At 42.3% G+C, this 43,098-nt stretch carries 25 protein-coding genes, 2 tRNA genes and 4 rRNA genes; 20 read left to right on the top strand and 11 right to left on the bottom strand.

Going from position 1 to position 43,098, the window contains the following annotated elements; all coding sequences use genetic code 11:
- Positions 1-108 precede the first annotated feature (108 nt).
- Genes RG47T_RS20135 through RG47T_RS20120 form a run of 4 tightly spaced genes read left to right on the top strand, consistent with a single transcriptional unit; the run spans position 109 to position 7,207 of the window.
- On the top strand, positions 109-861 hold the full coding sequence (locus RG47T_RS20135) for a hypothetical protein (protein WP_074491224.1): 753 nt from the start codon (positions 109-111) through the stop codon (positions 859-861).
- A gap of 1 nt (position 862) precedes the next feature.
- Positions 863-3,634 (top strand): TonB-dependent receptor, encoded by a 2,772-nt coding sequence (locus RG47T_RS20130; protein ID WP_074491223.1) that lies wholly within the window; start codon positions 863-865, stop codon positions 3,632-3,634.
- Between the two features lie 2 nt (positions 3,635-3,636).
- A complete protein-coding gene (locus tag RG47T_RS20125; RefSeq protein WP_074491222.1) occupies positions 3,637-4,827 on the top strand; it encodes a DUF4249 domain-containing protein in 1,191 nt (396 codons plus the stop codon).
- Between the two features lie 10 nt (positions 4,828-4,837).
- Positions 4,838-7,207, top strand: a complete 2,370-nt coding sequence (locus RG47T_RS20120; protein WP_139235709.1) for a hypothetical protein — start codon at positions 4,838-4,840, stop codon at positions 7,205-7,207.
- A 586-nt stretch (positions 7,208-7,793) separates the two neighbouring features.
- Here the strand turns inward: RG47T_RS20120 and RG47T_RS20115 are convergent.
- The 3 genes from RG47T_RS20115 to RG47T_RS20105 form a co-directional block, all read right to left on the bottom strand.
- Positions 7,794-8,345 (bottom strand): uracil-DNA glycosylase family protein, encoded by a 552-nt coding sequence (locus RG47T_RS20115; protein WP_074491221.1) that lies wholly within the window; start codon positions 8,343-8,345, stop codon positions 7,794-7,796.
- A 125-nt stretch (positions 8,346-8,470) separates the two neighbouring features.
- The gene (dinB, locus tag RG47T_RS20110) at positions 8,471-9,571 is read right to left on the bottom strand and encodes a DNA polymerase IV (protein ID WP_074491220.1); all 1,101 of its coding nucleotides are present in this window, start codon (positions 9,569-9,571) and stop codon (positions 8,471-8,473) included.
- On the bottom strand, positions 9,571-10,284 hold the full coding sequence (locus tag RG47T_RS20105) for a DUF92 domain-containing protein (protein ID WP_074491219.1): 714 nt from the start codon (positions 10,282-10,284) through the stop codon (positions 9,571-9,573). The genes dinB and RG47T_RS20105 overlap by 1 nt, the downstream gene beginning before the upstream one ends.
- A 59-nt stretch (positions 10,285-10,343) precedes the next feature.
- Here RG47T_RS20105 and RG47T_RS20100 point away from each other — a divergent pair, with 59 nt between their 5' ends.
- Both RG47T_RS20100 and RG47T_RS20095 read left to right on the top strand, forming a co-directional pair.
- Positions 10,344-11,033: a class I SAM-dependent methyltransferase gene (locus tag RG47T_RS20100; RefSeq protein WP_074493610.1), complete on the top strand. Its 690-nt coding sequence runs from the start codon at positions 10,344-10,346 to the stop codon at positions 11,031-11,033.
- Between the two features lie 107 nt (positions 11,034-11,140).
- Positions 11,141-12,448: a DEAD/DEAH box helicase gene (locus RG47T_RS20095; RefSeq protein WP_074491218.1), complete on the top strand. Its 1,308-nt coding sequence runs from the start codon at positions 11,141-11,143 to the stop codon at positions 12,446-12,448.
- 40 nt (positions 12,449-12,488) lie between these two features.
- On the opposite strand, the gene RG47T_RS20090 is transcribed toward RG47T_RS20095, so the two are convergent.
- On the bottom strand, positions 12,489-12,710 hold the full coding sequence (locus tag RG47T_RS20090) for a VF530 family protein (protein ID WP_074491217.1): 222 nt from the start codon (positions 12,708-12,710) through the stop codon (positions 12,489-12,491).
- Positions 12,711-13,564: 854 nt separating this feature from the next.
- Here RG47T_RS20090 and RG47T_RS20085 point away from each other — a divergent pair.
- From RG47T_RS20085 to rrf (RG47T_RS20055), 6 genes are all read left to right on the top strand, one after another.
- A 16S ribosomal RNA gene (locus tag RG47T_RS20085) occupies positions 13,565-15,086 on the top strand.
- A gap of 235 nt (positions 15,087-15,321) precedes the next feature.
- Positions 15,322-15,396, top strand: a tRNA-Ile gene (locus RG47T_RS20075).
- A 106-nt stretch (positions 15,397-15,502) separates the two neighbouring features.
- Positions 15,503-15,576, top strand: a tRNA-Ala gene (locus RG47T_RS20070).
- Positions 15,577-15,810: 234 nt separating this feature from the next.
- Positions 15,811-18,693, top strand: a 23S ribosomal RNA gene (locus RG47T_RS20065).
- Between the two features lie 250 nt (positions 18,694-18,943).
- Positions 18,944-19,055 (top strand): 5S ribosomal RNA (gene rrf, locus RG47T_RS20060).
- A 192-nt stretch (positions 19,056-19,247) separates the two neighbouring features.
- Positions 19,248-19,359: ribosomal RNA gene (rrf, locus tag RG47T_RS20055) — 5S ribosomal RNA — on the top strand.
- Together the 16S, 23S and 5S rRNA genes with 2 tRNA genes alongside form the textbook arrangement of a ribosomal RNA operon.
- Positions 19,360-19,383: 24 nt before the next feature.
- Here rrf (RG47T_RS20055) and RG47T_RS26995 read toward each other — a convergent pair.
- Both RG47T_RS26995 and RG47T_RS20050 read right to left on the bottom strand, forming a co-directional pair.
- The gene (locus RG47T_RS26995; RefSeq protein ID WP_262493270.1) at positions 19,384-19,506 is read right to left on the bottom strand and encodes a hypothetical protein; all 123 of its coding nucleotides are present in this window, start codon (positions 19,504-19,506) and stop codon (positions 19,384-19,386) included.
- Positions 19,507-19,581: 75 nt separating this feature from the next.
- The gene (locus RG47T_RS20050) at positions 19,582-22,581 is read right to left on the bottom strand and encodes a lantibiotic dehydratase (protein ID WP_074491215.1); all 3,000 of its coding nucleotides are present in this window, start codon (positions 22,579-22,581) and stop codon (positions 19,582-19,584) included.
- 290 nt (positions 22,582-22,871) lie between these two features.
- Here RG47T_RS20050 and RG47T_RS20045 point away from each other — a divergent pair, with 290 nt between their 5' ends.
- Both RG47T_RS20045 and RG47T_RS20040 read left to right on the top strand, forming a co-directional pair.
- Positions 22,872-23,993 carry a sensor histidine kinase gene (locus RG47T_RS20045; protein WP_074491214.1) on the top strand — a complete coding sequence of 374 codons (1,122 nt, stop codon included), beginning with the start codon at positions 22,872-22,874 and terminating at the stop codon, positions 23,991-23,993.
- Positions 23,968-24,702 (top strand): LytR/AlgR family response regulator transcription factor, encoded by a 735-nt coding sequence (locus RG47T_RS20040; RefSeq protein ID WP_074491213.1) that lies wholly within the window; start codon positions 23,968-23,970, stop codon positions 24,700-24,702. The genes RG47T_RS20045 and RG47T_RS20040 overlap by 26 nt, the downstream gene beginning before the upstream one ends.
- Positions 24,703-24,729: 27 nt before the next feature.
- Here RG47T_RS20040 and RG47T_RS20035 read toward each other — a convergent pair whose 3' ends face one another.
- The 3 genes from RG47T_RS20035 to RG47T_RS20020 form a co-directional block, all read right to left on the bottom strand.
- Positions 24,730-25,371: a response regulator transcription factor gene (locus RG47T_RS20035; protein ID WP_074491212.1), complete on the bottom strand. Its 642-nt coding sequence runs from the start codon at positions 25,369-25,371 to the stop codon at positions 24,730-24,732.
- Between the two features lie 4 nt (positions 25,372-25,375).
- Positions 25,376-26,155 carry a sensor histidine kinase gene (locus tag RG47T_RS20030; protein ID WP_074491211.1) on the bottom strand — a complete coding sequence of 260 codons (780 nt, stop codon included), beginning with the start codon at positions 26,153-26,155 and terminating at the stop codon, positions 25,376-25,378.
- 710 nt (positions 26,156-26,865) lie between these two features.
- Entirely contained in the window at positions 26,866-27,498 is a 633-nt protein-coding gene (locus RG47T_RS20020) for a hypothetical protein (protein ID WP_074491209.1), read from the bottom strand.
- A gap of 201 nt (positions 27,499-27,699) precedes the next feature.
- Between RG47T_RS20020 and RG47T_RS20015 the strand changes: the two genes are divergently transcribed.
- Together RG47T_RS20015 and RG47T_RS20010 are read left to right on the top strand one after the other, a co-directional pair.
- Positions 27,700-28,482: a hypothetical protein gene (locus tag RG47T_RS20015; RefSeq protein WP_139235794.1), complete on the top strand. Its 783-nt coding sequence runs from the start codon at positions 27,700-27,702 to the stop codon at positions 28,480-28,482.
- Positions 28,483-28,518: 36 nt separating this feature from the next.
- Positions 28,519-29,940 (top strand): hypothetical protein, encoded by a 1,422-nt coding sequence (locus RG47T_RS20010; protein WP_074491207.1) that lies wholly within the window; start codon positions 28,519-28,521, stop codon positions 29,938-29,940.
- A gap of 65 nt (positions 29,941-30,005) precedes the next feature.
- Here RG47T_RS20010 and RG47T_RS20005 read toward each other — a convergent pair whose 3' ends face one another.
- A complete protein-coding gene (locus RG47T_RS20005; protein ID WP_091691014.1) occupies positions 30,006-32,195 on the bottom strand; it encodes a hypothetical protein in 2,190 nt (729 codons plus the stop codon).
- 33 nt (positions 32,196-32,228) lie between these two features.
- A complete protein-coding gene (locus tag RG47T_RS20000) occupies positions 32,229-34,391 on the bottom strand; it encodes a glycoside hydrolase family 3 N-terminal domain-containing protein (protein WP_074491206.1) in 2,163 nt (720 codons plus the stop codon).
- 230 nt (positions 34,392-34,621) lie between these two features.
- Between RG47T_RS20000 and RG47T_RS19995 the strand changes: the two genes are divergently transcribed.
- From RG47T_RS19995 to RG47T_RS19980, 4 genes are all read left to right on the top strand, one after another.
- The gene (locus tag RG47T_RS19995; protein WP_074491205.1) at positions 34,622-36,460 is read left to right on the top strand and encodes a glycoside hydrolase family 35 protein; all 1,839 of its coding nucleotides are present in this window, start codon (positions 34,622-34,624) and stop codon (positions 36,458-36,460) included.
- Positions 36,461-36,468: 8 nt separating this feature from the next.
- Positions 36,469-38,763, top strand: coding sequence for a family 20 glycosylhydrolase (locus RG47T_RS19990; protein WP_074491204.1), 2,295 nt, complete (start codon positions 36,469-36,471; stop codon positions 38,761-38,763).
- Positions 38,764-38,767: 4 nt separating this feature from the next.
- The gene (locus RG47T_RS19985) at positions 38,768-40,864 is read left to right on the top strand and encodes an alpha-L-fucosidase (RefSeq protein WP_074493605.1); all 2,097 of its coding nucleotides are present in this window, start codon (positions 38,768-38,770) and stop codon (positions 40,862-40,864) included.
- Between the two features lie 14 nt (positions 40,865-40,878).
- Positions 40,879-43,098, top strand: a 2,220-nt coding sequence (locus tag RG47T_RS19980) for a GH92 family glycosyl hydrolase (protein ID WP_139302438.1), incomplete at its 3' end; no start/stop codon positions are given.

The following is a 43,098-nucleotide window of genomic DNA, read 5'->3' as shown; positions in this document are numbered from 1 at the left end:
AATCGAAAACTCATTTATTTATAAATAAATATACTGTATTTATACTATTAATTATAGATTTGACTTAAGGCGATAATGCCTTGCGATATTGCATCATCCTCATTTGCAATGAAGAAACCAATTATAAGCGTGCTGGCTGTTTGCCTGTTGCCTCTTTTTTTTATAAATAATGGCTATGCCCAAAAGCTTAGTCCGGATAGTACTGCAACCAGTTATGTAGAAAGCTATGTGGTGAATAATTACAACAAGGCCATTGGGCAGCAATCGCGGTTGTATAATGGTGTAGAATATGTGCCCTATAATCCGTTGATAAAAAGTAATGCCAACTTTCATGACCTGGCAGATTTGCGGCCTGGCACTGTGACGTTTGATGGCTACACCTATAGTAAGGTACCCATGCTGTATGATGTGTATAAAGACCTGTTGGTAGTGCAACTTTATAATAATTTTTCGCGGTATACCCTTGCCGGCGAACGTGTTGCAAGCTTTGATCTGGAGGGGCACCACTTTGTTTATATAGCCGCAGATACGGTTAGCAACAACACCACATTTGCATCCGGCTATTACGATCAGTTTTATGGCGGCAAAACAGAGGCCGTAGCGCGGTATACCAAAACCATGCAAAATCAATCATCCGGTAACGAGATCGAAACTTATTTTACCCCAACAAAAAGGCAGTTCTATATAAAAAAAGGAGAAGGCTATTACCCCATAAGTAGCATGGGTGATATTGTAAACTTGCTTAAAGAGCATAAGAAAGAGTTGCAGCAGTACATTAAGAGTAACGGCATCGATTTTAAAAGAGATCCCGAAAAGGCAATGGCTGGCATCGCCACATATTACGACCATCTAATGCCATAATATGAGAAAACTTTACCTGTTATTATTGTATTTGTTATTTAACTGTACTTTACTAATAGCGCAAAGTACAAAGCTCATTAGTGTAAACTATAAGCAGGCAACTATTAATGAGGTGGCTGCCGACCTGCAAACCAAAAGCGGCTATCATTTTTATTATGATGTTGCACAGTTTGACAGCCTCCGGGTAACTTTGCAAATAACTGATAAACCACTCGAACTTATACTAAACCAGGCCTTTGCCAATACCAATTATCACTTTGCAATTACCGGCGCGCACGATGTTTTTTTAACCCGCGAACGCCAGCTACAGCCTCAACTTGCTGCCGGGTATTATAATAATAACAAGGCATCACCAACTGCCCCAGCAGGCGCTGCTGTTATTAAAGATTACACCGCAGATATTAACGAGAAGAAAATAACCAAAGCCACTACCGAAAATAAGCTCTATGAGGTAGGGATAAAAACTAACAATATTAAAGGCGGCAACGTTACGCTGGCCGGCTACATCCGCGATATTAAAACCGGGGAAGCTATTATCGGGGCCAGTATTATGGTGGCTGGCTCAAAAAACGGCATAGCTACCAATCAGTTTGGTTACTACGCCATTACATTGCCCAAGGGGCGTAACTTAATTAATATTAAGGCATTGGGCATGCGCGATACCCACCGGCAGGTAATCGTATACTCGAACGGGAGCCTCAACATTGAAGTGCAGGAACAGGTTACCACGTTAAAAGAAGTAAAAATTTCTGCCGATAAGGTGGCCAATGTACGTAGTGTGGAACTGGGCGCTACCCGGTTAGACATTAAAAGCATTAAACAGGTACCCGCCGTATTTGGCGAAGCCGATATATTACGTGTAGTGCTCACTTTGCCGGGTGTAACTTCGGTAGGCGAGGCCACTACGGGGTTCAATGTGCGCGGCGGCTCCGCCGATCAGAACCTGATCTTGCTGAACGAATCTACCGTTTATAACCCGGCTCACTTCTTCGGCTTTTTCTCGGCCTTTAACCCGGATATTGTAAAGGATATAGCGTTATACAAAAGCAGCATCCCCGAGAATTATGGCGGCCGTTTATCATCAGTACTGCAGGTAACCGACCGGGAGGGCAATAAAAAGAAATTCACCGGGTCGGCAGGTATTGGCTTGCTTACCAGTAGATTAAATATTGAAGGGCCTATCGTGAAGGATAAAACCTCCTTTATATTCGGCGGGCGTACCACCTATTCAGACTGGCTGCTGCATTTACTGCCCGATGACTATAAACATAGCAGTGCTTCGTTCTATGACCTTAACCTGGGCATCAGCCATCAGATTAACGATAAGAATAACCTGTACTTTACCGGCTACATGAGCCACGATGCCTTTAAATTAAACAGCGATACCACTTATAGTTACAGCAATAAAAACGCGGCAATTAAATGGAAACACACTTATAATAATAAGCTGTTTAGTTTAATATCAACAGGGGTAGATGACTACCAGTATGCGGTAAGCAGCCAGGCTAACCCTGTTGATGGTTATAAGCTCAACTTTAACATCAGGCAGGAATATGTTAAAACGGATTTTACCTACTACCTGAGCCGTAAACACACGCTCGATTTTGGGATAAGTTCGCTGCTTTATAATATAAACGGTGGCGATTATACGCCACAGGGAAGTGCATCATTAGTAGTGCCCGATAAGTTACAGACCGAGCGGGCACTGGAAAGCGCAATTTATTTGGGCGATAAATATGATGTAACCAGTAAGCTTTCTTTCAGTTTAGGGGTACGGTATTCGTTATATAATTACCTCGGGCCGCACACGGTTTACCAGTATGCTGCCGGCCAGCCCAAAACCGAAAACAGCCTGATAGATAGTACCGCTTATGGCAAGGGTAAAAACATTAAAACCTATGGCGGCCCCGAGATCAGGGTATCGGGCCGGTATAATATCACGGATGATTTTTCGGTAAAGGCGGGTTATAATACCCTGCGCCAGTACATTCACCTGTTATCAAACACAACTGCCATTTCGCCTACCGATGTTTACAAACTCAGCGACCCCAACATTAAACCGCAATATGGCGATCAGGTATCTATGGGGTTGTACAAAAATTTTAAATCGAACACCATCGAAACCTCTGTCGAAGTTTACTATAAACGGCTAAGAGATTATCTTGATTATAAAAGCGGCGCAGTGCTGGTGATGAACCACCATATAGAAACCGATGTACTAAACACCAAGGGTAAGGCTTATGGGGTTGAATTTTTGATCCGTAAAAATGTAGGCAAGCTTAACGGCTGGACCAGCTATACCTATTCGCGAACTTTTCTGAAACAAGACGACCCAAACGCCGGCGAGCTGATTAACCAGGGGAATTACTATCCGGCCAATTATGATAAGCCACACAACTTTAACTTAACGGGCAATTATCGTTTTACGCACCGTTACAGTATATCATTAAATTTGGTTTACAGTACCGGCAAACCAATTACGCTGCCCATTGCCAAGTACGAATACGCGGGTTCTGAGCGGGTATATTATTCAGACCGTAATGAATATCGCATCCCCAATTATTTCCGTTCCGATTTTTCGATCAATATAGAAGGTAACCACCGCGTGCATCAGCTTACGCACAACTCCTGGACTATTGGGGTTTACAACCTTACCGGACGCAAAAATGCCTATTCAACCTACTTTACATCAGGCGGCGGTACCATCAATGGTTATCAGTTATCCATTTTCGCCACAGCTATACCATTTATAAACTATAATATCAGATTTTAACGATGATGAGAAATAGCCGGAAGATATTATTTGTATTGCTGCTCGCAGATTCAATGTGGGCCTGTAAAAAGCCGTTTTCGCCAGATGTGGTTACCAATGCGCCCAATTACCTGGTGGTAGAGGGCGTTATTAATACCGGAGATACCACCACGATAAAACTAAGCCGTACCACGCAATTGGCCGATACTGCTAAATCAAAAACAGAATTGGGTGCTGCTATCTATATCGATGACAACCTGAATAATCATTACTTACTTACAGAGCAGGGCAATGGCATATACAGGATATCAAAGGTTGATTTGCATGCCGCGCAGACTTGCAGGCTGCATATTATTACCAGTGATAAAAAAGAATACGCGTCTGACATGGTGGAGATAGATAATACCCCGCCCATTGATAGTATTTCTTATTCGGTTGTGAATAACGGGTTACAGTTTGCCGTTTCTACACACGATGCTACCAATAAAGTGAAATATTTTAGATGGGATTTTACCGAAACCTGGGAGTACGGATCATATTACAACTCCCGCTACATCTACAAGAATGGCTCAATTAATTATATGACGCCAGACGACTATGATAATATCTGCTGGATTAACGGTACCGGTAACCAGATTTTAGTTGGCTCGGCAGAGAACTTAAGCCAGTCTGTAATAAATAAACAACTGATTACTTACGTAGATGAAGCTACCGGAAAGCTCGCCCTGGGCTACAGCATCCTGATTAAACAATATGCGCTTACCAAAGCAGCTTATGAATACTGGCAAAAGCTGAAGAAAAATACCGAGCAACTGGGCAGTATATTTGATGCACAGCCAAGCGACCTCAAAGGCAACCTGCATAACCTGGCCGATGCTAACGAGCCGGTTATGGGATACATCAGCGCATCAAACCAAACCAGTAAGCGGTTTATTATAGGGCATAATAGTATCCCCCTGTATACCCCCAATTATTATCCGCCACCCAATGAATATGGATGTGTGCCGGGCTATTTGCCCTTTGACCCACTCAGTACTTTTAATGATAGACTGGCCAGGCTGTACACCCATGGCGATTCTGTAATATATACAACGTATGGCTCGGGGCCGGTTACGTTGGGTTATGCTTACGCCGCTGGCAATTGTGTGGATTGCCGCTTAAAAATGAAAGGTGGCTATAATAAAAAACCTGGCTATTGGCCGGATCTATTATAACAGGATAGTAATGAAAAACAGAGTTTATCATATCATTACGTTGTGCATTAGTGTAGTTGCTATGCTAAATGCCGAAGCTCAGGTAAATGACATTACAGGCAGCTTTAACCGCTATCAACAAAAAAACCTGCACGAAAAGCTGTTTGTACACACTGACAAAAGTTTTTACCTAACAGGTGAGATACTTTGGCTTAAAATTTATGATTTGGATGGCGCTACTAATAAGCCCTTAAAAATTAGTAAAACCGCTTATGTTGATGTGTTAGACAAGGAAAATAACCCGGTAATGCAGGCCAAAATAGCCTTAAACAATGCTGACGGGAACGGTTCGATCTACATCCCCGTAAATTTAAGCAGTGGTAATTATAAGTTGCGGGCTTATACCAGCTGGATGAAAAATTATAGTCCGGATTATTACTTCGAGAAACAGATCTGCATTGTAAATCCATTAAAATCTCCTGATGACCTCTTGACAGAAACTACTGCGGTTGATTATGACGTGCAGTTTTTCCCCGAAGGTGGCACACTGCTTAAGGACGTTGCCAATAAAGTAGCATTTAGAATAGTGGGAAATAATGGTAAGGGGGCTAATATGAAAGGTGCGATAATTAATCAGCATAATGATACTGTGGCCAAATTCCAGCCCCTGCATTTTGGTTTGGGTAATGTGATGCTAACCCCTAAAGCGGGCGAAACCTACCGGGCGGTGGTTAAAGCGGGGAATAAAAACCTGTTTAAAAGCCTTCCTGCTGTGGCCGAACAAGGGTATTCTATGTTGCTTACAGATGATGGCGCAGGTAAAATAAATGTGCGGATCAATACTAATATACCCGGTCCCGTATATCTATTTGCGCACGCAGCCCAAACGGTTAAGGTTGCCGAGCGTATTTATATCAGCAATGGTTCTGCAATTTTCAGTATAGACAAGAGCAAGCTTGATGCCGGCATAACACACTTTACCGTATTTAACAATAATAAACAGCCCGTTTGCGAACGTCTTTATTTCACCAGGCCGAAGCAAAGGCTAGTAGTGAATGCCATTGTAAATCAATCTTCATATACTACCAGAAAAAAAGTGGCGGTCGCATTCACCTCACAAAACCAGGATGGCAAACCGGTGATAGCCGATTTGTCGATGGCGGTAATCCGGGTAGATTCCTTGCAGCAGCCGGAGCAGCTGGATATTCAAAGCTACCTTTGGTTAATATCAGAATTGCGTGGAAACATCGAATCGCCATCCTGGTATTTTGTCAATGCAAATTCCGAAACAGATGCAGCTTTAGATAATTTGATGCTTACACAGGGCTGGCGGCAGTTTGACTGGGCTAATATACTAAGCAATGCCGCCCCGGCTTTTAAATTTTTGCCGGAATATAATGGCCACATTATTACCGGAAAAATAACAGAAATGCCGGAAAACAAACCAGCCAGGGGAGTGATTGCCTACCTGGGCATCCCCGGTAAGCGGGTTCAAATGTACCCGGCTGTAAGTGATTCAACCGGGCACCTGTTGTTTAATACCCGCGACATGTACGGCCCCGGCGAAATTATTGTACAAACCAATACCGAAAAAGACAGCACTTACCATATCGAAATACTCAGCCCTTTTTCCGAGCAATTTTCGGCCACTACCTATCCTGCCTTTCAACTGGGTGGCATTACGCAATCATTACTGGAGAATTATAGCGTAGCCATGCAGGTGCAAAACTTGTATTCGGCAGCAAAAATAAAGCAGTTTTATGACCCGCATATTGATAGCAGCGCATTTTACTTTAAGCCTTATAAAACCTACAAGCTCGATGATTTTACCCGCTTCACCACCATGGAAGAAGTGCTGCGCGAGTATGTATCTGAAGTAAATATTATAAAGCCCAAAAACAAATACCACATTAAAACCCTGGCCGAGTTCGGTTTTTTAGAGAGCGACCCCATGGTAATGGTAGATGGTATCCCGGTTTTTAACACCAATAAAGTAATAGGAATGGACCCGCTAAAGGTGCGTAAACTTGAAGTGGTGCGCTCCCGGTATTTTTATGAACCCACCGCGCTGGATGGCATCTTCAGCTTTACAACCTACAAAGGCGACATGGGCGGCGTAGAGCTGGACCCGCATGCCGTAGTGCTGGACTATGAAGGGATGCAGCTGCAACGCAGGTTTTATTCGCCCGTATATGATACCGATGCACAGATCAATAGCCACCTACCCGATTTTAGAAATGTGCTTTACTGGCAACCCAATGCAGGTACAACTGTTAACGGTAAAAACCAGGTAACCTTTTATACCTCAGATCAGCCCGGCAGATACATCGCCATTATACAAGGTATCACCCAAAACGGCGAAGCAGGAATGGGGTATGTAACTTTTGAAGTTGTTAAATAGTGGTCGTTTTCTTTATTCTACCCGTCAATTCCCACTCGTCATCCTCACCTGTCAATCTTCACTCGTCATCCTGAACTTGTTTCACTGTTGTCCGGTAAAAGTTTTCTTTAAAAAGTTTACCGGACAGCCGGAATCGAAATAGCTGCAATATTTTCCACAAAAGTTTTCGTAAAAGGCTATATCATAACCATAAAGGGTCTAATTGAAAGAAACCAACGATTATTCTCGAATTTTTACCGGACAGCCGGTTTTCGAAAACAAAAAAGCTTCAGCAAAAAGCATAGGCCTTACTTTTACAAACACAATGAAAAATGGCTTTTTTGAGTACTTAAATGCATATTTCAGATACCTGATTAAGTTTTACCGGACAACAGTGAACTTGTTTCAGGATCCCACGTGCAAGCTCTGCTACTTAAAGTTTATTACTTGTCCAGTGAGGTATTGAAACAAGTTCAACATGACGAGGTGGACTTCACCCGTCATCCTGAACTTGTTTCAATACCTCACGTGCAAGATCTGCTACTTAAAAGGTTATTACCTGTACTGTGAGGTGTTGAAACAAGTTCAACATGACGAGGTGGTCAGTCTACGGCCTTAAACAAGTTTTCTGCAGCACAATGGTATCAATCCACTGCTTCTGTTTTTCTTCGCTAAAAAACTTGGCGGGGGTTTCTACTTTACACATGCGGATGCCTTTTTGCTGGCAATGTTTAGCTATGGCCACCACCTGCCCGCGCATATTGGTAATACCATTAAAGGTTTTACGGGTAAAGTAAACTGCTTTTAAGTTAGGCAGGGTATCAATAAGAGCAATAATGTCCTTCCACTCGTGTACATGGCTGTCTTCAAAGGCATCGTCTACATTACCGTCTTCCCCTTCGGGGATATCTAAAGAGTGAATAATATCTGCAAAATCAACTTTGTATTCGGCCATAAAGGCCTGCTTGTCTGCCAGTGGTGCTTCCTTAAGCGACTCCAGCCCCCAGCAAATGGGCAGCAAATGCCATAAAAAATTACGCTGACGGCCATGGAAAAAATCCGGGCCATCTTCCACATCAGGATTAAAGGTGCCAAGCATCAATATTTCTGTTTGCGCACTAACCTTGTGATCTCTGAACTTGTGTAATATAACCGGCATAATTTCTCTGATTTTACTAAAAGGCGCAAATTACGAAAGATATATTAAAGGCTTGTAGTTAGACCTGAACAGATACCTTCACTTGTCATCCTATACAAACATAGGATGACAAATTAAGATTTAAATTAAAACAGCTTCAACTGCCCGTAATCATCTTTAACGGGCATAACCACCTCGTTAAAATTAGATAATGAGATACCCAGCAACCTGATCTTTTTATCTTGTTCTGTATTGGCGAGCAATTGTTTGGCCGTTTGCTGTATGGTTTCCAGATCGGCAATCGGAGCGCTGAAAGATTGGTTCCGGGTGATCTGCTTAAAATCGCTGTACTTAATTTTGAGGGTAAGCGTACGCCCTTTCAACTGATACTTTTGCAAGCGTTCAACTACTTTTTGGGCTAGCTTATCAAGTTCAAGATGCATTTCGTCTGTTTCGGTCAGGTCGTAGGCAAAGGTATCTTCGGCACCCATAGATTTGGTTTCGCGGTGGGGTTGTACGGCCCGGTTGTCAATTCCGCGCACTATCTGGTAATAAAACCGGCCGGCTTTCCCAAAGTGACGGATCATTTCATCCTCGTTCAGTTGCTTCAGATCAAGGCCGGTATGCAGGTTCATACCTTTCATCTTTTGTGCGGTTACTTTACCCACACCATGAAATTTCTCTACCGGCAGTTTCTCCATAAAATTCTGGATGGAAGAGGGGCCGATAAAGGTTAACCCATCCGGCTTATTAATATCCGAAGCAATTTTGGCTACAAACTTATTGATCGATACCCCGGCAGATGCCGTGAGGTGCAGTTCATCTTTAATGGCCTGCTTAATTTGCTTCGCAATCTCAATAGCCGAACCAATGTTCAGCTTGTCATCAGTAACATCCAGATAAGCTTCGTCCAACGAAAGCGGTTCAATCAGGTCGGTATATCTCGAAAATATTTCGCGAATGCACCGCGATACCTCTTTATACTCGGCAAACCGTGGCCGCACAAACAAGGCATCCGGGCAAAGTTTCTGTGCCGTTTTAGAGGGCATGGCCGACCGGATGCCAAACTTACGTGCCTCATAACTGGCAGTAGCCACTACACCGCCACGTCCTTCGGGCAGGCCGCCAACCACCAGCGGTTTGCCACGCAGCTCGGGGTTGTCCCGCTGCTCAACCGACGCATAAAAGGCATCCATATCAATATGGATGATCTTTCTGTGGATGATATGTTCGCCGGGTTCTGCCATTACATCAACCTAAACAGCAATAAACACACCAGTGCGCCAACTAATGTATTTAAAAAATTAACCGTGTTATTGCTTATTAAACGTTTCCGTTCTAAAGTGGCACCCAAAACAGAATCGGCTAGGTTACCTATAGTGCCTGCTATCATGATCCACAGTAAATTGATACCCCATCCAAAACCAATGGAATAAACTACACCAATTAAAGCTGCGCCGACCATGCCGATCAGGGTTCCTTCTAAACTTACAACGCCATCCAGCCCGCGCTGGTCTTTTTTAAAGGTGATGCTATTATAAAATCGCCGGCCATAAACGGTGCCTAGTTCAGATGATAGCGTGTCGGCAGTTGCAGCGGCCAGGCTCCCGGCCATCATTAACCGGTGGCTGGCAGCGGCTTTGGGTATATACCATATAATAGCGCCAATTAATGCCGCTATGCCGGCATTGGCAATTACCTGTCCGGCTGTTCTTCGGCCTTTATCTTTTTCGGCAGCGCCTATTTGTTGTTTACTGCGCAACTGCCAGCCTGTTGCGCCCGAGCCTAAAATAAAAAAGAGGGTAAGCATAGCAATGCCGGTAATGCCCGCGCCGTGGTATATAAGCAAACCTATTAATCCGCCGGTAAGGGCCGCTGGGATCGTAAGTTTCTTAAACTGAACGCTCAATACCATTCCTAGTAGTAAAAAAGTATATACAGCGTAATTTTGGATGGGCATGCGGTTAATTTATAGCCAAATATAAAGAGGAATGCCCGATGCTTTATACCTTTGTATTAATGAGCGATATTTTAGGACAAGCCCTGCACGGTTATCATCACCAAAAGTCTAAAACAAAACTTTGGATCCACAATAAATATGGCCCAAAAGAAGAGATGCCCATAGCCACCTATTTTAGAGAAGAAGATGATATGCCCGATATTGAATGGCTGGCCGTAGAGCAATGCCGCGGTAAAGTGCTGGATATTGGCGGCGGTGCCGGTAGCCATGCTTTATTGTTACAGGCCGAAGATATTGAAGTTACTTCGATAGATATTTCGCCGCTGTCTGTAGCGGTAATGAAAGACCGGGGCGTTAAAAATGCACTCGGGGCCGATATTTATACCTATAACCAGGGTAAATACGATACGCTGTTATTGCTCATGAACGGCATTGGCCTGGCCGGAAATATAGATGGGCTGAAACGCCTGCTTACTCATTTTAAAACCTTAATGAATGAAGGTGCCCAGCTCCTGTTCGACTCCTCAGATATTGCATACTTATATGAAGGTAATTTCCCTACAGAAGGTTATTACGGCGAAATTGAATATCAATATGAATACAATAAGCAAAAAACCGAATGGTTTAGCTGGTTATATATTGACGAAAATACCATGCAGGCCATTGCCGAAGAAATGGGTTTTACCATGGAAGTTTTAATAGAAGATGAGCATGGGCAGTATCTGGCGAGACTAACTGTTAATGCTTAAATTGCTGATATTAAGCAGCTATTATTAATCAATTTTAGCCAGAAGCTGAAAATCCGCCTTAAAAACGGTAAATTTGTCGCCCCTCGGGATTTTATAAAATACAAGATATGGCGTGGTCAGATAAATTGAAGCTGAAAAAAGGATTAGTACTGTCGTTAACTCAATCGGGTTACCTGGCTCCTAAAGAGATACAACAAAAAACGCTGGCCCGTATTATTGCCGGCCAGGATGTAATTGTTGTAGGGCCGGAGGGATGTGGTAAAACTACTACCTATATAATGGCTGCCTTAAATAAATTTGGTCATGCGCCCGATGGCGTTCCCCGTGTATTGATCCTGGTGCCCAATAAAGAAAGCGTTGAGGCGGTAATTGAACAAATTAACCTGCTGAATAAAAATAATTTGATCTCGATAGTAGGCTTGTACGCTATGCCAGGTATCGAAGCCCAAATGGATGCCATGGCAGATGGCGCCGATATTGTGGTGGCTACGCCCGACAGAGCCCGTGCCATTTACCTCAAGCTGGGGCTAAATACCAACAAAATAGAACTACTGGTAGTGGATGATGCCGAGCTGATTGTAAAGCAAGGTTTACAGCTTCCGGTTGTAGAACTGGCAAATAGCATTAACAAAGGCCAGCATTTGATTTTTACCGAGGTGATACATGATAGGCTGAATAAAATGATAGCGCCTTTTATGAAACAGCCCAGCATTGTAGAGATTGAAGAAATAGGCGAACCTAAATTTGAAACCCATCCGCAAGTATTGTACCTATTGCCCAATTTCGGCACCAAGGTTAACCTGCTGAACTTGTTTATGCAGGACGAAGAGTTGTTTACCAAAGTAGTGCTGTTTGTAAATACCCGGCCAACTGCCGAAAAGCTTTACAAAAGTTTAGCTACGCGCAAAAATACAGTGGCCTTGTTAAATTCCTGGTTTTTTGAACTCGATGGATTAACATCTGTTGAGGAGTTCAAGAATAAGGCAGAAACCAGGATATTGATTGTGGTGAATGAAGCAGAGCAGAAACTCGACCTGGATGATCTACCATTCCTCATCCATTTTGAACTGCCGGTTGAAAAGGAAACTTATATAGACCGGATGATTCACCACTGGCCGGACAAAGAAGACGAAACCGTGGCAATTACATTTGCTACAGACCTGGAACTAACAGCCGTTAAAAAGATAGAACAAGCCACTGGCGAAAGAATCCCTGTGGGCGAACTACCCGAGGACCTTATTATAGAAAAAGAGCATAAAGCGGGTGATGCTGCCGAAAAGAAAGCAACAAAGGCTAAAAGCGACGAACCGGTAGTTGGTGCCGCTTTTCATGAAAAGAAGGCGGGTAATTCAAAAACCTATAATTACAGGGCTGGTATAAAGGCCAAGATGAGCAAAAAGCGTAACCATAGCTAGAGTAACCTTTGACTGTGGCCTATTGCCCATGGTCCTTTATCTATTTATCAAATGAGGTGGTGACGTAAAGGTCTTCCACCTTTTTTCTTGCCCAATCGGTTTTTCTCAGAAACTTCAGGCTCGATTTTACGCTTGGGTCGTCATTAAAACAATTAATACGGATACGCGAACCCAGCTCGGCCCAGCCATAATGCGCTACCAATTCATTGATGATCATCTCTAATGTTTTACCATGAAGTGGGTTGTTGGCTTGTGGTTGCATGGTTCAAAAGTAGCAATCTGCTTAACTAATACCTATTATTTAGCGATACGCTATATATATTAAAGGCTTTTTGACAATATGTCTAGTAAATATTCAGGCATGCATTCTTATACTAGGTGCTGATATTCAGGGGGCTGCCTATGTTGCTAAATCCACCTTTTAAAAAGTTTTGATTATTTGGATAAAACATTTCCTTAAGTGGTAAAAAGTTCACATCTTTGCAGCCCGCCAGGAAGGAAAGGCGGGATGTTCATTGAGAAAGTAAAGGAGAAGGGCTTTAAAAGGAAGGCAGCAAAGCCGGAATTAAAACGTTGGAAACGGGCGAAAGCGCGTTAAGTCAAACCTTCGGAAGCTGCCAAATTAAATGCAAATAATAATTTGGAAATTAGAAAAGCTTTTTTACCTTTGCACTCCCGAAACGGGGGAAAGAAAACGGGAAAGGGATCGAGAGAGACTGAGTACATAAGGGGCAGAAAACCAGGGTTTAAAGCTGGTGATTAAGCGAAAAGGTTGGGAGCAATTTTTCAACGCATACAAAATGAAGATTTAAGAAGCGCAATGCTTTTAAATATAAGATCCAAACCGTGAGGGGCGGAAAAAAGTTCTTTTTTTAAGATATAACATGTAGCGAAGCGGATTAGGAGCTGAAAGGCAACTAATCAAGTTTTAAGAATTTTAAACAAATCTGATAAGCTCGTAGGATACTGTATAAAGATACGAAGGTTAGCCAGTAAGTTGGCGGGAAGAAGTTGAAAGTAGCGATACAGACAACAGATAACAGACAACAGACAACTAATCATAATAATACAGATTTCTATTTTGAGTAATAGGGTCTGGACAAACGAAAACATTTTACAATGGAGAGTTTGATCCTGGCTCAGGATGAACGCTAGCGGCAGGCCTAATACATGCAAGTCGGACGGGATTGGAGAGCTTGCTTTCCATGAGAGTGGCGCACGGGTGCGTAACACGTATGTAACCTACCTTCATCAGGGGGATAGCCTCTCGAAAGAGAGATTAACACCGCATAACATCATAGAGCAGCATTGCTTAGTGATCAAATATTTATAGGATGAAGATGGGCATGCGGGACATTAGCTAGATGGTGAGGTAACGGCTCACCATGGCGACGATGTCTAGGGGATCTGAGAGGATGACCCCCCACACTGGTACTGAGACACGGACCAGACTCCTACGGGAGGCAGCAGTAAGGAATATTGGTCAATGGAGGCAACTCTGAACCAGCCATGCCGCGTGCAGGAAGACGGCCCTACGGGTTGTAAACTGCTTTTGTACCGGAATAAACCTTGATACGTGTATCGAGCTGAATGTACGGTAAGAATAAGGATCGGCTAACTCCGTGCCAGCAGCCGCGGTAATACGGAGGATCCAAGCGTTATCCGGATTTATTGGGTTTAAAGGGTGCGTAGGCGGCTTGTTAAGTCAGGGGTGAAAGGCGGTAGCTTAACTATCGGAGTGCCCTTGATACTGATGAGCTTGAATGCAGCTGAGGTAGGCGGAATGTGACAAGTAGCGGTGAAATGCATAGATATGTCACAGAACACCGATTGCGAAGGCAGCTTACTAAAGTGCGATTGACGCTGAGGCACGAAAGCGTGGGGATCAAACAGGATTAGATACCCTGGTAGTCCACGCCCTAAACGATGAATACTCGATGTTGGCGATATACGGTCAGCGTCTAAGCGAAAGCGTTAAGTATTCCACCTGGGGAGTACGCCCGCAAGGGTGAAACTCAAAGGAATTGACGGGGGCCCGCACAAGCGGAGGAGCATGTGGTTTAATTCGATGATACGCGAGGAACCTTACCCGGGCTTGAAAGTTAGTGAATGATACAGAGACGTATCAGTCCTTCGGGACACGAAACTAGGTGCTGCATGGCTGTCGTCAGCTCGTGCCGTGAGGTGTTGGGTTAAGTCCCGCAACGAGCGCAACCCCTATGTTTAGTTGCCAGCACGTTAAGGTGGGGACTCTAAACAGACTGCCTATGCAAATAGAGAGGAAGGAGGGGACGACGTCAAGTCATCATGGCCCTTACGTCCGGGGCTACACACGTGCTACAATGGACAGTACAGAGGGCCGCTACCTGGCAACAGGATGCCAATCTCAAAAAGCTGTTCACAGTTCGGATCGGGGTCTGCAACTCGACCCCGTGAAGTTGGATTCGCTAGTAATCGCGTATCAGCAATGACGCGGTGAATACGTTCCCGGGCCTTGTACACACCGCCCGTCAAGCCATGGAAGCTGGAAGTGCCTGAAGTGCGTAACCGTAAGGAGCGTCCTAGGGTAAAGTCGGTAACTGGGGCTAAGTCGTAACAAGGTAGCCGTACCGGAAGGTGTGGCTGGAATACCTCCTTTCTGGAGCAGTATCCGCATACGGGTCAGATTAAAAAGAATAGGCAAAGCCGGAGCTTTGCAACATGTTATACTTAAAAGATATTAAAATCGGTTGTCGGTTATCAGTTATCGGTTGTCAGTATATAAAGTACAGACAAGAGATAACAGTAAACAGACGACAGATTAAAGGAAACCCAGAAGATGAAGCCATCAGTATTGGCATTAACCAAGGCATCTGGCTAATGAAGCTAGAAATAGTCTCGTAGCTCAGTTTGGTTAGAGCACTACACTGATAATGTAGGGGTCAGCAGTTCAAATCTGCTCGAGACTACAGCGCAGCGAAAGCTGCGGGTTTAAAGGGTTATTAAGTTACAAGTTATTAAGGCGCTCAAAGGAGCAACCAATAACATAATAACGAATAACTAACCACATCATCCGGGGGATTAGCTCAGCTGGCTAGAGCACCTGCCTTGCACGCAGGGGGTCAACGGTTCGAATCCGTTATTCTCCACGACGTTTGCTACAGATACCATAATATAGGGTGTCGTTATAGATGCGAACATAAGTTCTTTGACATATTGGAAGAAGTAATTGAATAAACTGAAACAACAGTAAGGACGGTTATGAAGTAAAAAGTTAAAAGTAAAAAGTCAAAAGTAGCAATACGGAAGACTGACAACAGATAACCGACAACAGACAACCGATCTAAATAAAGACATACCTGCAGAGCAAAAGCTGTACGGTAGAAGAAAGTAAAGAAGGGTACACGGGGGATGCCTTGGCTCTCAGAGGCGATGAAAGACGTGATAAGCTGCGATAAGCTACGGGGATTAGCAAATATGAATTGATCCGTAGATTTCTGAATGGGGAAACCTATCTATTTGAAGAATAGATGCAATAATGCGCGAACCTGTTGAACTGAAACATCTAAGTAAACAGAGGAAGAGAAAACAATAGTGATTTCCTGAGTAGTGGCGAGCGAAAGGGAAACAGCCCAAACCAGCCTTGTTACGGCAAGACTGGGGTTGTAGGACCACGATATACGATAACCTAGTGAAGCTGAATGGGGTGGGAAACCCAGTCATAGAGCATGAGAACTGCGTAAGCGTAAGCGAAGTTAGGTTAGTGGGATCCTGAGTACCGCGAGGTCGGAGACGCCTTGTGGGAACCAGCCGGCACCATCCGGTAAGGCTAAATACTACTGAGAGACCGATAGTGAACCAGTACCGTGAGGGAAAGGTGAAAAGAACCCCGAACAGGGGAGTGAAATAGAACCTGAAACCGTGTACTTACAAGCGGTCGGAGCAGACTTGATCTGTGACGGCGTGCCTTTTGCATAATGAGCCTACGAGTTACTCTTCTCTGGCAAGGTTAAGTGTTGCAGACACGAAGCCGAAGCGAAAGCGAGTCTGAATAGGGCGTGCAGTCAGAGGAGGTAGACGCGAAACCTTGTGATCTACCCATGACCAGGTTGAAGGTGCGGTAACACGTACTGGAGGACCGAACCGATAAACGTTGAAAAGTTTCCGGATGAGTTGTGGGTAGGGGTGAAAGGCTAATCAAACTGGGAAATAGCTCGTACTCCCCGAAATGTTTTTAGGAACAGCCTGGCGGTTGAGTTATTCAGAGGTAGAGCTACTAATTGGGTGCGGGGGAGTCAAATCCTACCAAATCCAGATAAACTCCGAATGCTGAATAACATACGCTGGAGTGAGGCTCTGGGTGCTAAGGTCCAGGGCCGAGAGGGAAAGAACCCAGACCATCAGCTAAGGTCCCCAAATTACTATTAAGTTGAACTAACGAGGTCCGACTGCACAGACAGCTAGGATGTTGGCTTGGAAGCAGCCATTCATTTAAAGAGTGCGTAACAGCTCACTAGTCGAGCGGTCGGGCATGGATAATAATCGGGCATTAAATAGTATACCGAAGCTATGGATTTGCAGTAATGCATCTGGTAGGGGAGCATTCTATCGCCGGTGAAGCGTAAGGCGACAAGCTAACGTGGAGGTTATAGAAAAGCAAATGTAGGCATAAGTAACGATAAGGCGGGAGAGAAACCCGCCCACCGAAAGACTAAGGTTTCCTGATCAACGCTAATCGGATCAGGGTTAGTCGGGGCCTAAGGATAATCCGAGTGGAGATTCCGATGGACAACTGGTTAATATTCCAGTACTTTTTACAACTGCGATGCAGTGACGGAGTAGTGACACATCCGCGTCCTGACGGAATAGGACGTTAAAGGCCGTAGGTATAGGACTCATTGTAAAGTACGTGAGTTTTGCTGAAAGCTGATAGTACAGCGAGCCTTCGGGTAAGTTGATAGTGATGGTAATCAGACTTCCAAGAAAACCTGCTAAGCTTCAGGTTGTAAAAACCCGTACCGTAAACCGACACAGGTAGTCGAGGAGAGAATCCTAAGGTGCTCGAGTGAATCATGGCTAAGGAACTCGGCAAAATGGCCCTGTAACTTCGGGAGAAGGGGCGCTGGTAGTAATGCCAGCCGCAGTGAAAAGGCCCAGGCGACTGTTTAACAAAAACACATGGCTATGCAAAATCGAAAGATGACGTATATGGCCTGACACCTGCCCGGTGCCGGAAGGTTAAAAGGGGATGTTAGTCGCAAGGCGAAGCATTGAATTGAAGCCCCGGTAAACGGCGGCCGTAACTATAACGGTCCTAAGGTAGCGAAATTCCTTGTCGGGTAAGTTCCGACCTGCACGAATGGTGTAACGATCTGGGCGCTGTCTCAGCCATGAGCTCGGTGAAATTGTGGTATCGGTGAAGACGCCGGTTACCCGCAACGGGACGGAAAGACCCCATGCACCTTCACTACAACTTAACATTGATATCGGCTACAGGATGTGTAGGATAGGTGGGAGACTGTGATCTGGCTTCGCTAGGAGTCAGTTAGTCAACGTTGAAATACCACCCTTTCTGTATTTGGTGTCTAACTCTATACAATGGAGGACATTGTTTGGCGGGTAGTTTGACTGGGGTGGTCGCCTCCAAAAAGGTAACGGAGGCTTTCAAAGGTAAGCTCAGTACGCTTGGTAACCGTACGTGGAGTGCAATAGCATAAGCTTGCTTGACAGTGAGACAGACAAGTCGAGCTGGGTCGAAAGACGGATATAGTGATCCGGTGGTTCTGCATGGAAGGGCCATCGCTCAAAGGATAAAAGGTACGCTGGGGATAACAGGCTGATCTCCCCCAAGAGCTCATATCGACGGGGAGGTTTGGCACCTCGATGTCGGCTCGTCACATCCTGGGGCTGGAGAAGGTCCCAAGGGTTGAGCTGTTCGCTCATTAAAGTGGCACGCGAGCTGGGTTCAGAACGTCGCGAGACAGTTCGGTCCCTATCTGTTGTGGGCGTTGGAAGTTTGAGTGGGGCTGACCTTAGTACGAGAGGACCGGGTTGGACTAACCTCTGGTGAATCTGTTATGCCGCCAGGTGTACTGCAGAGTAGCTACGTTGGGAATAGATAAGCGCTGAAAGCATCTAAGTGCGAAACTAGCCACAAGATGAGACTTCCATTGAGGGTCGTAGCAGACTACTACGTTGATAGGTTACAGGTGTAAAGGTGGTGACATCATAGCCGAGTAATACTAATTGCCCGAAGCTTTCTTCGACAACGGATAAAGGTTGATTGAGTGAATAGTTAAGTAGTGAGTGGTTTTAAAACTGCAAAGCAATAACATACTAACTCAATCAACCGAATAACCAAAACAATAAACTGTTTAACAGTGAAAATCAATACTTCTTTCAATAATATGTCATTGTTCTTGGTGAATAGAGAATGGTTGATTAAGTGCGTAGTTAAAAATGCAACTACTTAACCACTTAACTCAATCAACTACTCACTAATAACATTAAAAATATTCAGGTGCCTATAGCGGTGGTGTCTGCCTCTTCCCATTCCGAACAGAGCAGGCAAGCCCGCCAGAGCCGATGGGACTGCAGTAAAATGTGGAAGAGGAGGTCGGCGCCAAATCTTATCAGGGTATAAAGCCTTTGTCTAACCGGCAAAGGCTTTCCTGTTTTATAACGGGCCATGTTGCCAGCTTATTGTTCTTTTTTAAATCCAAACGTCTTGGTGAGTAGTAAATAGTTGAATGAGTGCGTAGTTAGAAAAGAACGACTTAATCATTCACCTAATCAACCACTCACTAATAACTCACAATATTCAGGTGCCTATATCGGTGGTGTCTTCCTCTTCCCATTCCGAACAGAGCAGTCAAGCCCGCCAGAGCCGATGGTACTGCAGTAAAATGTGGAAGAGTAGGTCGGCGCCAAATCTTATCAGGGTACAAAGCCTTTGTCTAACCGGCAAAGGCTTTCCTGTTTTTATAGTTTTTTTTATTATATAGCATACCGCTTCCTGTTAAACCCGATAGCAGCGGATACCGGCCACCGTGGCTAAGGCCTGTGGAGTATGAGCGCATAGCGGGGCTGCACACGCCGATTAGTGCTGGCTTGCGTTTACTGGGCTGTTTTTATTCGGGATATAAATCAATGGCTCAGATTAGCTGGTCTGGCAATCGTTTCATTGCTAATTGACTTGCAATATATTTATTTAGCATATGGTAAACGCATAATTCTTGTTTACGTGGATGCTCAAAAAAAATCCTGTTTAAATGCATATGAATTATATCCGCTACTAGGCTAATTTTTGCTTGCTGGCTTAGGTTTTCTGCTTTGGTTTTTAGTTGATGACACGAATTTGCAAAAGATACGAATTGGGGTAACAGATGCAGATGCAGATAGTAATCGGCATTATTTAAAAGCTGTTCTAATCTTGGCTTTATTGACCGATATTTTTGATCAAGGGTGATTTTGAGATTTTTATCCTTAGCAAATTCCCGGTAAAGGCTTTTAGCTATTGTGTCTGTAAAGGATAATCCATCGCCAATAAAGTCATAAAATATTTCAATGATATCGCGAGTGCTAATCAAAGCAAGGGTGTGGTAATCAAGTTCAAATGATACAGATGCTATATTCACAATATAGTGGCAAACAAGCTTGCTGCTGGTGTGAAATACTGATTCAACATCGTCCATTAACAAAGGGGTATAGCGCTCTATTTCGCGGTGATAAGTGTCTGATTGATAATTGTGGATTATCTTACGTTGTGTAGAATTACTTAGGCGCTTATTAAAACTGGTTAAGATGTGGCCTATATCTGCCACTTCTACATGCATGCGGAGCCTTATATGAGGCTTAGGATCTAGATACCGGACAAAGAACCACTTTTTTATAATATTAAGTTCATACCCTTCCAACAAAGGCAATAACAACTGGCCAATTAGATTATTAGCAGATTGTTCATGGCAGTAAATTTTAAGATAGATCCACTCACTGCCTAGTAGATATGTGCGTTCTACTTTTGCGGGGTTGATATAAGGTTGCATTATCAAGGCATTGTATGACGGCACTGTATTTTTTAAAAAGGCTACAAATTGGTTAACCATTGGTTTGTCATCGCTATTTGTAATAAGCTGCTGGTTAGGCAGAGGATGTTCCTGAATTTGTATTGTTTTTGCCCCCTGAATGCATTCAAGAAAAAGAAGGATCTCTGTATCTTTACTTATATTAAATGTTAGTTGCTGATCATTTTTGCTGATTGCAATGTACTCTGGCCATTTTTTCTGGTCGCTAAAAATTTTAAAACCGGTAACAGACTTACTAAGGATGGCAATATCCTGCTCATTTAAAATCCATTTGGCCTGACTAATTATAACAGAACCTATTTTTACCCGCGGATAAAATGATAGACCGGGGAAAAAGCTTTCGATGTCGAAATTCAGATTACTTTGCAAACCCTGATGCTGCATATCGCACAGGAACCGGAATAAAGCAAGGTCGTTATGAAAATAATTATAGGCAGATGTAAGTCTGGGGATTATTTCTTTCCCCAGTTTTTTAGATTTTAACAGGAGCCTATCTTGCTTTACCGACAGGTATAGATCATTTAATTGTATCTGATTTTCTGGTGGCAGGGATGATGTTACGTTGATTGGTATTTCGTAGTTATATAGGTGAGTACGTCTGTTCACATTGTCTAAGTGCATGCCTGATAGTTGACCAATTTCGGCAAAAATTACGTTGGGGTTGGTGCTTTGTTCATCAGAAACAATCTGCTTGGCTATGGTTTTTACCTCGTCGTTAAACGCTGTGAAGCGGCCAATTAAGGCGGCTGCGGTTACCCCGCCTGCTGATTCAAGCAGGAGCTGATCATCTAGAACGCGAAACATAACTGCGATTGACGGTGGTAAGGGTGTCGTTTTTTTTTGCTGGTCTGCAATCTTTACATCATCAAGGTTCAAAATAATTTCCGGAATATGGCTTGTGCTGTTATTCCACTTATTTAAGATGGTTCGATGTATATTTAACCAATTCAAATTGTTAGCTACCGAGTTCTGAGATGGGAAATATAGATCTGCGATTAGCTCACTATTGATATTTTTTACAGCCAAGTCCGAATATCCTAAACCAATTTCAGGATCCAGGGCTTCTAAAAGTGGGATTTCTTCTTGATCGTAACGGGTTTTAAATGCATCTATAAAGGTTTTTAAAGCAGATGGAAATTGTACGGGAAGTGCCTGTGAAAGAAAGGCTACCGCTTGCATTAATTGATTCTGATACCGGATATCCAGGCTACCTGTAACAGGGCGTTTGGTGTTTATATAAAAAGTGTGCTGTGGTAAGTCTAAGTGTTGAAGGCCAAATTCGGTTTGTAACCCGTACTCGCGTAGTCTTAATTTTTCACGGAGGGTGGCTGGGTTATGATTTTGAAGAGGATGGCAGGGTGTTAATGCTTGTTTACCTGTACCAATAACAGAAGGTTGAGCATCCGGTAAAATGATTTGAATGTCAATCAAAAACATCAGGTAATCGTATGCTTCCTGAGTGCTGAACTCCAGTTGTGCAGACATGGTTTCTAAAAGCTGATCTCCTTTTACAGGCTGCTCAATTAACTTTAACACACCTTCGAGTATATTATCGATGGTTAAAGCTTCGAGCGAAAAACTAATTACTCTTTTATCGAAATTAAAATGAGTGCGTACAAAGCGATATTCATCTTTTATAAGATAAAGCGTGTGATTTGTTTGTAGCTGTGTTTCGCGCCAATGGTCGGCAATATAAGCTAATGATCGTTTTAAAATAACTTCCTGATCCCAGTTAGTATACAATGTAAGGTCCGGTAATCCGGCTAAACATATGTTGTTGCCATCACCCCATTGTGTTATAGAAAAAGATGAAAAGCTACCAAAAGGAGTTGGCCGGTAATGCATCCGGTTAATGTATTTTACAAGGCTTAATTGCTGGCTTTTATTTAATTGAGCAATATTGTAATTGGCATTTTCTATGATTTTAAAAAGTGTTGGTGATGCCAGGTAAACTCCCAGAATAAAGCTGGGATCACTTAACAGCGATTTAAGTTTTGAGGGACAATATTCGTTAAAACTGTAAAGTGGAGAACGGAGTATTAGGGCGGGAATGAACGTAAGGTTTTGCATAGTAGTAAAAACCAGAAGAAGTTAATAAACCTTGATAAAATGAGAAAGAAAATGCCCCGCCAGCGCGGGGCATAAAATTTAGTTGATATTTAAAAATATCGAACTAACTGTGGTTGTTGTAGACGTGTTTGTGGTATTTCCACTTGGAGCTACATTGTTACCGGATTTTGTTTTCGCGAAATGAAATAATGTTTTCACTTTCGGAGCTAATTTGTTGTAAGTTTTCATTTCCATTATTTTTTTATCAATTTTAGGCTTCTAAGCTGGGGCAAACAAAAACATTACGTGAAATGGGGATAGAGGCAGGTAAACCAAAAAATGGGAGAGGTGTATATTCTCGAACAAGAATAATTTATGCCCATATCATAGTTTGGGCAATATTTATAACGTATGAATTATCTGCCCTTTATTATATTGTAGCTCATTTTACTTCGCCTTTAGACATTGCAATCCATTATGGGTTAAACATTAGCTTGTTTTATTTTAACGCACTTGTTCTTTTCCCCAAGGCCTATAAAAGTAAATCTATACTACAGCTAAAGTTATTTGTCGGTATTATACTCGAGATCATTATATATCTGACTTTGCTTTACTCGCTTGATCGGTTCTTAGCCTTCTTAAATATTAGTGTTCTGCAGTTTAAAAGTTTCAATGCTTACGTAGTTCCAAGTACATATCGGGCTTTTTTTATGATACTCATGAGCACAGGATACTGGCTAGGAACTTATTTGCTAAAATCGAGAATAGAGATTGACTCTTTAATTCAACAGCAGTTAGAAGATAAAAACGAACAGCTGGAGCTTCAACGAAAAATTATTATTTCTGAAAATGCATTCTTGAAAGCTCAAATCAATCCACACTTTTTATTTAACTCATTAAGCTTTATTTACAATACCATACATAAACTATCTGCAAGTGCAGCAGAAGCCGTTATTTTACTTTCAGACATTACCCGGTACGCTCTTCGGAAAACTGATGCAAGCGGGCGGTTGCCTATTCATGAAGAGGTTGAACAGATTAGTAATTTAATAGAACTTAACCAATTAAGATTTAACGGAGAATTAAAAATACAATTTAATGTAGGCCTTATTACGCCTTCTTTTACCATACCGCCTTTGTTGTTAGTAAGCTTTGTAGAAAATGTATTTAAATATGGTAAATTGGACGATGCTGCAACACCGGCGATGGTGAGTATAAAAGAGGTGGCGGGCGTATTACAGTTTCGTACCCAAAACATAATTCAAAAGCGTAAGGGAACGGTAGGGCATGGGGTGGGGTTAGAAAACACGCAATTAAGACTTAATAATATTTTTCCTGATAAACATAGGCTTGATATTTCGACTTCGGAAAATATTTATACCATAGAACTTGACATACAAATGTCCCATGCTGAAGAGCTTTATACTGGATGATGAAACACACGCGATAGACTTATTGACTGATTATATTGGGCGTACGCCAGATATAGAATTAATAGGTGCCGATACAAACCCTTTAAATGCATTAAGAAAAATAACCGAACTCGCGCCTGATATTTTGTTTCTGGATATCGATATGCCAGAAATTTCGGGGTTGGAATTTATGAAACTACTGGGTACCAAAATTCATATTGTATTTACTACCGGCCATACGGAGTATGCTATAGAAGGCTATAACCGGGATATTGCCGATTATTTGTTGAAGCCCATTTCCTATTCGCGGTTTAATACCTGTTGCGAGCGGCTTATACAGAAAATAGCTTATGCAGGTAAAAAGGGAGATGGTACTAAAACTTTTTTTTACATCCAGGGGGATAACAAGGCTAAAATGATTAAAATAAACATGGATGAATTATTCTATGTGCAGAGTTTAAATAACTACGTGATCATTTACCACCAGAGCGATAAATTAATTACTTACTTAACCATGAAAGAGGTAGAGCAGTTTCTTCCGTCTGATAGGTTTTCTAGAATTCATAAATCATACCTGGTAAACGATTCTAAAATAAAAACGATAGAATCCGGGCATGTTATCTTACACAGCCAACCCGTTACCGCCTTGCCTATAGGGCTAAAATACCGGGAACAGTTTTTCTCAAAAATCCGTAAAGTAACGCTGAAACGCGGCGACGTGGACAGGTAGATGTACACTGCTTATGAATATTCAAAATTATTCGATCTTGAATATCTTTTTCTTAATGGCATACAGTACCAAGCCCGAACGTGCTTTCAGATTTAGTTTTTGAAACAAAGCTTCCCTGTAATTATCAACAGTGCGTGGGCTTACACACATTTTATCGGCAATTTCTTTATACGTTAATTCTGAGCAGCAGAGCTTTAAAAATTCAATCTCCCTATCAGAAAATTTGGGCTCGCTGTTTTCTGCTGAAATTGAACGGATTAGCTTGCCTGATACCAGTTCGTTTAAAAAAACGCCTTTCTGATAAACTATTTTAAGGGCTTCCAATAACTCTTTGGGTTTGGTTTGCTTTAATACATAGCCGCATGCGCCGTTCTTTATCATTTTAATAACAGCATCGTCATCTTCGTACATACTTAACGCAAGCACATTTATTGGGGGGTAGTTAATTTTAAGCCAGCGGGTTGATTCAAATCCATCCATTAATGGCATATTAATATCCATCAAAATAATATCTGGTTGCCGGTGGGTTAACAACATTTGCTGCATTTGCAGGCCGTTCTCAGCTTCAAATTCAACATGTAATTCATCAAACTCCCGCAGCAAGCTGGCAACGCCGGTTCTAAAAAGTGTATGATCGTCAATTATAGCTATATTTATCTGGCTGTCCATACAGTTAAGGATAAGGGATGTAAATTTCTATTGTGCTACCTTCATTTGGTATCGACCTGATATTGGAGTGCCCGCCAATGGCATTTACTCTTTTGTAAATGTTAAAAAGACCCATTCCCTTACTGCTGCTGGCTAATTCGCTAGTATTGAACCCTTTACCATTATCTGCTACAACAAGTTGTAATATACCATCATTTAAACTCAGTTTAATAGCTATTTGATTAGCTTCAGCATGCTTAATAATATTATTTAGGGTTTCCTGTAAAACCCGGAATATGATAAGGTCTTTATCCGTCTTTATCGTTCTTAAATATATATCATCGCTGTTATAGGTTATTTGATATTGACCTGCTTTTTCCAGCCAGTTTACCTCTTGTATAATAGCTTGCGAAAGTCCCATCTCCAGTAATTTTTGGCCTTGTATTAATTTCCCCAGTTCTCTTAACTCTTTAATAGAACGGTTGGTAAGGTCAATTGCGGCATCAATCTTTAGCGCCATTCTTTTAGCATCATTCAACTCAATTGAGCCTAAAGTAAGTGAAGTTAAACTCAATAACTGGCCGATATTATCATGTAGGTCGGCGCCAATGGTTTGCATGGTTTGCTCTTGCGCCTCAAGTTGGGCCTGTATCAAAACGTTTTGAAAGCTGGCAACTTCTGCCTGGTGAAGCCGTTTATTACTGTGATAAAGTAAAGCTGTAAAAATTATTATTGCAATTAGGAGGATAAAAAAGGCGCTTACAATGCCTACGATGTAAAAGAGTTCTTGCTGCGTATTAAACATATCAAGCCTGCAATAATACAACTGTATAAAACGATGTTCAAAGGTCTGCTGATAAGGCCAAACAGGTTTAGTGTTTTGTCCGTATTTAGTTTAAAAAGGTAAGGATATAAACCTAGAAAAACAAAATTACCACCGTAATTTATCAGGATGCCGATAGACAGCCAAAAATCAAGATGTTTATACGCGGGGTTATCTAAATCAACATTTAAACAAAACAATAAATGCGTGTATAATATAAAGAGCAAAAAGCTCTCAAAAACAATATTTATAGAAGGTATACTGTAGCGATGGTAATGATCTGCTGTAGTATAGTTATTATGGGAGGCATACCAGCAAAATAAAATAAAAACAGGGATAGAACATTTTGTAAACAACCTTAAAGCATATTGCGAGCAGGTGTTAAGATAGTATAAGCAAAACAAGGTATAATCAATTGGGCAAAATAAGTGATAAAGCCACACAAATTGTTGTCGGTTATGGATAAGTATAGTTGCGTATGATTCGGTAAAAAGTGTAATACTTAATACCAATACAAGATAAATTGACTTTTTGTCTCCCTTTCTTAGCGTAATTAAGGCTAATACCAGAGATACAAATATTAAACTGAGATATATTATATAATAAAGGCTCACAATTATTTGGATGCTATGAATTTATAGTACCCGTAAGTGTTACCATGCATCGGCATTACTTACGGGTAACCGGAAATGTTATTTTTTTAGTTTAGCCTTATTTAACAAAATATAATGCTCGTCAATAGGGTCATCTTCAGTTCCGGAAAATTTGGTTCCATTTGGAGGGTATCCATATTCAACTAATAAAGAACTTGTAGGTGAGGCTTTTTCTTCTGAAGTAATTTCATAATTAAGGTCATACCCATCTGCATCCACTCCTAGCATTACTAACGAAGTATGATATTGCTTTTCTTCTGGCCGGGCACATAGATAAGCTCTTAATCCTTCGCATTTAGGCTGGCTTAAAATTTTTAATATAATGGTTTTATCAAACGTTATTCCGTAAGACAGGCCTACAACTTCTTCAACAAAATGTATAAGCTCCGCATTTTTAGCTTTGTCCTTAAGGAATCTATTGGCAATCATTTTGTTTTTTATCAAGCCGTTTTTAATTAGTTGCACAGCCAGATCAGTATCTACCGGGACTCCAAAGTAATTTGACTGCGGCGTTGAATTTTGCCTGGAGGGATCTTTTGTTCGTTGCCTCATCCCCAAATTACTGGTTTGTTCGGGTATTGTAATGGTACCTTCTTCAAAACTTCCCGGGGCATCGGTTTTTAAAACGCGACCCTGCATTTGCCATGAATGATTGTTAATTGCTTTTGTCATGATGTTGGTTTTTAAGTTTTTACTAAAATCCCAAATAACTACCACATTATCAATGAGTTTGTACCTGATAATTTACCGTAAAAACACCTTTTTGAAAAAGGTATTATAGCGGATATAATGAAGATATAATATTACCAGTTTTGTTTAACCCTATTGGCAGGGTTAAATAATCAGACCTAATATTTCACTTTTAATTAAATTATGATGGAACAAATAACCTACAAGCTTGGCAAGCTTTCTCCAAAACAAGATGCACGAACCTTGAAATTTGCCAAATACATAATGCCTGCTCAATTGCCACCCTTGCCCAGCCTGGTAAATTGGCAACAGCTACTACCGGCTAACTGTGGTATGATGGGTAATGATTATATCGGTGATTGTACCTGCGCTTCTGCAGGCCATATGGTAATGACCTGGACAAAGAATGCTTCGGGCCATGCTGTGGTTATATCCGATCTGGATATTATTGCAGCCTACGCTGCCATATCGGGTTATGATACTATTACACATCAAAATGACAATGGCGCCGCTTGCCTGGACGTTTTAAATTACTGGAGAAACACCGGTATAGGCGCAGACCATATCGAAGCTTATACCTTATTGGATCAGAGTAATGAACAACAGGTAAAAGCAGCTATCTACTTGTTTGGCGGCGCATATATTGGAGTAGAGCTCCCTAACTTTATACACACGGGGCCTGATTTGCCAATATGGGATATCCCTGCCGGGGGGCCTGTAGGCAACGCTGCACCAAACCCGAACAATGGCCATGCTATACCACTGATTGGCTATAACGCCGATTATATTTATTTCATTACCTGGGGTATGATTAAGCGTATGACCTGGAGGTTTTATTTTGCCTATGTAGATGAAGCTTATGCTGTGCTTTCGGCTAACGACTGGATAAATAACGGCAAAAGCCCGGCCGGTTTCAACCTTGATGCATTACGGGCCGACCTTTCTGAAATTGACAGCGCTACTTAATTAATAATACATTATCGAACCTTAAACTTATCCATCATGAAAAAAGTCTTAATGCAGGCATGCCTGCTGCTGGGCATGCATATTGCTGCTTCCGCGCAATCTGTAGCCCCCAACTATGTTAATCCCCAAAAAATTGAATACCAGTTTGATCAAAGAAAACTGGTAAAGCCCTCGCTCTCAAAAATGAAAGCTGATTCATTTTACCAGGTTTACATCCATAAAATCAATCTTAACCTGTATAAGGTATCTATTAACACTGCCGACTCTACAACCAGTAAAGCATTGCAAATGCCAACCATGACAGGGCTGGATCTGGATGGCATTACAAAGGCAATAGCCGGGATTAAACCAGCATCAACTTCGGGTATAGTTAATGCAACAGTTAGGGAAGGTTTCAATGGATCATTGGGTTACTCAGCACATAATCAAGTAATAAACAAAGTACGGTCGTTATCAGATAGCATGCAGTATTATAAAAAGAATTTGAATAGCTTTTTAGGGAGGCTAACCACTATTAAAAACCGAATCGATGATTTGTTTCTTAATGTATATAAGTATCAACTTAATCAGCAGCAATTGCACCCGACTATTGGAATTAATCCATATTCATATGCAACGGCCTTAGAAGATGTTAAAAAAGTACGTGATTCTATAACTAATCTACAGGTAGAAATCACAACCTCACAGAAAAAATATGCGATTTTTGAAACTAATTATAAGGATGAGATCGCTCAAAATGTTGGCTTGACAGCTTCTGACAAAGCAATCATAGATTCTTATACCAAGATGCTTACCGGCTGCGCTGATGCACAAACTGCTATAACAGCAGATAAAGTAATGGCATTGCTCGGAGGCATGATCAATGTTGAGAATAATGCCTCAATGGAATATCAATCGCTTCCGTTTCAGTTTAAAAAGGACCAGGCCACGGTTACCATTACCATTGAACCTCGCAAACCTGAATATGGGTTAGGCACATTTAAACAAGACCTGGTTTTCCCGCTCCAGCATAGGTCATACGCGGCAGTTGGGGTCTCTTTTTATGGCGCTACACTTCACGACGAGCCCTATTCGATAGTGGGAACCCCGAGCCGGGATTCAATACATTATGCAGTTAAAGCTGAAAAAACGACAAAGGCAGAAGTGGGGATTACCACTTTGCTAAGGCTGGGAACTAAATTTTCTGATTCATCTGCCGCCGGTGCCCACTTTAGCATTGGCCCGGGTATTTCTATTGCCAGCACCATCAAACCGCGTCTCCTAACTGGCATTGGGTTCTCTTTTGGTGAAAAGCATATGTTTACTTTTGATGTGGGTGCAATTTTTGGATATGTAGACAGGTTGAGTTCGGCGGTAGATATGGCTAAGAATAATTTTACTGTGAAACCCGATAACGTGATGATATCGAAACTAAGCGGGGGTGTTTTTGGCGCCATTGGCTATTTGTACAGGTTTTAATAACCATACAAGAGTAAAAAGCAAAAGGCTTTACTGAGAAGTAAGGCCTTTTGCTTTAATTGATACTAATAGGTAAGCTTTACTTTTACACCACTGCTTTGGTTCTCATATTTTAAAAGCAGGGTTTGGCTGCCGGCATCCCAGTTGTTTTCTACAGCTACATTTTGCTGGTTAATATTCGTCGCCTTTATTTCTTTTGGTTTACGGGGTAATCGTATTCTGAGCACATTTTTGGTGTTGTCAGGGCTTTTAGTAACGAAAGAATAAGTGTCGATGGTGATACTTTCGTCAGATACGCGTGAAGCGCCTGCTAAAACTGAAGGCTGCTTGTTGCTTATCTTATCCAGATTATAAAGTAAAGCCTGCGTGCCTGCCGGGATTGTTTTTGAGGTAACCACAGGCAATTCTGTATTAAAAAGATCAATAAAATGCCCCTTTAATAAAAGCGGATCGTTGTTGTGGCTTTCATCCATGGCGGCGGCCACAATGTAAGGCCCGCGGTTTAAAACAAAGCTATTTTTGTAAGCTAATGGTATACCCTTACCTGTATTATAGGCATTCTCAACCAATTTTAGAAAATGCTCGTCGCCATTGGCCTGCATTACTATTTGTTTGGGGTTTTCGCGCAGCACAAATACCTTTCCTTTACCAAAGGTGTATTCTTCTCTCCCGTTAATAGGGTTAATGCCCAGTTGCTTAAATAAGTGTTGTGATGGTGTTTTAAAATGCATGCCGCCATTATTCCACCATTCGCTCACCTGCTGAAACGGATCATCATCCTTTCCGCAATAAATAAGCATACCACCATTTTTAACCCACTTTGCCAGTTGCAAATGCACAGCTGCGTTGTTAGGCTTTAAATTGGCGTAACTCATAATTAAAACTTTAGTGCCCTTTAAGGTTTCGGTAAAGCCCAGGTTTTCCATGTGGGTAACTTGTACAGGTACACCGCGTTTAACCAGCGGCATCACCATGCCGTAAAAGTTAGATAATTGCGGATCATCATATCCCTGGTGTTTAGGGAAACGTTGAAACATAATAGAATTGCCAATTAACACAGAGATACCATGCGAGCCGCTTACCAAATTACTGGTTACCGGCATGTGCTGCAAACTGTTAACCATAATTTGCATTTGCGTTGCAAATTGCGGATTAATAGGTTCTGGTGCCGATTGCTCGTTTGGCTTAAACTTGCCCAGGTAAATTCTGTTGGGCCAGGGCATTACTTCAAACTTGTTAACGGTTGGGTACAGCAACTCTGCTGTAAAAGTAGCTTCGTAGTTTTTCTTATAATCTTCCCAGGTACGTACACCGTCTTCAATGGGGTCTGTTAAAAAATAAACACTCCGGTGGGTGGGGGCGGTCATAGACCAGATGGTTCCGTACTCTAAAAATGCATTCTCAAATACACGTTCCTTCATTAAACCATTAAAGTAAACTGGTACCCTTGATGTACCCGTCCATACCTGGGCAATGTAGCCATCCATATACTTTAAGGAGGCCAAACTTGCTTCGGGACTCACAATGCCCCATGCTGCATAATTTAACAACGAGTGCGTAGGCACAAAGCAGGGAATATGCAATCCCTTTTGTGCGCTGTACTCTTTTACGTACTTAAAAATCTCGTTTAGTGCCGTATAAAAAATCTGGTATTTTAATTTAGACGACAGGTAGGTAGCCTCGGGACTTTTATCTTGCGCTATCCACGGCGATTTGTAATAAGCCTGCCAGGCAGATTTAAAAGCCGGGCTATAACCGCCTTGGGTCCAAAACTCCGGTTCTTCGAGGTATACTGCGCTTACACCTGCATCTATAGCCCGTTTACACGCTTGCTTTAAATAATTGATGTATGAGGGTGTGGGTACTACGTAGGGTACATCTTTGCCATGCCATATAATGTTTCCGTCAATATCTGTCTGGCCTTCATTTAAATGGGTTTTGCCATCAAACTTGCCGTTAAAATAATCCTGGTATTCGCCCCAGGCGCTGCCGGTCATAAACTGTACGTTGTAACCGTGCTTGCGCCAGGATGCTACCCGGTTTTCAAAAGTACTGTCAACGCCATACACCATCACAATGTCAGATCGTACGTCAAAATCAGGCTTCCACGGCTCAGCTATTTGTACCGATGTTTTACTAAGCGTATCATGTTTTATGGTTTGGGCCTGTACAATACCGTAAAAGCTTGCTAAGCCAAGCACAGGTATTAATTTAGATAGTATTTTTAGAAAAGAAGAACCGGGTTGGAAACGCATATGAAAAGGTTGCTGATGCTTGTTACAGAATGTTTATTGGATCGAGAAATCTTGTGAAATACTTCCCTCGGCCGAATTTTTACCAATGGTAAGTGTGTACTTGCCTTTATAAAGTGTTTCTTTATTGGTTTTAGCATCCCATTTTTTTAGTTCCTGAACAGGGATTTTAATAGTTACATCTTTACCTTCATTCACTGCAAGTGTAACACGTTTAAAATCTTTTAATTCCTTTAAGGGCATGCCATCTATTTGTGGATATTTAATGTAGGCCTGCACAACCTCGTCGGCCTGCATTTTGCCGGTATTACTTACTTTACATGATAATGTAATGGTATCATTTGCGCTGTACGTTGGTTTAATGGTATTATTAGCCTGGTAAGTAAAGTCTGTATAGCTTAAGCCATAGCCAAAAGGATATTGCACCTTGCCGGCAAAGTACCGGTAAGTACGGCCTTTCATGCCATAATTTTCAAATGCAGGCAAATCATTTACCGAGTTATAGAACGTTAATGGCAACCTGCCCGAAGGGGAAATTTTACCCAGTAAAATATCAGCCAAAGCGTTACCACCCTGCTCGCCGGGATACCAGGCCAGTATTACAGCATCGGCATATTGGGCAATAGTGGCTACATCAACATCACTGCCGGATGTTACTACGGCAATAATTGGTTTTTTAACGCCTTTGCGCAATGCCTTCATAAAAGCAATCTGGCTGGCTGGCAGTTCCAGTGTTTTTTTATCACCGCCTGCGGCAGATAAAAATGCATCACCGGCTTCGCCCTCGGTTACGGGTAATAAACCTATTACAGCAACAGTAACATCTGCATTACCTGCACCCCATATTCCGCCGAAGTGGGTGGTGTCAGCTTCGCCTGCGCCTAAGTCATATTCTACACGCGTACCTTTGTCAACAGCACCAGATAAACCTTCCACAAAGTTTACCATGCGTGAGTTTACGCCATGATAGCTACCCACCAGCGCATCAAGCGAAGCCGAATTTGGGCCTACAACCATAATACTGTTATAGGTATTGTTTTTCAACGGCAAAATGTTGTTATCATTTTTTAGCAATACCATACTTTGTTGTGCCGCTATGCGCGATAGTGAAACGTGTGCCTCGTTATGGATACTATCGGCCCGGTAAGCATAGTAAGGAGAAAGCTTAGGATCGTCGTAAAAGCCAAGTTTTATTTCGGTAAGCAGCAATGGGCGCAGGGCCTCATCAACATCCTTATCGGTAATCAGTTTTTGTTGTACTGCTTTAACAACGTCGCTTTGCAACACCGAAGAGCAATCTAAATTAATCCCGGCTTTAATGGCGGCGGCAGCAGCTTCGGTAGGTGTTTTTAAATATTTATGCGTTGCAAATACATCATCTAGTGCGCCGCAGTCTGTTACAATATAGCCTTTAAAGCCCCATTCTTTTCTTAAAATGTTTTGAAGCAGAGGGCCATTAACAGAGTTAGGTACACCGTTAACACTATTATAAGCCGTCATTACACTGGCAACACCACCCTTTACCAGTTTATTAAAGGCGTACAGGTAAGTATCATGTAAGTCTTTTTGGCTCACTATAGAGTTAAAATAGTCGCGGGTATTTTCGGGGCCGCTATGGGCTACAAAGTGCTTGGCGGTTGCTGCAATCTTATACCGGCCTGCTACATCGCCTTGCATGCCATTAACATAGGCCAAACCAATCTGGCTGGTTAAGTAAGGATCTTCTCCATAAGTTTCCTGGCCACGTCCCCAGCGTGGATCGCGAAAAATATTAATATTGGGCGACCAGTAAGATAAGCCAACATACATGCCCCTATCTCCGCGTGCTATGGCCAGGTTATTTTTGGCCCGTGCTTCGGTAGATATTACCGTGCCAATCTGTTTTACCAGGCTAGGATTAAAGGTGGCAGCCATGGCTATAGCCTGCGGGAAAATTGTTGCTTCGCCAGCTCTGGCCACACCATGCAAGCCCTCATTCCACCAGTTATAAGCGGGGATGTGTAAGCGATCTATAGCTTGGCTCCTGTATCCCAATAGCAGGGCCTTTTCTGAAAGTGTAAGCTGTTTTAAAAGGTCGGTTACGCGGTCGTTATCCGATAACTGATCATTTAAATAGCCTGTTTTTTGTTGCGCTTCGCAATTGCTGTAAATAAGAAAAGCTGAAAAAAACACAAAGAAACCTTTTATTAAGACTTTCATAGTTTATAAATATTTTAAAAAGTATTGCCTAATTAGTAAAATTATTCGCTAAATATGTGAAATAATTGTTGTTTCAACCACCATTAGCCGTTAATTTTAATTCAATTGTTCAATTTTTAAGGATATTGCGGCTTTGTAACAAAATTTTGAGGATCTGTTTAAGCTTTTAGAGACTTAAAATTCATACGGTTGTGTAATAATTATGTTATCCTGATTATATTTTTTATTAAATGAGAATAAATCGCTTACCCTTTCTGCTCAGCTTATTGGTTTTATTATTTCAGAAATCAGTAGCCCAAACACCCAAACATACTTTTGCCCTTGGCGACCAGCAATTTTTGCTGGATGGTAAACCACTCCAGATGATTTCGGGCGAAATGCACTGCGAACGTATCCCGCGTGAGTATTGGCGCGACAGGATTAAAAAAGCAAAGGCAATGGGTTTAAATACCATTGGTACCTACGTGTTTTGGAATAGCCACGAAGAAACACCTGGCAAGTACACCTTTAGCGGTAATAATGATATTGCCGAATTTGTGCGCATAGCCAAAGAAGAGGGCATGTGGGTGGTAATGCGCCCTAGCCCATATGCATGCGCCGAATGGGAGTTTGGCGGCTACCCCTGGTGGTTGTTAAAAGACAGTACCGTTAAAGTGCGAAGTAAAGATGAGCGTTTTATCTCGGCCTACCGTAACTATATTAAAGAATTATCAAAACAACTGGTACCATACCTGGTAACCAATGGCGGCAACATCCTGATGGTGCAATTTGAAAACGAATATGGTTCTTACAGTGACGATAAAAGTTACCTGGAACTAAACCGTAAAATATTTGCTGATGCCGGCTTTAACGGTGTACTGTTTACCTGCGATGGTGAAACCCAAATGCCTAAAGGTTATTTACCGGGATACCTGCCTGCCGTAAATGGTTTGGAAGATACCGCAATGGTAAAAACGTTGATTAATAAATATCACGGCGGCAAAGGGCCATATTATATAGCGGAGTGGTATCCGGGATGGTTTGATAGCTGGGGTAAACCACACGCTAAAACAGGCATAGACGACGCTGCCAAAAAGCTCGACGATATTTTATCGGCAGGGATCTCTATTAATATGTATATGTTTCATGGCGGTACCACGCGCGATTTTATGAATGGCGCCAATATGAGCAAAACAGAAGCATACGCTCCGCAAACATCCAGCTATGATTATGATGCCCCTTTAGACGAAGCAGGTAACCCAACAGCCAAATATTTAAAGTTTAGAGAGGTTATTGCCAAACATTTGCCAAAGGGAACAACCTTACCCCCGGTACCTAAAGCAGCAGAAACGATTAGCATCGACCAGATTAAATTAACGCAATACGCCGGTTTGTATAATAACCTGCCTTTACCTGTAGAAAATAAAACACCGCTATGTTTCGAAGATCTAAACCAGGCTTATGGTTTTGTATTGTATCGCAGTAAATTAAAAAAAGGCGATGAAGGTTTGTTAAAGCTAAAGGAACTGCGCGATTATGCAGTTGTTTTCGTTAATCACAAACAGGTTGGTGTGTTGGATCGCCGTTTGAAACTGGATTCGATACAAATTGGGAAGGTGACTGCAGATGCTGATCTGGATATTTGGGTAGAAAATAATGGCCGAATTAATTATGGTTTATATTTAACCGATAACCGCCAGGGCATAACCCAAAGTGTAACCCTCAATAGTAAACCATTATTTAACTGGAAAATGTACCGTTTCCCTTTTAAAGATTTAAACGGCCTTAAATTTGTAACAGCCAGTATTACTGTTGCTGGCCCTGCTTGCTATAAAGGATCATTTACGTTAGCACATGTAGCGGATACTTATCTGGATATGCGCAGTTTTGGCAAAGGCTTTGTTTTTTTAAACGGGCATAATTTAGGTAAATACTGGCAAATTGGCCCGCAGCAAACCATATATGTACCGGCCGGATGGCTTAAAGCAGGCAAAAATGAAGTTGTTGTTTTCGATCAGTTAAAGGGTAATCACCAAAGCTTATCTGCTATCAATCATTCCATACTCGATCAGTTATCAGGCAGCAATTAACATTAACTATGAAAAAAACATTGCTTCGTTGTATCTTTTTAATGTTTGTTATTGGCGTTAGCTGCAGTATAGCCCTTGCGCAAAATAACGACGCCAGATATCCCGTTATACCCTATCCGCAGCATTTAATGCCGGGCAACGGCTCATTTGTAATTACTGCAAAAACAGTAATTATTACGCCCGACGGTAAGTTTGCCAATGAAGCCCTGCAATTAAATGAGTTGCTGGCTAAAAGCCTTGGCCAAAAATTAGCTACAGGCCAAAAAGCTGTTAAAGCAGCTATTACTTTAAAATATGATGCCGCTATTACCGCCTCCGAGGGCTACTCTTTAACTATTACACCGCAACAGGTTGTGCTGGCAGCTAAAGACCCGGCTGGTATGTTCCGTGCGGTAGAAACCATCAGACAGTTGTTGCCTGCCGATATTGAAATCAGCACCCATCATACTACGCTAAGCCTGCCCGCTGTGTCAATACAAGATCAGCCGGTATACGCCTGGCGTGGTATGCATTTAGATGTATCCCGTCACTTTTTCTCAGTATCGTACTTAAAGAAGTTTATTGATCTGCTTGCCCTTTACAAAATGAATAAGCTGCACCTGCATTTAACAGATGATCAGGGCTGGCGTATCGAAATTAAAAAATACCCTAAGCTTACCGAGCAAGGGGCATGGCGTACGTTTAACAACCAGGATTCTGCCTGTATGAAACAAGCGGTTGATAATCCGGATATGGCGATTGATCCATCACACATTATTCACCGGGATAGTAAAACGCTTTACGGCGGTTTTTATACCCAGGAAGAAATGAAAAGTGTAGTGGCTTATGCAACTGCAAGGCACATCGATATTATTCCCGAAATTGATATGCCGGGCCACATGATGGCGGCTATTAATGCTTATCCGTTTTTGACCTGTAATGGCGAAAACAGTTGGGGTACTTTATTTACCAAACCTATATGCCCATGTAACGAAACCACTTTTAAGTTTGCGCAGAATGTTTTTTCGGAGATCATGGAAATTTTCCCTTCAAAATATATCCATCTTGGCGGCGACGAGGTTGACCGCTCTGACTGGGGTAAATCTGAAGCCTGTAAGCAGCTGATGGCCAAAGAAGGCATTAAAGATCTGGCCGGTTTGCAAAGCTACTTCATTAACCGCATGGAGAAATACTTTAATGCGCACGGCCGCAAAATGATAGGTTGGGACGAAGTGCTGGAAGGTGGCGTTTCTTCAACCGCTATGATTATGTATTGGCGTACCTGGGTGCCAAATGCACCCATTAAGGCTGCAAAAAACGGTAACCAGGTAATTATGGTTCCGGGGAACCCTTTGTATTTTGATGGAAAATATGATAAAAATTCGGCTTCGAATATTTACCATTTTAACCCTGTACCCAAAGGTTTAACTGCCGAACAGGCAAAATTAATTGTAGGTGCGCAGGCTGCTATCTGGACGGAGTATGTACCATCGGAAAAACGCGCCGATTACCGCTTTATGCCACGGATGACAGCGCTTGCCGAATTACTTTGGACTAATGATGTAGCCAAATACGACAGTTATTTGAACCGCAATATTGCACAGTTTAACCGCCTGGATAACCTCAATGTTAACTACCGTATGCCCGACCTGGATGATATGATAGATAGCAAGGTTTTTGTAAAAAGCGATACTGTTATTGCTAAAGCACCATTGCAAAGCATGACAGTAAGATACACTAACGATGGTACCATGCCGGGCCCGGCCTCGCCGGTTTTAAACAACTATATAGTTAACAAGCCACAGGTTTTAAACATTGCAGCCTTTGCAAAAAACGGCAGACGCGGAGATGTTTATACCGTTAATTATAAACAACAGGATTATACCCAAGCGGTATCGGCTGATACAAAAGACGGTTTAAAAGTATATTACTATCCCGGCGACTTTAAAGGGACTACCAAAATACCAGAAGCTAAATCTGACAAGGTTTACACCGTAAAAGGTATTACGGTGCCAGATGAGGTTAAGGCGCCGTCTTTCGGTTTGCGTTACAATGGTTACATCGATGTGCCTCAACAAGGGATCTATACTTTTTATCTGACTTGTGATGATGCAGGTGTTTTAAAAATAGATAATCAAACCACAGTTGATAACGATGGTATGCACGCGCCTGTTGAAAAAAGCGGACAAGCTGCCATGAAAAAAGGCCTGCACCCATTTGAACTTAACTTTGTAGAAGGTGGTGGCGGCTATACCCTTAAGCTGCAATACAGTTTAAATGGTTCTGCGCATCAGGATGTACCTGCCAATTGGTTTAAAAACTAACAAAATGATTAAACGATTAACATTATCTGCACAACTTTTACTGGCAACCGGTTTAGCATTTAGTCAGCCGGCACCCAAGCCATATGGTGTGTTGCCGAGTGCAAGGCAAATTAAATGGCAGGAAACCGAAATGTACTGTATTGTACATTTTAGCATGGCCACTTTTGATGATAAAGAATGGGGATACGGTGATGAACCTAACTCCATGTTTAATCCATCGAGCTTTAATGCCTTGCAAATTGTTAGTGCGGCCAAAGCCGGAGGTTTTAAAGGTATTGTAGTAGTAGCCAAACACCACGATGGTTTTTGTTTGTGGCCTACCAAAACAACAGCGCATAACATCAGCCAAAGCCCGTATAAAAATGGTAAGGGCGATGTAGTGAAGGAATATCAAGAGGCTTGTAAGCAGTTAAATATGAAACTTGGCCTTTACTGTTCGCCCTGGGATCGTAATAATGCCAATTATGGCAAGCCTGAATATTTACAGATCTACCGCGCACAGCTTAAGGAACTATATAGTAACTACGGCCCATTATTTATGTCGTGGCACGATGGTGCAAACGGTGGCGATGGTTTTTATGGCGGAGCACGTGAGACTCGTAAAATAGACCGTACTACTTATTACGACTGGAAAAATACTTGGGGAATAACCCGCAGCATGCAGCCCACAGCTGCAATTTTTGGAGATGCCGGGCCCGATGTACGCTGGGTAGGTAACGAAGAGGGCAATGCCGGGGAAACCAGTTGGGAGACATATACACCAGAACCTTCTGTGCCCGGGCAGCAGCCATCCAACGGTGAGGTAAAATATTGGTTAGGCGTTGAAGGTACGCGCAATGGTAAATACTGGATGCCTGCGGAATGTGACGTTCCGTTGCGTAACGGCTGGTTCTACCATGAGGCCCAGGATGGGCAAAGCAAATCGGCCTATAAATTACTGGATCTTTATTACAAAAGCGTAGGCAGGGCAGCTTGTCTTGACCTTGGCCTCTCGCCCAATAAAAAAGGATTGATAGCAGCAGAAGATCAACAGATATTAAAAGAATTTGGGCAGATATTAAAACAAACCTTTGCCGTTAACCTGGCTAAAGGAGCAACCTTGACAGCAAGTAACGTAAGGGGCAAAAACCAGGCTCAATATGGTGTTAACCATCTTACAGATAACGACCGTTATAGCTATTGGGCAACTGACGATAAAGTTACCGAGCCGCAATTGGTTATTGATATGCACAAACCCAATACGTTTAATGTGATCCGCCTGCGCGAAAATATTAAGCTGGGCCAGCGTATTGAAGGTGTTGCCGTTGATGCATGGCAAAACAACAAATGGGAAACCATAGCCACAGCAACTAGCATAGGCGCTAACAGGCTCATCCGTTTGCCGCAAAATATTACAGCAGCCAAGGTACGGCTGCGTATTACAGCTGCGCCGGTTAGTATTGCCTTAAGTGATTTTGGGTTGTTTAAAGAACCTGTACATTTATCTGTACCGCAAATTAGCCGTACAGCTGCCGGCGAGGTAAGCCTGGCAACAGAAGCACCTGTACGCAGCATCCATTATACTACAGACGGGCAAGCCCCAACGCTTTCATCGCCTGTATACCAGCATCCGTTTATGTTGCCGGTAGGTGGCACAGTTAAAGCAATAAGCTATGAGAGCGGCGATAAGCACAGCGAAATAAAATCTGTGCAGTTTGGGCCGGTTAAAGTTGGCTGGCACATTGTAGGTGCCGATGATAAAAGCCTGGCTAAAGCGATAGATGATGACGTAAATACTTTTGCAGAGTTATCGTTACCAGCTACCGAAGGATTAATAGTAGATATGGGCCAAACTACCACTATTAAACAGTTTACCTACCAGTCACGCACAGATAAGCATACCGATGGTATGGTTGATGCCTACGAATTTTATTATAGTGCCGATGGTACTAACTGGACTAAAGCCGCAAGCGGCGAATTTGCCAACATTAAATCTAACCCGGTATTACAGGTTGTGTCACTTAGCGCGCCTCTGTCTGCCCGGTATTTTAAATTTATACCCAAACATATTATACAAGGTAACAAAGCTGAGATTGCAGAAATCGGGATCATTGCCTTGTAAGTGAATAAATACTCATGAAAAAAATAAATATTACCGCATCCATTTTATTAAGCCTTATTGGTGTAAGCCAGGCACAGGTTAAACCCAAACGGGCAATTACACCTGCAAGTTCAAGTTACACTCAATATGTAGATCCGCTTATCGGTACAGGTTTTCACGGCCACGTGTTTGTGGGCGCAAGTGTGCCTTTTGGCGCAGTACAACTAGGCCCGTCAAATATCCACGAAGGTTGGGATTGGTGCTCTGGCTACCACATTTCAGACTCCACCATTCTTGGGTTTCAGCATACGCACTTAAGCGGTACAGGTATTGGCGATTTGGGCGATATTTCTGTAATGCCGACCACTGGCCCCATCATGACCCATGCCGGTGGACCTAAAGACACCCAGGCACAAGGCTATTATTCATTATTTAGCCATAAAGACGAAGTTGTAAAGCCGGGCTATTACAAAGTGAAATTGAAAAGATACAACATTGGTGTGCAGTTAACTGCCAGTAACCGGGTTGGTTTTCATGAATATACTTTCCCCAAGGCAGATGCTGCGCATATTATAATAGACCTGCAACAAGGTTTAGGCTGGGATACCCCAACAGATACCTACATTAAACAGGTAAACAGTACCACTGTTGAAGGGTACCGTTTTTCTAAAGGCTGGAGCAAAGATCAGCGCATTTATTTTACCGCTGTATTTTCAAAGCCGATAAAAACTTTTGGGGTTTATGATACCGTAGGTTTGGTTAAAGGCACATCGCTTAGAGGTGCTAAAATTAAAGGTGTAGTTACGTTTGCTACAACAGCCAACGAAAAGGTAATGATTAAGGTTGGTATTTCTCCGGTAAGTTCTGAGAATGCTTTGCTTAATATCAAAACCGAAATACCGGGCTGGAACTTTAACGAAGTAGTAGCCGCGGCAGATAATGCCTGGAATTTACAACTGCAAAAAGTGAAAATTAAAACAGATTCATTATCGCAGATGAAGAAGTTTTATACCGCAATGTATCATACCATGATAGCGCCGTCTACCTTCAATGATGTAAATAACGATTACCGCGGTACAGATAAAAAGGTGTACAAACATGCATCTTTCCAAAACTCAACAACTTACTCTTTGTGGGATACTTATCGTGCCCTCAATCCGCTTTATACCATTATACAGCCCGAGCGTGTAAACGATATTGTTAACACCATGCTGGCAATTTATCAGCAACAAGGCAGCTTGCCAATGTGGCATTTAATGGGTAGTGAAACCAACACAATGGTTGGTTACAGTGCCGTACCCGTTATTGCAGATGCTTATTTGAAAGGCTTTAAGGGCTTTGATACCAAACTGGCTTATGAGGCAGTAAAAGCAACTGCCATGCGCGATAATTTTGGCGGTTTAAAACTGTATAAAAAATTAGGCTATATCCCTGCCGATACCATGGTAGAAACCGTTGCCATGGGTTTAGAATATTCAATCGATGATGCCGGTATTGCTAAAATGGCCCAAAAAATAGGTGACAAAGAAGGTTATGCTTATTATGCTAAACGCGGTAAAAACTACCAAAACTATTTTGATAAACAAACCGGGTTTATGCGTGGCCGTGTATCTGAAACAGAATGGCGTACCCCATTTAGCCCGTTTGTATCGCGCCACCGCCAGGATGATTATACTGAGGGTAATGCCTGGCAATATACCTGGCTGGTACCGCAGGATGTGGACGGCTTAGTAAAACTGATGGGCGGCGAAAAACCTTTCATTAAAAAGCTCGATTCGTTATTTATAGCGCATGGTGATATGGGTAAAGAAGCTTCGCCGGATGTAAGCGGTTTAATTGGCCAGTACGCACATGGTAACGAACCAAGTCACCATATTACTTACTTATATTCGTTTGTACACCAGCCATGGAAAACTGCCGAAAAGGTAAGGTTTATCTTGAATAACTTTTATACAGATAAACACGACGGTATTATCGGTAACGAAGACGTAGGCCAAATGTCGGCCTGGTATGTATTATCATCATTGGGCATTTACCAGGTAAATCCGTCTGGTGGTCAGTATGTTTTTGGTAGCCCTACGGTTAATGCTGCAAGTATTAAATTACCGGGTAATAAAACTTTTGATATTGAGGTTTTACATAATTCGCCTAAAAACATCTACATCCATGACATTACCCTAAATGGTAAGAAGTATGATAAATTCTATATCGACTACCAGGATATTATGAAGGGTGGCAAGCTGGTGATCAACATG

The organism is Mucilaginibacter polytrichastri (assembly GCF_001911425.1).
Taxonomy (GTDB): Bacteria; Bacteroidota; Bacteroidia; order Sphingobacteriales; family Sphingobacteriaceae; genus Mucilaginibacter; species Mucilaginibacter polytrichastri.
The sequence above is the reverse complement of the archived record's forward strand: the minus strand, read 5'-3'. Positions and strand labels throughout refer to the sequence as shown.

What these genes read in the sequence shown, in the direction of transcription:
- RG47T_RS20135 (WP_074491224.1), top strand. Translation starts at nt 109, where the DNA reads ATGAAGAAACCAATTATAAGCGTGCTGGCTGTTTGCCTGTTGCCTCTT.
- RG47T_RS20130 (WP_074491223.1), top strand. Translation starts at nt 863, where the DNA reads ATGAGAAAACTTTACCTGTTATTATTGTATTTGTTATTTAACTGTACT.
- RG47T_RS20125 (WP_074491222.1), top strand. Translation starts at nt 3,637, where the DNA reads ATGATGAGAAATAGCCGGAAGATATTATTTGTATTGCTGCTCGCAGAT.
- RG47T_RS20120 (WP_139235709.1), top strand. Translation starts at nt 4,838, where the DNA reads ATGAAAAACAGAGTTTATCATATCATTACGTTGTGCATTAGTGTAGTT.
- RG47T_RS20115 (WP_074491221.1), bottom strand. Translation starts at nt 8,345, where the DNA reads ATGCCGGTTATATTACACAAGTTCAGAGATCACAAGGTTAGTGCGCAA.
- dinB (WP_074491220.1), bottom strand. Translation starts at nt 9,571, where the DNA reads ATGGCAGAACCCGGCGAACATATCATCCACAGAAAGATCATCCATATT.
- RG47T_RS20105 (WP_074491219.1), bottom strand. Translation starts at nt 10,284, where the DNA reads ATGCCCATCCAAAATTACGCTGTATATACTTTTTTACTACTAGGAATG.
- RG47T_RS20100 (WP_074493610.1), top strand. Translation starts at nt 10,344, where the DNA reads ATGAGCGATATTTTAGGACAAGCCCTGCACGGTTATCATCACCAAAAG.
- RG47T_RS20095 (WP_074491218.1), top strand. Translation starts at nt 11,141, where the DNA reads ATGGCGTGGTCAGATAAATTGAAGCTGAAAAAAGGATTAGTACTGTCG.
- RG47T_RS20090 (WP_074491217.1), bottom strand. Translation starts at nt 12,710, where the DNA reads ATGCAACCACAAGCCAACAACCCACTTCATGGTAAAACATTAGAGATG.
- RG47T_RS26995 (WP_262493270.1), bottom strand. Translation starts at nt 19,506, where the DNA reads ATGCGCTCATACTCCACAGGCCTTAGCCACGGTGGCCGGTATCCGCTG.
- RG47T_RS20050 (WP_074491215.1), bottom strand. Translation starts at nt 22,581, where the DNA reads ATGCAAAACCTTACGTTCATTCCCGCCCTAATACTCCGTTCTCCACTT.
- RG47T_RS20045 (WP_074491214.1), top strand. Translation starts at nt 22,872, where the DNA reads ATGGGGATAGAGGCAGGTAAACCAAAAAATGGGAGAGGTGTATATTCT.
- RG47T_RS20040 (WP_074491213.1), top strand. Translation starts at nt 23,968, where the DNA reads ATGCTGAAGAGCTTTATACTGGATGATGAAACACACGCGATAGACTTA.
- RG47T_RS20035 (WP_074491212.1), bottom strand. Translation starts at nt 25,371, where the DNA reads ATGGACAGCCAGATAAATATAGCTATAATTGACGATCATACACTTTTT.
- RG47T_RS20030 (WP_074491211.1), bottom strand. Translation starts at nt 26,155, where the DNA reads ATGTTTAATACGCAGCAAGAACTCTTTTACATCGTAGGCATTGTAAGC.
- RG47T_RS20020 (WP_074491209.1), bottom strand. Translation starts at nt 27,498, where the DNA reads ATGACAAAAGCAATTAACAATCATTCATGGCAAATGCAGGGTCGCGTT.
- RG47T_RS20015 (WP_139235794.1), top strand. Translation starts at nt 27,700, where the DNA reads ATGATGGAACAAATAACCTACAAGCTTGGCAAGCTTTCTCCAAAACAA.
- RG47T_RS20010 (WP_074491207.1), top strand. Translation starts at nt 28,519, where the DNA reads ATGAAAAAAGTCTTAATGCAGGCATGCCTGCTGCTGGGCATGCATATT.
- RG47T_RS20005 (WP_091691014.1), bottom strand. Translation starts at nt 32,195, where the DNA reads ATGCGTTTCCAACCCGGTTCTTCTTTTCTAAAAATACTATCTAAATTA.
- RG47T_RS20000 (WP_074491206.1), bottom strand. Translation starts at nt 34,391, where the DNA reads ATGAAAGTCTTAATAAAAGGTTTCTTTGTGTTTTTTTCAGCTTTTCTT.
- RG47T_RS19995 (WP_074491205.1), top strand. Translation starts at nt 34,622, where the DNA reads ATGAGAATAAATCGCTTACCCTTTCTGCTCAGCTTATTGGTTTTATTA.
- RG47T_RS19990 (WP_074491204.1), top strand. Translation starts at nt 36,469, where the DNA reads ATGAAAAAAACATTGCTTCGTTGTATCTTTTTAATGTTTGTTATTGGC.
- RG47T_RS19985 (WP_074493605.1), top strand. Translation starts at nt 38,768, where the DNA reads ATGATTAAACGATTAACATTATCTGCACAACTTTTACTGGCAACCGGT.